At 38.8% G+C, this 57,671-nt stretch carries 43 protein-coding genes (2 of these 43 cut by a window edge); 12 read left to right on the top strand and 31 right to left on the bottom strand.

Going from position 1 to position 57,671, the window contains the following annotated elements; genetic code table 11:
- The 13 genes from fucP to AC1DDK_RS06225 form a co-directional block, all read right to left on the bottom strand.
- Positions 1-1,205: the 5' portion of an L-fucose:H+ symporter permease gene (fucP, locus tag AC1DDK_RS06285; RefSeq protein ID WP_288879203.1), read on the bottom strand. It extends 28 nt beyond the left edge of the window; 1,205 of the gene's 1,233 nt are visible here — the first part of the coding sequence; the start codon lies at positions 1,203-1,205; the stop codon falls past the left edge of the window.
- On the bottom strand, positions 1,192-1,389 hold the full coding sequence (locus tag AC1DDK_RS06280) for a hypothetical protein (RefSeq protein ID WP_172660158.1): 198 nt from the start codon (positions 1,387-1,389) through the stop codon (positions 1,192-1,194). The genes fucP and AC1DDK_RS06280 overlap by 14 nt, the downstream gene beginning before the upstream one ends.
- 120 nt (positions 1,390-1,509) lie before the next feature.
- Positions 1,510-2,508 (bottom strand): beta-propeller domain-containing protein, encoded by a 999-nt coding sequence (locus tag AC1DDK_RS06275; RefSeq protein WP_337716822.1) that lies wholly within the window; start codon positions 2,506-2,508, stop codon positions 1,510-1,512.
- Positions 2,505-3,527, bottom strand: a complete 1,023-nt coding sequence (locus AC1DDK_RS06270) for a LacI family DNA-binding transcriptional regulator (protein ID WP_288879201.1) — start codon at positions 3,525-3,527, stop codon at positions 2,505-2,507. Before AC1DDK_RS06270 ends, AC1DDK_RS06275 begins: the two co-directional genes overlap by 4 nt.
- Before the next feature lie 61 nt (positions 3,528-3,588).
- Positions 3,589-6,348 carry a glycoside hydrolase family 2 protein gene (locus AC1DDK_RS06265; protein ID WP_337716820.1) on the bottom strand — a complete coding sequence of 920 codons (2,760 nt, stop codon included), beginning with the start codon at positions 6,346-6,348 and terminating at the stop codon, positions 3,589-3,591.
- A 19-nt stretch (positions 6,349-6,367) separates the two neighbouring features.
- Positions 6,368-7,561, bottom strand: a complete 1,194-nt coding sequence (locus tag AC1DDK_RS06260) for a PQQ-dependent sugar dehydrogenase (RefSeq protein ID WP_337716818.1) — start codon at positions 7,559-7,561, stop codon at positions 6,368-6,370.
- A 115-nt stretch (positions 7,562-7,676) separates the two neighbouring features.
- Complete coding sequence (locus tag AC1DDK_RS06255; RefSeq protein ID WP_288879198.1) at positions 7,677-9,974, bottom strand: GH92 family glycosyl hydrolase; 2,298 nt, start codon at positions 9,972-9,974, stop codon at positions 7,677-7,679.
- A 54-nt stretch (positions 9,975-10,028) separates the two neighbouring features.
- On the bottom strand, positions 10,029-11,507 hold the full coding sequence (locus AC1DDK_RS06250; RefSeq protein WP_288879197.1) for a glycoside hydrolase family 28 protein: 1,479 nt from the start codon (positions 11,505-11,507) through the stop codon (positions 10,029-10,031).
- 163 nt (positions 11,508-11,670) lie between these two features.
- On the bottom strand, positions 11,671-13,269 hold the full coding sequence (locus tag AC1DDK_RS06245) for a RagB/SusD family nutrient uptake outer membrane protein (protein ID WP_288879196.1): 1,599 nt from the start codon (positions 13,267-13,269) through the stop codon (positions 11,671-11,673).
- Positions 13,270-13,281: 12 nt separating this feature from the next.
- A complete protein-coding gene (locus AC1DDK_RS06240; protein WP_288879195.1) occupies positions 13,282-16,587 on the bottom strand; it encodes a SusC/RagA family TonB-linked outer membrane protein in 3,306 nt (1,101 codons plus the stop codon).
- Between the two features lie 245 nt (positions 16,588-16,832).
- The gene (locus AC1DDK_RS06235; protein WP_288879194.1) at positions 16,833-17,840 is read right to left on the bottom strand and encodes a FecR family protein; all 1,008 of its coding nucleotides are present in this window, start codon (positions 17,838-17,840) and stop codon (positions 16,833-16,835) included.
- Positions 17,841-17,916: 76 nt separating this feature from the next.
- Positions 17,917-18,492, bottom strand: coding sequence for an RNA polymerase sigma-70 factor (locus tag AC1DDK_RS06230; protein WP_172660148.1), 576 nt, complete (start codon positions 18,490-18,492; stop codon positions 17,917-17,919).
- Positions 18,493-18,597: 105 nt separating this feature from the next.
- The gene (locus tag AC1DDK_RS06225) at positions 18,598-20,391 is read right to left on the bottom strand and encodes a helix-turn-helix transcriptional regulator (RefSeq protein WP_288879193.1); all 1,794 of its coding nucleotides are present in this window, start codon (positions 20,389-20,391) and stop codon (positions 18,598-18,600) included.
- Positions 20,392-20,555: 164 nt separating this feature from the next.
- Here AC1DDK_RS06225 and AC1DDK_RS06220 point away from each other — a divergent pair, with 164 nt between their 5' ends.
- The 5 genes from AC1DDK_RS06220 to AC1DDK_RS06200 all read left to right on the top strand — a co-directional run bounded on the left by AC1DDK_RS06220 (position 20,556) and on the right by AC1DDK_RS06200 (position 23,738).
- Complete coding sequence (locus AC1DDK_RS06220; protein ID WP_172660146.1) at positions 20,556-20,879, top strand: magnetosome magnetite crystal formation protein family; 324 nt, start codon at positions 20,556-20,558, stop codon at positions 20,877-20,879.
- An 11-nt stretch (positions 20,880-20,890) separates the two neighbouring features.
- Positions 20,891-21,355, top strand: a complete 465-nt coding sequence (locus AC1DDK_RS06215) for a hypothetical protein (RefSeq protein ID WP_337716817.1) — start codon at positions 20,891-20,893, stop codon at positions 21,353-21,355.
- Positions 21,356-21,434: 79 nt separating this feature from the next.
- The gene (locus AC1DDK_RS06210; RefSeq protein ID WP_337716815.1) at positions 21,435-22,370 is read left to right on the top strand and encodes a hypothetical protein; all 936 of its coding nucleotides are present in this window, start codon (positions 21,435-21,437) and stop codon (positions 22,368-22,370) included.
- A complete protein-coding gene (locus tag AC1DDK_RS06205; protein WP_337716813.1) occupies positions 22,367-23,227 on the top strand; it encodes a hypothetical protein in 861 nt (286 codons plus the stop codon). Before AC1DDK_RS06210 ends, AC1DDK_RS06205 begins: the two co-directional genes overlap by 4 nt.
- 4 nt (positions 23,228-23,231) lie before the next feature.
- On the top strand, positions 23,232-23,738 hold the full coding sequence (locus AC1DDK_RS06200) for a hypothetical protein (protein WP_337716811.1): 507 nt from the start codon (positions 23,232-23,234) through the stop codon (positions 23,736-23,738).
- Here AC1DDK_RS06200 and AC1DDK_RS06195 read toward each other — a convergent pair.
- Together AC1DDK_RS06195 and AC1DDK_RS06190 are read right to left on the bottom strand one after the other, a co-directional pair.
- Positions 23,716-24,627: a bestrophin family protein gene (locus AC1DDK_RS06195; RefSeq protein ID WP_172660141.1), complete on the bottom strand. Its 912-nt coding sequence runs from the start codon at positions 24,625-24,627 to the stop codon at positions 23,716-23,718. The genes AC1DDK_RS06200 and AC1DDK_RS06195 overlap by 23 nt on opposite strands.
- 53 nt (positions 24,628-24,680) lie before the next feature.
- Complete coding sequence (locus AC1DDK_RS06190; RefSeq protein ID WP_337716809.1) at positions 24,681-26,447, bottom strand: ABC transporter ATP-binding protein; 1,767 nt, start codon at positions 26,445-26,447, stop codon at positions 24,681-24,683.
- A 128-nt stretch (positions 26,448-26,575) separates the two neighbouring features.
- Here AC1DDK_RS06190 and AC1DDK_RS06185 point away from each other — a divergent pair, with 128 nt between their 5' ends.
- Positions 26,576-27,064 (top strand): DinB family protein, encoded by a 489-nt coding sequence (locus tag AC1DDK_RS06185; protein ID WP_337716807.1) that lies wholly within the window; start codon positions 26,576-26,578, stop codon positions 27,062-27,064.
- Between the two features lie 64 nt (positions 27,065-27,128).
- Here the strand turns inward: AC1DDK_RS06185 and AC1DDK_RS06180 are convergent, their stop codons facing one another.
- Positions 27,129-27,740, bottom strand: a complete 612-nt coding sequence (locus AC1DDK_RS06180; RefSeq protein ID WP_172660138.1) for a YdeI/OmpD-associated family protein — start codon at positions 27,738-27,740, stop codon at positions 27,129-27,131.
- 460 nt (positions 27,741-28,200) lie between these two features.
- Here AC1DDK_RS06180 and AC1DDK_RS06175 point away from each other — a divergent pair, with 460 nt between their 5' ends.
- Positions 28,201-29,298, top strand: a complete 1,098-nt coding sequence (locus AC1DDK_RS06175; RefSeq protein ID WP_172660137.1) for a PAS domain-containing sensor histidine kinase — start codon at positions 28,201-28,203, stop codon at positions 29,296-29,298.
- A gap of 5 nt (positions 29,299-29,303) precedes the next feature.
- Here the strand turns inward: AC1DDK_RS06175 and AC1DDK_RS06170 are convergent, their stop codons facing one another.
- The 3 genes from AC1DDK_RS06170 to AC1DDK_RS06160 form a co-directional block, all read right to left on the bottom strand.
- A complete protein-coding gene (locus AC1DDK_RS06170; protein WP_172660136.1) occupies positions 29,304-30,116 on the bottom strand; it encodes an AraC family transcriptional regulator in 813 nt (270 codons plus the stop codon).
- 42 nt (positions 30,117-30,158) lie between these two features.
- Positions 30,159-31,187 (bottom strand): SDR family NAD(P)-dependent oxidoreductase, encoded by a 1,029-nt coding sequence (locus AC1DDK_RS06165; protein ID WP_337716805.1) that lies wholly within the window; start codon positions 31,185-31,187, stop codon positions 30,159-30,161.
- A gap of 166 nt (positions 31,188-31,353) precedes the next feature.
- Positions 31,354-31,533: a histone H1 gene (locus tag AC1DDK_RS06160; RefSeq protein WP_068893411.1), complete on the bottom strand. Its 180-nt coding sequence runs from the start codon at positions 31,531-31,533 to the stop codon at positions 31,354-31,356.
- A 421-nt stretch (positions 31,534-31,954) separates the two neighbouring features.
- Between AC1DDK_RS06160 and AC1DDK_RS06155 the strand changes: the two genes are divergently transcribed.
- Complete coding sequence (locus tag AC1DDK_RS06155) at positions 31,955-32,545, top strand: DUF4142 domain-containing protein (RefSeq protein ID WP_288879187.1); 591 nt, start codon at positions 31,955-31,957, stop codon at positions 32,543-32,545.
- Between the two features lie 71 nt (positions 32,546-32,616).
- On the opposite strand, the gene AC1DDK_RS06150 is transcribed toward AC1DDK_RS06155, so the two are convergent.
- From AC1DDK_RS06150 to AC1DDK_RS06125, 6 genes are all read right to left on the bottom strand, one after another.
- Entirely contained in the window at positions 32,617-32,991 is a 375-nt protein-coding gene (locus tag AC1DDK_RS06150; RefSeq protein ID WP_172660133.1) for a hypothetical protein, read from the bottom strand.
- A gap of 188 nt (positions 32,992-33,179) precedes the next feature.
- Positions 33,180-35,759: a TonB-dependent receptor gene (locus AC1DDK_RS06145; protein ID WP_172660132.1), complete on the bottom strand. Its 2,580-nt coding sequence runs from the start codon at positions 35,757-35,759 to the stop codon at positions 33,180-33,182.
- A 364-nt stretch (positions 35,760-36,123) separates the two neighbouring features.
- Complete coding sequence (locus AC1DDK_RS06140; RefSeq protein WP_288879186.1) at positions 36,124-38,304, bottom strand: TonB-dependent receptor; 2,181 nt, start codon at positions 38,302-38,304, stop codon at positions 36,124-36,126.
- 59 nt (positions 38,305-38,363) lie between these two features.
- The gene (locus AC1DDK_RS06135) at positions 38,364-38,654 is read right to left on the bottom strand and encodes a hypothetical protein (protein WP_288879185.1); all 291 of its coding nucleotides are present in this window, start codon (positions 38,652-38,654) and stop codon (positions 38,364-38,366) included.
- A 142-nt stretch (positions 38,655-38,796) separates the two neighbouring features.
- Positions 38,797-40,323, bottom strand: coding sequence for a RagB/SusD family nutrient uptake outer membrane protein (locus tag AC1DDK_RS06130; RefSeq protein ID WP_288879184.1), 1,527 nt, complete (start codon positions 40,321-40,323; stop codon positions 38,797-38,799).
- A gap of 11 nt (positions 40,324-40,334) precedes the next feature.
- The gene (locus AC1DDK_RS06125; RefSeq protein WP_337716803.1) at positions 40,335-43,604 is read right to left on the bottom strand and encodes a SusC/RagA family TonB-linked outer membrane protein; all 3,270 of its coding nucleotides are present in this window, start codon (positions 43,602-43,604) and stop codon (positions 40,335-40,337) included.
- Positions 43,605-43,911: 307 nt separating this feature from the next.
- On the opposite strand from AC1DDK_RS06125, the gene AC1DDK_RS06120 reads away from it, so the two are divergent.
- The 4 genes from AC1DDK_RS06120 to AC1DDK_RS06105 all read left to right on the top strand — a co-directional run bounded on the left by AC1DDK_RS06120 (position 43,912) and on the right by AC1DDK_RS06105 (position 51,042).
- Complete coding sequence (locus tag AC1DDK_RS06120) at positions 43,912-45,177, top strand: YdcF family protein (RefSeq protein ID WP_337716801.1); 1,266 nt, start codon at positions 43,912-43,914, stop codon at positions 45,175-45,177.
- Between the two features lie 3 nt (positions 45,178-45,180).
- Complete coding sequence (locus tag AC1DDK_RS06115; protein ID WP_288879181.1) at positions 45,181-46,059, top strand: hypothetical protein; 879 nt, start codon at positions 45,181-45,183, stop codon at positions 46,057-46,059.
- Positions 46,060-46,423: 364 nt separating this feature from the next.
- Complete coding sequence (locus tag AC1DDK_RS06110) at positions 46,424-49,516, top strand: SusC/RagA family TonB-linked outer membrane protein (protein WP_288879180.1); 3,093 nt, start codon at positions 46,424-46,426, stop codon at positions 49,514-49,516.
- Positions 49,517-49,539: 23 nt separating this feature from the next.
- On the top strand, positions 49,540-51,042 hold the full coding sequence (locus AC1DDK_RS06105; protein WP_288879179.1) for a RagB/SusD family nutrient uptake outer membrane protein: 1,503 nt from the start codon (positions 49,540-49,542) through the stop codon (positions 51,040-51,042).
- An 83-nt stretch (positions 51,043-51,125) separates the two neighbouring features.
- Here the strand turns inward: AC1DDK_RS06105 and AC1DDK_RS06100 are convergent, their stop codons facing one another.
- From AC1DDK_RS06100 to AC1DDK_RS06075, 6 genes are all read right to left on the bottom strand, one after another.
- A complete protein-coding gene (locus AC1DDK_RS06100) occupies positions 51,126-51,878 on the bottom strand; it encodes an SDR family oxidoreductase (RefSeq protein WP_172660123.1) in 753 nt (250 codons plus the stop codon).
- 29 nt (positions 51,879-51,907) lie between these two features.
- The gene (locus AC1DDK_RS06095) at positions 51,908-52,648 is read right to left on the bottom strand and encodes an SDR family oxidoreductase (RefSeq protein ID WP_337716799.1); all 741 of its coding nucleotides are present in this window, start codon (positions 52,646-52,648) and stop codon (positions 51,908-51,910) included.
- Positions 52,649-52,741: 93 nt separating this feature from the next.
- Positions 52,742-53,662, bottom strand: a complete 921-nt coding sequence (locus AC1DDK_RS06090) for a helix-turn-helix domain-containing protein (protein WP_288879177.1) — start codon at positions 53,660-53,662, stop codon at positions 52,742-52,744.
- Between the two features lie 13 nt (positions 53,663-53,675).
- Entirely contained in the window at positions 53,676-54,056 is a 381-nt protein-coding gene (locus AC1DDK_RS06085; protein WP_288879176.1) for a hypothetical protein, read from the bottom strand.
- Positions 54,057-54,131: 75 nt separating this feature from the next.
- Positions 54,132-55,964 (bottom strand): glycoside hydrolase family 35 protein, encoded by a 1,833-nt coding sequence (locus tag AC1DDK_RS06080; protein ID WP_288879175.1) that lies wholly within the window; start codon positions 55,962-55,964, stop codon positions 54,132-54,134.
- Positions 55,965-56,040: 76 nt separating this feature from the next.
- A protein-coding gene (locus tag AC1DDK_RS06075; protein ID WP_288879174.1) for a RagB/SusD family nutrient uptake outer membrane protein crosses the window boundary here: on the bottom strand, positions 56,041-57,671 show its 3' portion. The gene runs 73 nt beyond the window's last position; the window shows 1,631 of its 1,704 coding nt (coding positions 74-1,704); its start codon lies off the right edge, out of view — the gene reads right to left on this strand; its stop codon occupies positions 56,041-56,043.

Below are 57,671 nucleotides of genomic sequence, written 5' to 3'. Positions count from 1 at the left end.
CCGAAAAAGAAAATCACCAGGTAACAGGCAATGGGTGCATAATACGCATGAGCCACTCCAAAATGGTCTGCCATTCTTCCCATAATGAATGGAAAAAAGGCCCCTCCCACAACTCCCATAGAAATGAATGAGGAAGCCTGCTGGGTGTGGGCACCTAGATTCTTGATTCCAAGACTGAAAATAGTAGGAAACATGATGCTAAAAAAGAAATTGATCATCAGCAAGGCTACATAAGAAGGCCAGCCCAATCCTTGTGCTACGATAATACACATTAACACATTCCACAGGGCAAAAGCCGCCAACAGCTTATTTGGTGCAATTACCCGCATTAAAAAGGTACCTGTGAAGCGACCTAGAAGCATTAACCCCATAAACAAGACCATATAATTTCCGGCTTTTTCATCGCTGAATCCCATTTTTTCATGTCCGTAGTTGATAAAAAATGCCCAAGTTCCAGCCTGCGCCGCCACATTGAAAAATTGTGCAATCACCGCCCATACAAAATGCTTGTGTTCAAAAAGTTTTTTATCAGGTGCAACATCAACATTCACAGCTGCTTCATCTGCCAGCACGGCATGTGGATCAGTGGTATCTTTTACCTTAACCATTGCAAAAGAAATGGCAATCAATACAATCACTCCCCCTATTACCAGATATAAAATCCTTACTGAAGTTAGGTCTGTGCTTCCCGGCGTGTTGTTTCTTAGTAAAAAATAAGAGCCGATCAATGGTCCCAGCATTGCGCCCACTGCATTAAAAGATTGGGCAAAATTAATCCTTTGATCACTTGTGCGCTGGTCTCCTAGTGCAGCTACAAAAGGGTGTGCTACAGTTTCGAGCGTTGATAAGCCACAACCCAGGATAAACAAGGCAAGACCAAAAAAAGCAAATGAGGAGGTATAAGCAGCAGGAACAAAAAGAAAGGCACCTGCTGCAAAAAGTGATAAACCAAGTAATACTCCGTTTTTATAACCATATCGTTTCATAAACAAGCCGGCAGGAATTCCCATCACCGCATAGGCGCCAAACACGGCAAATTGTACAAAGGCCGATTGCGATCTGCTCAAGCTCAGTACATGCTGAAAATGTTTATTTAAAACATCGGCCATGGTAATGGCGATGCCCCATAACATAAAAAGAGAGGTGACAAAAAAAAGGGTAACCAGATATTTCTTATCCGTAAAGGAAGCTTTAGTAGGTATCATTTTTATTGGGATTATCTTTGTTATTTGGAATACCAGCATCGGGAGCCGTCTTGGGTATTCCATTAATTCTATTCGCTATTTTTTGCCAGTGTTCCTTTATTTTTTGTGGAGAAACTTTTTCAACTCTAAAGGATAAAGGCCCCTCTTCCTCACAATCATCTTTTTTTGGTTTCTTTTCCTCCATACAATTAAGACACAAAGAATCCAATCCTATACTCTTAGAATTGCAATTAAATTCAATGAAAATAATTTTATACGAAAAAAAAAAGCCCCCGGTCGAATGGGGGCTTTTTTTAAAACATCTTTATCTTATTTCACCAAAATGAAACTTTTCTAGTGAACCGATATCCTTAAGTAACTGGATGGTAGTTGATGGCCCCAAATTTACCGGTGCTGCCCATGAGCGGAGTGCCCACACAATTTTTTTAGCTGGTGTAACTTCGATAGCCTGTACCGGTGCATTTTCAGGGTCTAGTTTACTATCCCATTGGTTAAACCAGTTATTTATAAGTGTATTGCCATTAGGTAAACGTGTTGCAAGTTGTGGTGATGAAACCTTATAATCGCGTATTTCATCTAAAATGTACTCCCAAACGATCGTGCCGCTGCGTGTGATTTCCCGAACAAATCGATTATTACTGGTGACCAATATATTGCCGTTTTTTAATTGTACGGCCGACCAAACACTGGGAACATTAAGTGATAAAAGTTCCTTGCCATTGATGTTATACTCGCAAACCTTGCCCAAGTCCATATGAGCAACTAGTATAGTTCCTTCTTTTGTTAATCTGGCATGTCTGATTTGACCGTGAGTACCACTTTTAAAAGGTAACTTAAATTCTTTTTCAATCTTATTACTGTTGATATTCATGACTAAAACTTTGGCCGGATTACCATTTTGAACAAATACAACATGTGTTTTGCCAATGAGCTGAGCTGTATGCGTTTCGAACCCTTCTGGTGTATTATACTTCCAAAGCACTTTTTTATTGGAATTAATTAAAGTAATGCCATATTGGTGGGCAAACAATACATTTCCATTTTTCATTAATATTGCATCACTAATTTCCCCTCTTCCCAGTGTATCTATATAAGACCATGTTATTTTACCACCACGCACAATATACATATTGCGGGATTTGGCTTCACCGGCATAAAAAAAATCGAATTGCTTAAGTCCTTTTCCTGGTAAAACTTTTGGCGCTAAAATATGACTGATGCCGGTTTGAGCCATCGTCTGTTTACCAATGCCAATCATCAATGCCAATATCAGCATGAACTTTAACTGAAGTTTGTTTTTCATACGCTTAGATGTTCCATCCAAAATATATCAGCATCAATTACTTTGGTTTCAAAGTCAGTAATTGGATATTTAGTCTCAATTATTTTTAAAAGCATGGTCATAGATATTTGCCCCATTTCAAAAGCTCGTTGTCTGATATGAGAAATTGGGGTTTGAAGCAAATCAATAATATCTACATTCGAAAAACCTATGATTGACAGTTCATCGCTTTTAATACCTAAATTTTTTACAGCTCTCAGGCAAGCCATGCTCAGCCTGTCTCCCGCCACAAATATTGCATCGGGGCTCTCGTCTAATGCCATCAATTGTTTTATTGCCAGTTCAACTTCTTCATAATCGCTGCCTCCTGAAGGACAGAACTTGATCAGTTCATCACGCGATGAAATTAGCTGATCAGTCATTGCTGTTTTATATCCGCCTATCCGCTCTTTAGATATTGACAATTGTGGTGCATTAGCTAGAAAAGCGATATTTCTTTTACCATTTTCTATTAATTGCGTAGTGGCCTTATAACAGCTTTCAAAATTATTGCAAACTACTTTATAGGTATTTATTTCATCTACAATCCTGTCGAAGAAGACAATGGGCAAACCGCTTTTATGCATTTGCTGTAGATGTGTATATTCAGTTGTTTCGGAAGACATGGTAATGATCAGACCATCAACATAGCGGTTAGCCATATGGTTAATCACTTCGATTTCCTTGTGATATGAATCTTTTGTTTGCGAGATTATGGTATGATAACCCTCTTTTTCAGCTATTGACTCAATTCCTGATATGGCTTGTGAAAAGAAACTATTTGCTAAATCAGGGACAACTATGCCAATAGATTTACTTTTTTTACTCCTCAGTCCGGCCGCCATTGGGTTGGATTGATAATTTACAAGAGTGGCATAGTCATTTACCAGTTTTTTTGTCTTTTCACTAATGTCGTAAGTATCCCTTAACGCCCGGGAAACCGTTGAAGGTGAAAGGTCCAGTGCTATTGCGATATCTTTTAAAGTTATAGGTTTATACATAAAGCACGTAAGCTAAAACATGATGAATGTACTAAAAAACTCCTATACTTACCTAAACGACCTAATTGAAGTCGAACCAAAGCTTTCCTGATACCTTTGAACCCACCGCAATGTTTTTTTGACTTTGTGGTCCCATTGAATCTGCCTGCTTAAATTTATTCCCAATAGGTGCTATTGCATTTAAAAATCCAAGGTTTCCTTCTGGAAAAGGAGGGTTTACATGAGGGATGAACGATGTACGTTGCTTATCCGGTTTCAGCATCTGCAGAAACAAGTCTGATTTATCAGTATATACCTTAAATGAAGAACTCCCCGCTTGTATTTCTGCCCAATACAGATTAGCATGATAGCCCTTAAATTCCGGGTAAATAAAAGTTTCGCCAGTTATGGTATTATTGTAACTCTTTTCCCAAACGCTTGTACTCACTCCTTTTAATCTGTTTTTCCAGGTTCTGTAAGGTCCATCGCCCAACCATCGCATTCCTTTTATTTTAGATTCGTCGATGTTAAAAGTGATCCCATAAAAATTTGCGGTTCCTGTTTGTGTATAATCGTACTCCAGAGTTACAGGTTTTCCTGCAGCAAATAACCATTTGGCATGCAGCGTTGATTCACCTGAGTAAGAACTTTCTACTATGATTCCCCCATTTGCTGTTTTAGTATGTTTAAAGCTCTGAAGTGTCTGATCTACACCTGCAAGGATAGGACCATTACCAAGGGAAACTGCCCCTTTACTATTTTCAACAGTTTTTAAATAACCCGTCTGCGTATCAAAAGTATATGTTACACCATTCTGTACCACAACATATTCATTCTCTTTTTCTGATTCTGTAATTTTACTTTTTTGTTTGACTATAGAAATCAAATTCTTCTGTGCAATTTGAGCGGTGGTTTTAATAGGCCAAATCCAGGTATAAATTTCTCGACCTTGACTGTTTGTAGCGGTAAACCGCAATGCATCTGCATCCTTCCAGTTAGAAGAAAGGTTTAGTTTGAAATTATCTGTTTTACCCGGTGCCAATGCAACTGATAATTTGCCCGAAGAAATTTGGGTAAATCCACTTTTTTTATCTGTTGCCAAAGGATATTTAACCAGTTGCCAGCTAAACTTACAATCAGAAAGATTGGTGTACAAGTAGTTATTTTCTAGCTCAATAGTTATGTTTTGTGAAGTAAAATCCGGTTTTTTGGGCTGTACCGGGCTCCAAACCTCTTTGATGGTATAGAAACTTCCTTCTTTTTCGCGGTGAGGACCAACAATACCATCCGCCCCATGATTTCCATCGGTATCCAGACTGTCTTTTTTATCTTTTCTAACCACTCCTTCGTCGGTTAATGCCCACAGAAAGCCTCCTGCATGCCTCGGATTTTGACGAATGAGCTTCCAGTTATCATCAAGACTTGCTCCATGTCCTCCGTCGTAAAGACCATGGATCATTTCAGTATGAAGCAGTATATCTTGTTTTTTAGCGGCATTTTCGATGTAACTGTATTCAGGATAGTGTTTAGTGTCTATGTTGTTAAAATTACTCCAGGGATGAATCACTACCCGTTTTTGCGGATCATAAAATGCATAGTCGTTATCCAAATCGAAATTAAACCCTCCTTCATTTCCATTTGCCCAAAACACAACACTTGGATGGTTCACGTCGCGAACTATCAATTCTTTAACCAGCTTTCGCCCAACGGGAGTACCATAATGTTGTTGCCAACCGGTTAGTTCATCAATTACAAATAACCCTATAGAATCGCAAAGGTCTAAGAATTCGGCATCAGGCGGATAATGGGACATACGAACACCGTTCATGTTCATATCTTTCATGAGCATAATATCCTGAAGATGAATCTTTCTACCTAGTGTTCTGCCGCTTTCCGGCCAGAAACTGTGACGATCTACCCCTTTTATTAAAATCTTAGTGTCGTTTACATAAATACCGTCCGACTTTCTTACCTCTACTGTTCTGAATCCAAAGCGTTGATTTAGTAGATGAACAACGGCCCCATTTCTTACTATGCTCACATCAGCAGTATAAAGATTTGGGAATTCAGGGTTCCAGAGGCTAGGATTAGTAAACTTACCGGCAAGCCTTATAGAATCTGCAGGATTAGATACACTGTAAGTTAACGGAGTTCCGAATGAAGCTCCTTTTAATGTTTTCAATTGCACGGATATTTTATCTCCAGACTTTATATTGCCAGTAAATACATCTATTCCGAAATTCCCATCGGCCTTTGCATCAATTGCAACACGGTTAATAAACGACTTAGGCATTACCTTAAGGTAAACAGGGCGAAAAATACCTCCAAACACCCAGAAATCGCCTTCTCTTTCAGCATCATTTACTGTAGGATCAGCACTTTGTTTACTTACGGTTACTTCCAACACATTATCGGCATCAAATTTTAACAGATTATTTACATGGTAATTAAAACGATAAAAACTACCCTGGTGTACCGCTCCAGCCAGTTGACCGTTAATTTTGACTTCAGCATCAGTCATCACCCCTTCAAAAACAAGTTGAATCTCTTTATCAGCCCAGGATTTGTCTGCTTTAAAATGATAGCGGTACAGCCCCTGCTCATCCGATTTTTTCTTGTCATGACCATAATTGTAACCACCAAATCCCTGTAGTTCCCATTGAGAGGGAACTGGTATCTCAGTCCATTTACCGCTATTCATTCCCTTGGTACAAAAGAATTCCCACTTAACAGTATTGTCCTTATCAGTTCCTGATAAATAAACAACCTTGGTTTGCTGCGCAAAAACTCCAACAGAGATTAAGCCAACAAGGCACAAGACACAGAAAATTATTCGTTTCATGATTGTCAAAATTGAAAGATTATGGAACCATTTTATACAACACACCCTTTTGGCTTTCCAGCAAAACGGTAAGCATATATATATCACCTTTAAGATCCTCTCCAAAACTGTAGATATGCCAGTATCCCGGATCTCTGGAAATTGACATTTTTGTTCTTACCCATTTGTTGTTTGAACCTTTGGAAAGGTTCCAGACCGGCCCCATAAAATCGCCAAAAACATACTTACCACTTAAGGATGGAATTACCTTACCACGGTAAACATATCCACCTGTAATGCTTATGCCTTCGGTATGAGGATATTCGGCAATTGGCAAAATATGTTCTTTAGGTTGTGGATCTGCTGGCCTGTAGGAATGAACACCTTCAAATGCACGCCAACCGTAGTTGCCCCCTTTTGTAACCAGATCTATTTCCTCGTATTTATCCTGACCTACCTCACCAGCAAAAAGCTCATTGGTTTTACGATCAAAGCTGAAACGCCATGGGTTTCTAAATCCATAAGCATAGATTTCAGGGCGTACATTAGCAGTATTTACAAATGGATTATCGGCAGGAATCCCGTATGGGATCTTATTTACATCAATCCTGCTAATTTTTCCAAGCAGATTGGTTAAATTCTGTGCATTCCCATATTCACCATGCATGTCGTTCTGGCCACCGCCATCGCCAAGAGAGATATAAAGAAATCCATCTGCTCCAAACTGCAAACACCCACCATTATGATTGGATTCTGGCTGATCAACAACCAGTACCTTACGCATTTTCGTCTTATCGGCAATCTTGTTATTATTTTTAGATACCGTGTATTCTCTTACCTCTGATTGGTGGTCTGTTCCTTTGCCTTTTTGCGAAGGAGCACTGCAGTATATATAGAATTTACCATTAGTGGCATAGTTAGGATGAAATGCCAGGCCAAGTAATCCACGTTCATCGTAGCCTTCATTTTTTATCACTTCCTTTGAGATGTCAAGAAAAGGGGTTTGGATTAACTTTCCATTCTCTATAATACGTATACGCCCCTCCTGTTCACAAACAAAAAGCAAATTCGGTTCTTTTTTAGTAACAGCCATTGCTGTAGGATGTGAAAGTCCGTCTGTAATTAGTTTTAATTTGACATTGTCAGTTTTAACTGCTTTCTGCCCAAATGAGGCTACAGCGGTTACTAAAACAAAAAGAATTGGCAAAAGGATCTTATTTAATGTTATTTTCATTGAGTGTACTTGGTTAAAAGGGCGTATTTCAATACGATATTAAGAAGTTTAATGCCCTTTTGCCTAATGTAAGCAATAAAAATTTATGCAATCGTTGCCGAAATCATGCAATTATTTATTTCTTTACCAAGGGTTGATCAGTTAAACCTGTAGCCCACCTTTTATTCGGTTTATCTGTTAAAGTAACTTCAATAAGGCCCCCATCTTTCAATCTATCATGACTGAGGTAACTCTTGGTATAAGCTTTCTTATCCCACTTAACCGCTGAAATATGGCCTGAGTTTTTAGATTGTTTGTGTGTTACAATAGTTAGTTTTTTTGCATTAGGAAGACTTATCGTAATGCGGTCAAATAAAGGAGTGGTAAGCAAATAATTATTGGAAACCGGATCTACAGGGTAAAATCCCAGAGAAGCAAACACATACCAGGCAGACATTTGCCCGGCATCATCATTGCCACTCAAACCTCCAGGTCCGTCACTATATTCATTGGCCAGAATCTCTTTTACCCTAAGCTGTGTTTTCCATGGGGAACCGGTGTAATTATATAAAAAAGGTATCTGGTGCCCTGGTTCATTTCCATGCCAATACTCGCCGCCATTAAAAAGCGTATCTAATGATTGTTCCAGCTTGCTTCTGCCTCCCATCAATTCGGCCAGTCCCTGTACATCATGTGGTACGTAAAAGGTATACTGTTGCGGTGTACCCTCTGTAATATAAGGCTCTTTGGCATTTCCTTTAAAAGGCTCATACCAGCTTTTATTGATATACCTGCCCCGCATCATGTTCACCTTTGCATCAAAAACATTGCGATAATTTTTACTCCTGCTCATCAATGTGGTATAATCAGCAGTTTTGTTCAATCCCTTTGCTACCATGGCCAAAGCATAATCGTCATAGGCATATTCCAAAGTTCTGCTGACCTGTTCTTTTTTATGAAAAGCCTCGGGTACACTGTCTTCCATTGGAATGTAGCCATATTTCAAATAAGTATCCAATGCACGTCTTCCTTGCCCGTTTACATAGTCTGGTTTTGATGGACTATCAAACGCATTTTGCCGCATCAATCGATAAGCCTCATTCACATCGTAATTACGGATTCCCTTTGTATAAGCAGAGGCAATAAAAGCTGTTCCATGATCGCCAATCATTGCTGCAGTATAACTGTTCCAGCATGGAAAAATAGGCAACCAGCCTCCCTGGCTCCCTTTCAGGATCATAGATTGAACCGCATCATTGATCAATTCAGGTTTCAGCAACTCAAATAAGGGTAATTGAGCCCGGTAAATGTCCCACATGGAAAAATCGTCATAATAATTGCCTTTTGATAAATTTTCTAACTGATAGCTACCTGAAAACCTTGGATAGGTGCCATCCACATCATTAAATAAGCGTGGGTGCTGCATGCTGTGATAAAATGCTGTATAGAATATACGCTTGTCTTTAACAACTGATGTCTCAACTTTGACCTGACTCAGGGCTTGTTGCCAAACTTGCTTGTTTTGTGCGGTTAGCGCTGGAAAGTCCCAATTAGTGATCTCCTGTTCCAGGTTTTTCCTTGCTCCTTCCAGACTACTGAAAGAAGTACCTACCTGCACCCTTAGTACCTCTCCTTTATTTACTTTAAATCCCAGATAGGCACCAATATCTTTTTGTTTACCAATAGAATCTGTAGCAAGGACACCTTTGGAACTGAATGTTCCCTGACTGGCAATTGCCTTTTCAACTTTCAGATAAAAGAAGCCGTTAAACCCCGCAGGTTCACCCCAGCCCTGATAAATGCGGTGAACAGGATTATAACCCCACACCACTCCATTTTCTTTATCGATCTTCACAAATCCTTTTCCCTGATCGCTGTTAGGCATAATCAGCAAGTATAAGCTATCTGCACGATGTGCTGTAAACTGCATCATCGACGAACGAAGTGTTGCAGTAAGTTCTACATCCAATTGATACTTAGGTAAGCTGACCTTATAGTAATTTGGACTGGTGATTTCCTGCTCATGAGAAAATACTGCGCCATATTCTTCTGGTTTGGTCTTTAAACTCCCCATCATCGGCATAATAGTAAAGCTGCCGTAATCCTGTGTACAGGAACCGCTAAGCCAATGTGTAGCCCTAATACCGGTGAGCACACTGTCTTTATAAAGATATGGGGGAAGACATTTGGTTTCTGATTTACGTGTTTCGGGACTGAACTGAGTCATCCCAAAAGGGAGGCCTACGGCTGGGATAGTATTGGCATTTAATTCGGTTCCGCTACCGTGCTTTAAGGCTGCACTGGTTGTGCTGGCGGCTGTACCGGCAAGAGGCTGCACATACTGTACTACATCTTGCGCTTTTAAGGATAAACCAAGGCTAAACAGCAACAAACTGCCCAAACCACAACGAAAAATAAAGGAGACACTTCTCATAATTAAACTACGTATTGTTTTTAAAGCTAATAAAAAACGATCTGATTATGTTTTTCATTGTTTCTTGATTGCCTCAAATTTAGCAGGGAAAGCAGATTCCCCTTCCAGGTTAATCGTTTTTAAATCTCTAACGCCATTACTCTCCAATACATGTGCAAAATAGTCGGGCCTGTTTTTACCCCAGGTTACCGCGCAATTTCTTAAGGTAATCTGACTTGCCTTATCAAGGTAAAAAGCGGATGTTCTGGCTTTCAAAAGCCCCTCAACATTGCTCGGCCGACGATCGTAAACTCCCCCTGGTAGTGTCGTCGTTTTATTGATGAATACATCAACCCCATCAAAAACAACTCCCGACACTTTATCTGGCGATTCTGCACCTACATAAATACCATTCTCGCTAACACATTTAACATTGTTGAAATAGATGCCCGTTACTGCTCCCACTTTTCCTTCAGTCTGCCCCTTAGGGAAACGCCAGCCTGCATCTTTATTATTGCCTTTTGCCCGCGGATAGGCAGTTACATAGATTGGCTCGGCCTTGCCCCACCAAACATCAGAAAACAAATGAGCGTCAATAATTATATTTGAAAATATCACGTTGGAAACTGTCCCTTCATCCCGGTTTTGAATACCAATACCTCTATTGCTTTTGCTGATAATACAATTATTAATTAACACGTTATTGATGCTATCCATGTTTTCTGACCCTATTTTAATAGCACACGAACGAGAGCTCATGGTACAATTGCTAACAGTGATATTTTCGCAAGCACCAAATTCTTCATACTCCCTTCTGTTTTTTAAACAGATACAATCATCACCAGATTCTATGTAACAATTACTGATCCTTACATTTTTACTGTGATCAAGATCTATCCCATCACTATTCCTTACTTTTAAACTGTTCAAAAGGGTGATATTATCTATGACCACATCATCGCAGCCAATTAAATGGACTGTCCAATAGGCTGAGTTTTGAATGGTAAGGTCACTTATTCTGATGTTCCTGCCTCCAATAATGGTAAGAATATGGGGTCTGGGATCAACAACATTAAAAGGTTTTAACACATAAGAATCTTCCAATTCAGCACCCATAAAAGAGATACCATTGCCATCAATAGTTCCAGCTCCATGAATGGTAACATTAACTAACTTCTCACCACCAATCCATATGGTTCCTTCGCCTTTATTTTCACGAAATGCACTTTCTGTATATACTTTCTCATCGGGATTTGCCAATACTTTAGCATTGGTTTCAATATAAAAATCTACAAAAGACTTAAGCTTGAAAGGTCCGGCCAGATAGGTTTTTCCTGAGGGTACAACTACCCTACCACCGCCCGCATCAGAACAGGCATCAATGGCCTTTTGAATGGCCAGAGCATCATCAGTTCGGCCATCTCCTTTTGCCCCGTAGGTAACAATATTATATTCTTTAACATTATCTTTTGAGCTTATGGCCTTAGAAATTAAGGGTAAGAAACTGATTAAAAAAATGTTTAAGACAAGTGTATATTTTCTTAGTTCATTCATGGTTTGTTGTCATCTTTAAAACTGTCGTCATCTCGACGATAGGAGAGATCTCTTGACCATTAAGTAGCTGGGAAGCAAATTGGTATAAACAAGAGATCTCTCCTATCGTCGAGATGACGAAGTGGCGATAGCATAACGAAGTGGTTATACCATAAAAATCGCTCTAATTATATCCCGGATTTTGTTCAAGTTTGGGATTGAGTACCCTGGCACTAGCGGGTATAGGCATCAAACGTCTTCGCACATCATTGTTTGTTTTAAAACCCCATGTCCCTTCATACTTTCCAAAACGGATCATATCATTACGGTGCCAGCACTCCCAGGCAAATTCCCTGCAACGCTCTTTATAGAGGTCTTCAAGAGTAACGGAGCCCCAAGCTGCCGAGGTAGTACGTACTGCACGCAACTGATTCACCAGTGATAAAGCCGTTTGGCCCTGCGTAGGGGTTGCTCCACGCAATATCGCCTCTGCTTTCATCAATAAAATATCGGAATACCTGAACATTGGAAAATCATTATTTTGATTCCTGTTGGACGAAGTACTGTCGCAATAGAATTTATTGTTGCGATAGCCCATGTTCCATGCGATTTCATCATTACCTGCGTCGAAAGGTCTGGAGGCATCACGTAAAGTAACGTTTGGCGTAATGTCTACCTGATAATTGATCGGAGTAGCGCCATCAGATCCCGCATAGAATTGATCGTATCCTTTCTTTGTTGTCGATACATTAACAGGCGCTCCCGAGAACAAGTATTGCAAACCTTTTATCCATTGCATATTTCGCTTGTCATTAGGATCATCGAAATTCGCATAGTATTCAGGTAGCGTACTCATAGGTGCACTTGGTGTATGTTTCAAGCTAAACTTTGTTTGTAACGAGCGAGGCAAGGAATACCTTGCGAAGAAGAGATAACCATTTGAGAACCCTGGATCAAAGGGTAAAGCGAAAATAAACTCTTTAATTTGAGGTCCATTATCTATAAAAAACATCTTTTTATAGTCTGATTCTAAAGCGAATGGACTTCCTGTTGCGGTAATAATGGCATCACACTGTGCTACGGCATCGTTATAGCGTTGTGTTCCGGTATATACCTCTGCATTCAAATACATCTTAGCCAATATTGCATTTGCTGTGTATTTGGTAGGACGGCCATAAGTAGCGGCTCCCACAACTGAACTCAGGTTTGGTAAAACTTCTTTGAGCTCGGCCTCGATGAAATTAAAAACCGCTGTTCTGGATTTTGTCTCAGGAGATGTAGTTTCACCAAAAGTTGTAACAATAGGGATGTTGCCCCATAGATCCATCATCATGAAAAAGGCCAATGCACGTGTGGCTCTAACTTCAGCTAAAGCTGTGGTTTTAGCGGGAGATTCCGGTGCATCCTTAAGTAAGAACAGGCTTTGGTTGGCCTTGCTGATTACACTTGACAGCCATCCCCAGCCACTGCTAACATGCCCATTGTCAGGATCCCAGGTATGTTTATGGTGTTGTTCATACCTACCACCATCATACCAGTTACCTCCTCTTGCAGGCATGATGGATTCATCAGTACTTAGCGATTGCATGAAAAAATAATCGGTGGTGATGCCCTGACGCAACTGGACGTACACCTGTCCGGTCAATTGTATAAAATGTTGATCTGTTTGGGGAAAGGTTTCAGGAGTTAACTGGGTTTTCACCTCCAGGTCCAGTTTATGGCAGGACGTAAGTATTGTTAGTGATAAAATTACTCCGGTTGCTATGTTTATAAGATTTTTCATCTTCTTAAGATTTTAATTAAATGATACATTTAGACCAAAAAGAAAGGTTCTGGTTTTTGGATAAAAGTTATTGGTATCTACACCTGGTGCCAAACCACCCTGATTGATCTCTGGATCAATACCTTTATATCCGGTAATCACGAATAGATTGTTGGCAGTAGTGTAGAGACGCAACGAACCAACCCCAGGAATAATGTTTTTCTTAAAGGTGTAGCCCAAAGTTGCATTGTCCAATCTCAGATAGCTGCCATTCTCAAGAAAGCGCGAAGAATACCTGTAAGAGTTAAAATCTGCTGTAGATTCATTCTCTACTTCAACAGGTATGTTGGTAAATTGAGCAGTGTTAGGACGGAAGAGGTCAGCTCTGGTTACATTCATGATCTTATTGCCCAATACTGCCCTTACGAAAACACTCAGATCAAAGTTCTTATAGTTTACCGAGTTGGTCCAACCAATCAAAGCCTTAGGTTGTGCATTACCAATTACGTAATAATCAGTTTTATTCAGTAATCCCTGTGTTTTGATATTTCCTGCCGCATCGTAATATTGAGAAACTCCATTGGCATCTTTACCAGCATATTTGAAGGTAAAGAACGTTCCTATTGGCTGTCCGGGTGATAGAATCTGTAATGTTGCCCCACTTTGTCCCCCACCGTCAGGCTGGAAGATGAGCCTATCATCGATTTTAAACTGGCTATCAGAAAGTGTGAGTACTTTGTTGACGTTGTGGGCAAGGTTGATTCCTGTAGTCCAACTGAAATTGTCATTACTTACCGGTGTACCATTCAGAACAATCTCCACCCCTTTATTGCTTAATTTACCTACGTTGGCTGTTAACTGACCTGATGGGTAGAGGTTCTGATCGACGTCGAAGCCGATGATCAGGTCTGTAGTCCTTTTATCATAAAAATCTACTGAACCACCTAATCTTCCTTTAAAGATGCTGAAGTCCATACCGATATTTGCAGTAGCTGTTTTTTCCCAACGCAGATCCGGGTTCTCATTTTGAATAGCACCATAGGCCCCTTCTCTAGGAGATCCGTTGTAATAAAACTGCCCCACCGCTCCATAGATCAATTTTGTAGTCAGTGGAGCAAAGCCTAGCGAATTACCAGCAATACCGTAACTTCCACGTAGTTTCAATGTGCTGATCAGACTTTGATTTTTTAAGAAATTTTCCTGGTCGATGTTCCAACCGGCGCCTACAGAAGGGAAGTAACCCCATTTTTCGTTTTTGCCGAATACGTTCGATCCATCTCTCCGGATAGATCCTTGCAGTAAATACTTATTTTTGTAATTGTAATTTACTCTTGCAAAGTCAGAAATTAACAGAATTTCCTGATAAAGGTATTCTGGGCCATAGTTAACACGGAAATCTGTGATTGCATAAGGGTTACCTAAGCTCAGGTTGTAATAGCTAACCTGATTAATCGGAAAATTTGTTGAGGAAGTCTGTAAACCATCGTTGTTCAGTGATTGCTGATAAGAATAACCGACTACCGCGTTGATATCATGATCACCAAACTTTTTGTTCCAGGTCAGGTAAGTTTCCACGATCTTATTGGTATTCTGATAAGCGTTTCTCAAGGCTAAACCATCTTTACCAACCAGTGAAACAAAGGAAGGATTTGCCGGAGGGTCGGGTGTGTTCCTTACGTTGTTGTATCTAGAGGTATAAATGCTGTTGTAAAAAGCCCCATATACGGTTTGGGTATTCTGATAAGAAGCCGCAACATCATAAGTGAAACCAAAAGGCAATTTAAGATTTGCAGTAAAGGTCCCCAATATATTTTTAGTTTTCAGGTTCTCAGTTGCATTCTCCAGCATGGAAACCGGATTATAATAACTGGTCTGAATCAGGTTGTCAAAGTATGTTCCATCAGGATTTTTAACTGGCGAAGTAGGCAAATAAGTAAGCATCTGAGAAAGAACTGTATTACGATAAGGCACCAGATCGGCATCGCTAATTGAATTACTCAGATTTAGCCCGATCTTTAATTTATCATTCAGGGCTTTTTGTTCAAGACCTATGCGGCCAATAAAACGACCCAGATCACTTGTTCTTACAATACCTTGTTGTTTGAAATAGTTCAAGCTGGCATTATACGTAGTTTTATCTGTACCACCACTAAGCGAAAGGTTGTGGTTTTGCGATATGGCATCCTTACGTTGTACTTCATTTTGCCAGTTGGTATTTGCACCCTGATCATTGGCTGGTGTTAACGCAGAATTATTTCTAGCCAGGAAAGCTTTCAACTGCTCAGCATTCATCATCTCGTACTGGTTGGATACATTCTCAACACCAAAATAAGCGCTGTAAGCCAATTGAGCTTGTCCTGCGGTACCCCGTTTTGTAGTTACCATGATCACTCCGTTTGCAGCTCTGTTGCCGTAAATGGCAGCAGCAGCAGCATCTTTCAAAACGTCGATCGAGGCTATGTCATCTGGTGCAAGCAATGAAATATCAGCACCTGGTACACCGTCGATAACGAATAAAGGTGATTGTGCACCCTCCCGTAACGTAGAAGCCCCACGCATAACAATAGCTGCATTGCGGTTCGGATCACCACTTCGGCTGATGTTTAGTCCAGGTACCTTACCTTGCAGCATCTGTCCGACGTCGCTTATGGCGCCTTTATTCAGTTCATCACCTTTAACGGAAGATATTGAGCTGATCAGGGCCTTTCTGGAACTCTTACCATATCCCACTACAACAACTTCACTTAATGATTTATCTTCTGGTTTTAGCTGAATAGTTAAAGGCTGAGTGCCATTGACAGGCGCTTCAAAGGTTACATATCCGATGTATTTAAAAACTAAAATATCATTTGCACTTTCAGCAGAAATCTTAAACTTTCCTTCTATATCTGTAATGGTTCCAATTTTTGTTCCTTTTACAGTAACACTAACACCAATCAAAGGCATATTGATCTCGTCAACCACCTTACCGGTAACCGTAATGGCTTTTGAGCTGCCTTGAAGTTTTGTTTCGAGTCGCTCACCATCAATCAGAATGATTTTGTTTTTATACACCTGATAGTGAATTGAATATTTGCTCAACAGATTATCAAGCACTGTTTTGAGTTCAACGTCGTCGAACTGAAGAGACATCTTATTGTTAGAGTGAATAACATCCTGGTTATAAATAAACTGAACTTTATTAGCCACAGCCAGTGTTTTCAAAACTTCAGGCAGCGTTTTATTCACTATGGTTAAACTTATTTTTTTATTCAAAGCCTCCTGGGCCAAAGTGGGCTTGGAATAGGTGATGCTGGTAAATAGTATCAATACCAATATTTGACTTAGTGTAATTCTCATGATTTTGCACCAGAAAAGCTTATGATGTAAATAAAATTTCATAATTTTAGTAAGTTGTATTTGAAAAAATATAATTAATTGAGGTCCCCTCACCAATTTAATTGATGTCACAAAGGGGGCTTTTAAAAGCCTAGTACAGGAGTGTTCGAGCACTCTTGTACTTACTTAAGAAGCTTATTGGATCATGTTTGTAGAGTCTTTTTCATACTGGTTCGTTTGAAGGTTTACTTATTGGTTAATTTTGGTTAATTCTTTTTGGTCACTACGATAATATCATTGTCAATATGGTATTCCAGATTTAGCGAAGCCTTAAGCACTTCTAACACATCAGGGAGATTTAAGTCAGTTAAATCGGCATTCATCACTACTTTATTGAGCTCTTCATCCTGAACTTTTATAACAGTATTAAATTCCGAGCTCAGAACCTTCACTATTTCTGAAAGGTTTTTATCACTAAAAGACAAATCAACATGGTTCCAGATCGCAACAGAAGACATATCTGCGTGCTTTTCTTTATAAAGCAGATTTTTATTTCCTTTAAAAACGATGCTTTCCTTCGGCAGTAAAAACACCTCATCATCTGATTTACGGTTGGCGCCCTTTTTACTTACAGATACCTTACCGGTTACAACAATTACATTGGCAGAGCTTCCATCTTTAGAATCAGAAATCCTAAAGCTGGTACCCCATACCTTGGTAATGATATGATTACTATTGATTATAAAAGGTTGATTTGGATTTTTAGTGATCTCAAAGAAACATTCTCCTTCCATAATCACCTCTCTGGATGCCTTTTTAAATTCAACAGGATAAGTAAGACTTGCCTGAGGATTTAAATAAACAACACTTTGATCTGGCAGTATTTTTTTAATGATAAAACCAGTTTTATTTACCAGGTGAATTTGCTGACTGGACAATTGTTCTTTTTTGTTCCACAGCAGCGATTTATTCCAAAAAAAGAAAGTAACAGAAACTATCAGCAGTATTGCTGCTGCATATTTAAGCCACCATATGCCAATTTTAGGCGTTGGTATTTCTGGTAAATCAGGATTATCTGTTTGATCTGTAGATGCAACGATGCTTAAAAAAATCTTGTTCTTTAAAAGTTTCTGATTTTCTTCTGATAAATCCTGAACAAAATTAGGACTATCCTGATATTGATCATACCAATGATTTAACATTGAAACCTCTTCAGGCGTACAATTGCCATTGATATAATTTTCCAATAATTTGGAAAGCTGTAAATTGTTCATACTACGTTAAACTCTATGTGGTTACTTATTTAACATGTCGTTTAACAACTGCAGAACCCTTGCTGTAAATCTAAATTTATTTTATAAAAAATAGTAAGATGGGCATAAGTTCAGTTATTGTTACCCGTAAGCTTTGCAACGCTTTTGTAAGGTGGCCTTCTACCGTTTTTTCCGAAATGTTAAGTTCCGATGCGATCTCTTTATTTGTTTTAAACTCAATTCTACTTAACTGATAAACAGAACGACATTTGACCGGCAACTTAGCGATCATCATATCAATGTGTTTTTTCAAATCGTTAAGAAAAATGTACTCTTCGGTAGAGTTGTCGAGTTTTAGCTGAACCTGTTCTGAAGTAATAAAATTTTCCCTTATAGCGTGTTTTCTGTAATGGTCTATTACATTATACCTAACTGCCGTATACAGGTAGTTACCAAGGCCTGTTGTAAATAGGAGTGAGGTTCTATTTGTCCAAAGTTTTGTAAAAACATCCTGTACAATTTCTTCGCAGGTTTCGGTGTTCTTAACCCTTTTATAAGCTGCGTTAAGTAACCTATCCCAATACCGATCATAAATCTCCTTAAAAACATCCGGGCCAGCATGTTTCAACAACAAAGCTAGTTCTTCATCAGTATGTTTTGAATAATTACCCATTGTTAAAATCAGTTCCCAGCCATTAGATACCTGGCACAGCCGCTAAAAGTAACTAAAAAAATACAATTAATTAAGGGGGAAAAATGTGAATTTAAATTACAAGGATTACCCTAGTTTCTGTAAAAAAATATTCAAATCATCTTCCTTACCCAATCCCAGTTTTTGCTTGATCCGGTAACGACTCATGCGTACGCTTTTGGGCTCTATATGAAGGATGCTGGCTATTTTCTTTGTGTCCATTTGCAAATGCAGGTAAGCACAAAGCTTTAGATCAAGCGGAGTGAGTTTTTGCTGCGCTTTTTCATTCAGAAGGCCGAAGAAGTCGGGGTGTACTTGTTGAATATGCATCTTTGCATCATTAAAATCATTGTCCAGCAATAACTCTTCATTCCATATTCTATTGATATTCAACTCCTGGCTATCATTTAACTTTTCTTTGATCTGTGAAAACACTTGTTTCTTGTGTTCCAGTTGCAACACATTAGCCATCATTTCTTTTTGCAATTGTTGCTGTTGGGTTTCCAGCAGTTGTTGCTCTGCCCGTAGCCGCAGCTGTTCTTCTTTATCTAATTTTGTTTGCAATTCGGCCTCTTGTTTTTCTAAATGCAATTGCTTTTCACGTTGCAAAGAGTAACGCAGGCGGAAATGATAAGCCCGGAACATAAAAATAAGGCCCAATAAAGAAATAATCGAAATACCTATATATAGATACCGTTGTACCTGATTATACTTTTCCTTTTGCCGCAACAGGATCACTTCATTGTTTTTTTTTTCGGCTTCGTATTGAATTTCCAGCTTTTGCGCGTTTAATGCCTGTTTTTGATCAAAAAGTTTACCGTTGTATTCTGTTACTTTCTTCTGGAATTTTAATGCCATGGAGTCGTTTCCAGTTTGCTCATACAATCTGGAAAGCGAGCTCACCACATTGACCAGGGTATAATAATAGGGAATTTCCTGCGCCTGCATCATGCTATAAGCCTGCATCAAATAACTTTCAGCCATTGGAAAGTTTTTTTCACGCATGGCATACTCACTTAGAATACCCAAACCGCTGGCTATAATTTCTTCGCCATTCGGCGCATCTTTCATCACTTCCTGAGCTTTATTAGCATATTGAATAGCACTTGCTTTCGCATCTTTATCTGTTTCTGCAAAATTTTTCAAGTAATAATCTGCAATATTAATGCAGGCAATACCATAAGTCTTTGCTGCTATTTCTTTCGGATGCTGCTCGTATATCTCCTCTACCTTCTTTAAGAAAAAGAGGATGCTATCTCGCTGGCCGATACTTTTGGAAGCATTATAATTATAATCCGCTGATATGGATAAAGCGGTATAGCAATTACCAAGTAAATTGTAATCTTGAGTGAGCAAGGCATTTTCTGTGGCTAAGCGAGCGTACCGATTTATATTGGGCACATTATTCCAGCGGGTATTTAAAGCGTATAACAAGTAATATATTTTAGCCAGAATGTAATGATCCGGAGTTTTTGCTAGTTCCTTAAGTGCCATCTGGCCATATTTCATGGAAAGTTCGGCATTATCGATACTCTTGTATAAAAAAGCCTGGGCATAATAACCATAGGCAATAGCTGAAGAACCATGCGCCTGCTTTGCGGTAACCATGGCAGAATCGCTCATTTTTTTTAACAATGGAAATTCCTGCATATTGGCGTAAATATTGGCAAGAACAACATAGCCCCTGGTTGCGGTAGTAAAATCTTTCAGTTTTAAGGCAGTATTAACAGCAAGCCTCCCCTGAACAAGCCCTGCTTTATAATTTTCATTGATACGAAGTGATTCAGCCGAATGAATAAGCTGAGCAGGTGTTTGTGCTATTGCAGTATAAGATGACAAACCCGCAGCTACAAAAAACAATAGGTGCCTTAAATAATTCATAAAGTAAAATTAATATAAATCAACTATCTATTTTTTCATGTAGACATATTGTAGACGCTTGTGCAACTTGAATGTAGGCGTTTTGTAGTAAGCCTGAATTTGGTAAAACTTTGAGTAAGAGTGCAACTTTACATCAAATAATTTTACAACAAAATACTATCAAAATGAATAACAAAACACTATCTATCGTATCCTACATCACCATTATTGGTTGGCTTGTGGCCTATTTAAAGGGAAAAGACAATGCAGATTCAATGCTTAAATATCATTTACGACAAGCATTAGGTCTGGCACTTGTGAACATTATTTTTAGCCTTGCTTTAAATATAGTAGCTATGGTTATACCTGCCTTATCTTTTATAGGTGTATTTGGCTTTGTTTTTTTGATATTATGGATTATTGGAATTATCAATGCGGCTAATGGTGCTCAAAAGCCTTTGCCGATAATTGGTAAAATGTTTGAAAACAAATTTGCTTTCGTTGGTTAATTGGAATAATTATGCAAACATTTAAATATTTCGAAAAAGAAGGCAGCACTTATCATCTAAAAGTGCAAAAAGGCTTTTTTTATACCATGGCTGCAATAATTTTTGCCATAATGGTACTTAACCTCATATATGCGAGTACGAAAGGTGCTGCAGTATTCGCTGTGTTTCTGGCTGTAATTGGGATATTGAGCATATTGCGAAGTACTACAGAAATAAGCTTTGATATGGTAGACCGTAAGATTCACTATAAAGCATTCTTCTTTAGTGCACCCATCACCTACAGTTTCGATGATTTTGATCATTTTCTAGTCTCCAAGCTTAAAAGTCTTTTTATCACACTAGGCGTATCGGGTATTTTGGTAATGCAAAAAAACAGGAAAACAAAAAACATTTTTCTACGCCAATGTTTTTTTTCGGCAAAGCCATTACAAAAATTAAATGATGAACTGTATATCATAATGGGTTTACCTGATTAACAAAACTGAAAGTATTATGGGTAAAGGCTTCTTTATATTTTGGAAACTGTTCGCATTATTTTATGCGATACCTTTTCCCATGATCTTATACTATAGTATTAAGAGTGATAGTTATCCGCCAGAATTAGCAACAAGAAATCCCTGGCTTGCTCTGGGCCTTGTAGTCTTATCTATCATTATTTGGATTATTCTTTTGACAGGCTACTACAACAAATGGATACTTCGGACTCTTTCTATAAAAAGAAAAATAGAGCACCTTAAAAATACCGGCATAAAGCGGGAGGCCAGGATTCTTACTAGTATTGACAAATCAAACCCAAAGGTCAACTACAGTACTTATGAGCTTAATTTATCATTTAAAAACCTTGTAGGTACCCAAATTGAAGAAAAGATAACTGTAAATGACAAAACCCCTTATGAACGCAGGTTTGAGGCGGGAAAGAATGTAGAATTGGTTCTCGATCAAAATCCAAACGATTATCCTTATATGGTTCTGTCCAGCTTCCAGGTAAGTGTTAAAGGGAATGTATTTCTCTTGCTTCATATTACCCTGCTTGTTATTGCAGCTCTGATAGCCGGTTATTATTGCTTTGCTTATCAAACAGAAAGTGAAGGCATGGGATGGCGCTTTATGGTTTTTTATCATCCGCTCCTGGTTTGTGCCTTAATACTTAACCTGGGTAATATTAATCTTCTTGGAAGATTGATGTCAAAATTTGCCAATCAAAATCCTAAAAATGATTTTGTAATAAAGTACAAAGGATTGCCGGCAACAGCCAGATTACTCAAGGCCAGTCAAACTGGAACATACATAAACGAGCAACCCGTGGTTGAGTTTGTGCTTGAATTTACAGACCATCAAAATCAACGTCATGGTGTTAGTATAAAAAAAATAGTAGACCTGTTAGATCTGGATAGCACACGTCAAAAAGAAGTGGATATTTTTTACCTCGAGGAAGATCCCAAACGGGTAGCCTTTGCCAGCGATTTAAAAGAGTTAAGCATAATAATATGAAGACCTTAAACATCATAGCTAGCTCATTGATCATTGGCTGTTTACTACTAACAGGCTGTAAGCAGATCAACAAAAGTGTGAACGAAACTTTTAAGCCCAGTGATGCTGCCTTGAAGCGCCAGGCGCAGAAACAGTCGACAACAGGTTTCACTACAACCACAACGCAGCAAATACAAAAATCTGAAATGATTATAAACGGCGATACCCTTAAAGCTAATGGTATGCAAGAAAAAGCCGCAGTACTTTTTAAGGATTTGGAAACATTGCAAAAAAACAAAACAGGTAACAACAGTAAAGAGATACAGGAAAAAGTAAATGAGTTTTTGAAAAGCATTAACATGTCACAAAAGGTCAATACTATACCTACACCCCAACCCAAAACAAAACGCGAAAAAGCTTTTTTTACTAAAGCAGAATTGGAAAGAGCAGAAAGGGAGCTTATACAATTGCCTCAGTATGCCGGCAAAGAAATACAGATATATCAGTCTGTTCACTTTAATGGCGATGGACGAATCAGGTTAATGTTGCAACATCCCGAAAATCCAAAATATGTAGATGCTTATGAATACGAAAATGGCAAATGGTCCGCCCCAAAGCCTATACAAACAACTTCCGGCAATATAGAACGTCGGTTGGTCCCATTAAACCAAATCAACTTTTCCTCTGCCCTAACAGTATTGCAAGCGTATAATCAAAAGGTATTACAGGTAGAAGGTGCAAAACCAACAACACATGTATACCTGTCTTTCTGGGATGGCCGCATACGCTGGTTTCCCGGAACAATAAATGGAACCCGGGAACGCTATTCGATTGATTTCGAACCTAACGGAACATTAAAAAACTTTAAACAAGATTAAACATATGGCAAATTATAACCTAAAAATAAAAGGTGATCGATTAAGTTTTCAACCCAAACGAGATTATAAATGGAAAGTTATCCTTTTTACCGTTGTTGCTTTGATAACATTTATTATGATACCCACACTTAATTTGAATTATGAAACCAAATGGGGGATATTTGCTATAGGCTTGTTATGTGGATTTACTGCATTGTACGATTTTCTGTTTCACTTTAACGTGACCTACATATTTGATCAGACTACCAGAAACATCTACTGCAAAATCCCTGGCTTGTATACGCGCCAGATCATAACTTTTGATGAGGCTTTCATACTACGTATAGAAGAAGATTGCTTATTGCATTATGCGCTATCAAAAAAACAGAATAAATATGGCAACAGCTACGCCATAAGCCAATCATTTGGCAGTAACAAGAAAAGCAGAAGAAGACAAGAAACATTTGAAACAGAAGTTCTGTCGGCTATAGAAAGTTTTATTCACCATCTTAAAGTACATACTCATTATTAATCGGCTTTACAGGTTCAGGTATATTTGTTTCACCCAGCATTTCCAGTAGATTGATCTCTATAGTACGCGTAATTTGATTTAATGGAACAGCTGCAGAATTATTATCGAAAGGATTCATCAAGCTCATCCCATTGATCTGAGTAGACACATAAACAAAGCCTACTAACCACCCTAAAAATATAGACCACACCCCGGCAAAAGGGCTGATGACCAGGGTAAGCGACACCACAAAAAGCCATATAAATGCTTTGGTAAAATAAATATAAGCGGTTGGGTATATGGTATTTTTAATGCGTTCACTCATACCCATCTCGTCAGAAAATTTTACAAGCAACTGATTCATTTCAATAAAACGGAAACCATCAATCATTCCTCCTTTTTCGAGAAGCTGCAGGGCTCTGGATTGCTGCATCAAAATTGCATTAGCAACATTACTATGTAACTTTACTTCCTCCATATCATGCGGTTCAAGATACTGGCTATAGGTTTCATCAACGGCATCTCTAAGTTTTGCTTTGAGTGCATATAAAAACGCTATTTGCTTATATACCATTCGTTTCTTTAGCGCAGCATATTGTTGATCATCAGTTTCATTTTGGGAAATATAGCTAATGATACTTCTTGCCCATGATCTGGAATCATTCACCAGAGAACCCCATATTTTCCGGGCCTCCCACCAGCGGTCATATGCCTGATTGTTGTTAAAACCTACAAAAAAAGCAATGGCTGTACCTAAAACAGCAGGGATAATGGAAGGAATTTCAAAATGATGCCTGATTAAAACTGTCCTCACGAGATAGGCTGCTGTGCAGGATATAATCATAATGATATCTACCTGCCATGTATTTCTAAGAATACGGCTTAACCGTATGTTTGGTTCAATTAGCATTTTTATCTTCTTTTAATTTTCTGTGATATTTTTAACTATTATACGTCTAATTACTACACATCTATTGAGCTGCGAATTTCTCTTCTTTCTCCTACTTGCTGACGCCACATGGAATAATAAAGTCCTCTTTGCTCCAATAGTTCATCGTGAGTACCGGCTTCCGAAATAATCCCTTTTTCAAGAACGTAAATAACATCTGCGTGCATGATGGTAGAAAGACGATGAGCAATTAATATGGTCATTTGTTGTCTGCTATCCGATATCTCCCTTATGGTTGTGGTAATTTCTTCTTCAGTTAGCGAATCTAATGCAGAAGTAGCTTCATCAAAAATCAGTAATTGAGGCTGACGTAATAATGCCCTGGCAATAGACAATCTTTGCTTTTCTCCGCCAGACAACTTCATACCACTTTCTCCAAGGATGGTATTTAACCCATGAGATGCTCTGGCAACCAATCCAGAAGCTGAAGCTTTTTCCAGCGCATCATTAATATCTGCATCCGTAGCCGTTGGATTCACAAAGAGCAGGTTATCTTTAATAGAACCAGCATACATCTGTGTATCTTGTGTTACAAAGCCTATTTGCCGCCTAAGCGGATTATATTGTACCTGGGTTGAAGGTACATCGTTAAAAAAGATCCGTCCATCAACAGGAACGTACAATCCAACCAGCAACTTAACCAGCGTCGACTTACCTGATCCAGACGGGCCCACAAAGGCTATTGTCTCCCCTCTTTTAATCTTAAATGAAATGCCGTCGATGGCATTATAGCCTGCCGTTCTATGACGGAATACGACATTATCAAACTGCAGGTTTTCGAGTTTGCCAATCTCAATTGAATTTTCAGGACGTTGCTCTACGGGTTTATTCATCAGCCTGTCGAAACTCTTTAAAGATGCATCTGCCTCTCTATAAAGCACAATCATATTACCAAGGTCTTGTAAAGGAGTGAATATAGCCGTAGAAATAAATTGCATAGCAATAAGCTCCCCGGTACTAAGTACTTTCCTGAAAATAAGCCACAAGAGAATGAAAAGGATAGATTGCTTTAGCAAGTTTAGCATATTCCCTTGCAAAAAAGACAAGAAACTTACCTTGCCGGCCTTTTGCATTTCCAACTCAAATATTTTCAATGTTTGTTCATTCAGTCGCCTGATTTCAGGAAACGTTAACCCAAGGCTTTTAACCAACTCAATATTTCGCAAGCTTTCGGTAATAACCCCAGCCTGGCTATCTGTTTGCCTGTTTATTGATCGTTGAATCCCTTTTATCCTTTTAGAGACTAAGCCCGTAAGCGACCCAAGAAGCACAATTCCTACAAAGAAAACGGGAACCAAAAGCCAATTCTTGTTTATGCTATACCATATTAAAAAGCCAACTCCTACAAGCGAAGAAAACAAAACATTGATAAAGGAATTAATAAAACGCTCTGCATCAGTTTTCACTTTTTGCAGAACAGAAAGCGTAGTTCCGCTTCTGCTCTCTTCAAATTCCTGAAATGAGAGGCGTAAGGTTTGCTTTAGGCCATCATTGAATATATTCATGCCAAAGCGTGCAACAGCTTTGCGGGTTATATAATCCTGAGCAGCTTTACATAGTTTAGCCACCACAGCAATGCCAAGTGCTATTAGTAACCAATATAAAATCCCATTTATCAGTTCAGTTTCAGACAAGTGGTTCTTATTTGTGGCATATTCATCAATGATCTTTCCAAATATTACAGGATCAACCAGGCTGAGTAATTGAGCTACAGCAGCTAGTATTAAAGATAAAAAAACAAGCGTGCGATGCGGCTTAAGGTATTTCCAAAGTATCCTCATAATAATCGATTAATGTTACACTTTAAACCCCCAACATCTGCTGCCATGAATGTTGGCTATTGCATTTTAGAAATAAGGACCAATGCCAGAAAGTATCTAAATTACTAAAAAATCGTAATTTTATTTCCATGACATCAATATTGGCTAAAGAATTACTAAGACAACAATATGTCCTGGTAAAAAGTTCCAGGACTGTTGTGCTCGATTTTTTAGAGACACAATTAAAAGAGGAAGTATTCAGCCCATTGGACCAATTTAATGGCTTCTCTCCAGGCAAAATGTTATTGCATATTGCAGGAGTATATTGCCATTGGATCGGCAATTTCTCTCTAAAACTTAACATTGATACTTATCAGGATTACAACGTTTCTTCATTTAGGGTGCTTAGAACCTTATTTGAAGAAGCCGACAGCCTCATTTTAACTTATATTGATGAATTTGGTAATAACCCAAACCAAGTGATCAGCGGAATAATTTCGGGCAAAAAGATGGAGGCTACTACCCTGGAGGTCTTTACCCATGTCTTAACACATGAATTTCATCATAAAGGGCAAATTATGATTATGTGCCGCTTACTTGGGCATACTCCTCCGGATACAGATATTATCAGATTTTAGTTTAATTTACATATTATGGATCAGGATAAAAAAAGGCAGAACCAGACAATACATGGGGTTTGGATTATTTATTATATTTCCAAAACCTGCCTTTGCCTTCGGCTATCCATTCTAAGGCTTGTTCTATTCTGGTTTGACGAGTGGCGTCTGTTTTTGCATCGATTATCCAAACTAAATAGTCTTTCCGAAATGAAGGTGATTTGCTTTCAAAAATCTCTTTAATCGGTGGATTTGCTTCCAGTATTTCACTAAAATAATCTGGTACTTGAATAACTTTGGGCTTCTCAGCTTTCGGTTTTACTATTTTTATTCCATTTTCATTTAAAGCCATCGCCTCTTTTACATACGCGATCAATGTTTCTTTGTCCGGCAAATCTGACAGGGATTTGATTTTATCCATATTTCCCATTGTTTGCTCAGGTTTAATGTTCTCTTTCAGTTTTGGATTAGTTATTAATGCTGCTTTCCAAATGCTGAATGAGCAGTGATTTTTGTAGGCAGCAAAGATGCACATCATATCGCCATGGTAATCGAAATGTGGAATACCCCATTTAATTACTTCCTCAACATCCGGACATGTTTCATGGATTATTTGGCGTAAATATTCCATAATAGGCTTTGCAAAATCTGCTGATTTTGCATAATACTCATCGAATTTTGGATTGAATTGTGGCATTTTTAAAGTAAGGTGTAAGTAGTTTGCTAAATAAAGATGATGAAATTACCCCTAAAGTCAAATTTTATATACTTCTAAATTATAATCTAACTTTTGTTTCAATCAGACTAAGCAAGGGGTAACTTCGTTCATAGATTGATAAGACCAACGTTAACACTGGTTCGAGACTGCTTCGGAAAAAGGTACCTATTTTCCGAAGAAAACCCGAATTGAACTTGATTCTGTCTTAATTCTGCCCAGCAGGAGGTTTCAGTGAGCAGATATTTAAACCCAAATAAATTATTTTTCGTCACCCCTCTTTAGCAGAATCTAATGATTATCAGATAAATAAGCATATCCCCCTCTATGCGGAGCAGAAAATAGAAAATTTATTACTGAATAAAATGAACAAACAGCTAAACTTTAGTAGATTTAGTATAACTAACAGCTATTAACTTCAGAAAAAGCGATCCTTGGCCGTATGATACCTAAAGCAAATAACCAGCATCGAGTTTCTGTAGAGAGTTTTGATAGCGAACCTTTTTTTGAAGTTTCTCAGGATTTAATGTGTATCGCCGGATTTGATGGATACTTTAAAAGAATCAATCCTGCGGTTTCTAAACTGTTAGGATATAGTGATGAAGAGTTATTTTCAAGACCTATTAATGATTTTGTTTGTGAAGAAGACCAGAACATTACAGAAGAACTTAGGAACAACCTCAGGAAAAATATTCCACTCTTAAATTTCGAAAACCGCTACCTCACTAAAAAAGGCGAAATTGTGTGGCTGTCATGGACTTCAATTCCTGTTCCTGAATCCAAACTGGTTTACGCGGTTGCCAAAAATGTAACACACAAAAAGAAACTTGAAGAAGAACGGAATAAACTTTTGATCAGCCTATCAAAGATTAATGAAGAGCTGCAGCATTTAACTCATATGGCCTCGCATGATCTGAGGGCACCTGTAAATAACTTACTTGCAATATTTAGTCTTTTGGATACTTCTACAATTCAGGATAAAGAAACTGAAAATCTGATCAATATATTACAATCAACAACAGAGGAATTGAAGGTTACCTTAAATTATTACCTGGATGCGGCCAGTCAGAAAAAAAGCGTTCATGTGCCCACAGAAAACCTGAATCTTCATCATTCTCTGAACGGGGTGTTTCATTCTATAAATTCATTGATACTAGGCTCCAGAGCTATTATTAGAATTGATTTTTCTGAATTTGATACGATCAATTTCAACAAAGTTTATATGGACAGCATATTTCTAAACCTGATCACTAATTCCATTAAGTACGCAAAACCAGATTCACACCCTGATATTTATATTGCCACCAGAAAAACAAATGGTGCCCGACAATTGATTTTTTCAGACAAAGGCCTGGGGTTTGATATGGAAAAATGTAAAAACAAGATATTTGGGCTACATCAAACATTCCACAATCATACAGATAGCAAAGGTATTGGCCTTTATTTGGTATATAACCACATTAATAGTTTAGGAGGCCATATTGATGTAGAAAGCAAGGTAAACGAGGGAGTTAGATTTGTGCTCACTTTTAAGGATTAGCCCTATTACCTAAATCCCTCTGTGGGTGCGTAGCCAAAAAATTTCTTAAATGCGTAACCAAAATGGGAGAGATTTTCAAATCCTGTTTCCAGATAGACTTCTGAGGGTTTCCGTTTTTTTTCTCTGATTTGATAATGGGCCAGTTTCAGTCTTTTTTGAGTAAGCCATTTCTGTGGTGTGGTTTGAAAAGTTTTTTTGAAATCGCGCTTAAACGTTGTCAGGCTACGTCCAGTCAGGTAACCGAATTTTTCCATCGGCATATTGAACATATAATTTTTTTCCATGAAATTAGCGATATCAATCTTTCCGGGCTCTGCAAAGTTGGCCAGCATATGGTCAATACTGGGTTCGATAGTTCTCAGGATATGGATAGCCTCTTCTATTTTGAGTGAAGCGATGGCGCCAGGTAGTTTTTCTTTGAGCTCAAAATACGGGATTAGTGAAGAGAGACAGCTTTTTAATAATGGATGTTGTTCAAAGGTTCGAAAGCTAGGAGGTGGAATCGGTTCTCCCTGGGACTGGGGCTCATTTTTATTATAGTAGTCTTTTAGCCGCTCCAGCTTAAGGTGCATGGCTACCGATTTATGAGACAAGCCATGTTTAGGATAATTGAGAACCGTAGCCAGCAAGTAACGCGGAAACAGCAGGGTATCTCCTGCTCCAAACACATAGGTCTGATCGGCTTGCACGATCCTGGTTTCTCCCGAGATGATCCATACCAGCAAATGGTCTTCAAACAGCACATCGGCTTTGAAGAACTGGTCTTCAAAGCACGATCTCTTAATATCATCGTGTATGTATTCTATCTGATGTGCCATGGTTTACCATCTAAAATTAGGGAATTAATTGCATAGCAATGTTCAATCTGCTGTAAATATCACTTTAGTCATTTCTTCACTTAATTGCCAAAGCCGTTTTGCATTTTCTGGATCTATTGAGTAGGGTGTCACGCCACGAAGTGTTAAAGGGTTATCGTACTGATGATCGATGTTTCCCAAGTCAAGCTCTGCAATGTCTCCATTTTCACAATAAACGCCGCCTTTACCCTCAAGCTTTTGACTGGTTGCACACCACAATGTAGTTGCGGCACCCTGCGGTATTGTTTTGAGCTTTTTAGCTACCTCTGGATAGATTTCGCCATTCTCGTCATGGGTTCCCATCTGCTGAAACAAAGCCATTGGGGCTACCCTTCCGAGATCTGTACCGTTTACAGAGCCAGGATGCAATGAGAAGGCACGTACGCCAAAGTATCTACCCCTATGATCCAGCTCTACAGTAAACAGGTTATTTGCCGTTTTAGATTGACCATACCCCTGCAAAGTTTCGTATTGACGATGTTCAAAGTTGGGGTCTTCAAAATCAAATGGTGCCATTTGATGTCCGAATGAAGACACATTGACCACTCTGGCGCCATTTGCCTGTTTTAATGCCGGCCAAAGTTTAGCGGTAAGCTGAAAATGTCCTAAATGGTTGGTGGCAAGCTGCGACTCATAACCGCGTAAATCGCGCTGAAGCGGCACCCACATAATGCCTGCATTGTTAATTAAAAGATGCAGCGGGCTATTGGTTTCGAGAAAATTCCTGGCAAAGGCATCAATGGATTCGGGATTCATCAGATCCAGATGTTCAACGGCAATGTTTTTTACTCCATCAAGATTTTTTTTGGCTTTAGCTACATCGCGGGCGGGGACGATTACTTTGGCCCCTGCTCTACTTAATAACTTAACTGTTTCTAAACCAATACCAGCATAGCCACCTGTTACAATAGCGATTTTTCCAGTGAGGTCGACTCCTTTAATTACATCATTGCTTGTTGATGTGGCATTAAACCCTGAACCAATGGGTTGTTGTAAAGAACGATTGTACTTGTTTGTTTCTTTTTGTTCCATCTTATTTGTTATTTATAACAACAAAATTAGATGGATATTGGCCGGTGTGTTTTGTTTAAAAGACCTAAATCTTTTGTTTTAAAGACCAATTGATCAGGAAAGTGTTTTCCACTATCCTGATCAATTGGATTGGGATGTAAATTGTATAATTTAAGATTGCAACAATCTATTTCCCTTGATTTTTCTTTTCAGTAATCTCTGTTCTGATCTCCTGGGCAAGCCCTTTAATCTCTTGTAAAGCTTTACGCACTCTGGTGCCGGCAGCACTGTTTCCAGCGTTATAAAATTTTTCTACGTCTGTCTCTACCGAGGCTACAACCTCTTTTAATTTTGCGAACTTGCTCATAATGTTTTTAAGTTAATTATTAATATTTATTAGTTTTCTGGCGTTGAATAGCTACTATTACCTATCCAACAATGTAAACATAGAAGAATAAAAATAAAGTCGCAAATAAATACTACTAAATTAGTATACTTTTTTTTATATTTGTTTATCAACAGCATTAATCGTTAAGATTATTCATGTTTTTACTTAAGGTTGAACCGTATGCTCAGTACGGTAAAAAGCGGGTTGTTTACTCATTGCAACCTGCTTTTTAAAGTTCCATGCTGCGAAGCACGAACAATACTCGTTTAATTTATATTTGGTTTTTAAAGGCTATCTGAAGAGATAGCCTTTACTTTAATCAACTAGTAAACAGACACTTTCCTAAACTTTTCAGAAAATGGGTTGTTGTTAAATATACATCTACATTTATCCAACAGCTATGAAGAATCCGATTAAACTAGCAATATTAATAACTACATGTTATGCAATTTTTATTGCGCCCAGTTCTGCGTCAGCTCAGCAAAACGATTCCATTACCGCCGATCAATTCTTACAACAAGCATCCATCAGTGGTATTAATGAAGTTTCTATGGGAAATCTGGGATTAAAAAGAGCACAAGACTCGAAAATTAAAGATTATGCTCAAGTCATTTTGAACGACCACATGGTTATTAATGCCGAGATAAAGGCTCTGGCAAAAAGAAAAAATATAAAACTACCAGATTCGATGAGCATCCCAATTAACAGCATGCAAACCAGGGTAGATACTGCCCTGAGTAGTCCATCTGTAAAACAAGCGGATACGTCTAAAAACAAAACTATAGTTGCAGATTCTGTTGAAGCGAATTTTGATTCTGGCTATATGCAAATGATGATCAAAGATCATCAGAAAGCCATTGATTTGTTTACGCAAGGAAGCCAAAACAAGGATCCCGATATACAAACATTCTGCTTAAAATATCTACCTGTTTTGAAAAGGCATTTAGATGATGCAGCGAGTATTTCTAAGGAAATGCCGCTTAAGAAATAGTAGAGATCGGCATATAAAAAAGGCCCGCCACTATAGCGAGCCTTATGATAAGCTTAATTTATTTGCGTTTATTACCTGGTGCAATCAGCTGTCCAGGTAGCTCCATTATTAGAAACTAACACTTTTAAGGTACTGGCATTAATTGAAATACCAGTTACTCCACTTCCAACACTGACATAGTTGTTATCGCCAGATTTTTCAAACTTCACTCCCTTTATATCAGGAATATTATTGCCAAAGAAAAAATTGTAAGTATCTCCGACTTTACTCACTGTAACCTTTCCTTCTGAACTGGTTATTGTGTTGTCATCTTTTTGGTAAGAGATAGATCCTCTATAGGTTCCAACAAAGAAGTCTTTGTCTGCCGGATCTGTGTCTTTCTTACAGGCGATCATAACCGTCGTAGCGATTAAAAGTAAACTGAGAATTCTCATTGTCTTTTTCATAATATGATATTTTGATGTAACAGTCCTATTACAAAGGCCATGCCAACAGTGGCATTACAGCCTTGGCAAATGGCGCGGAACGATCAAAAAATACCAAAAATTCAAATGGACAAAAAGTACTTTACGCAAAGAAAAAAGGGCTATTCAATATGGACTGCCCTTTTTTCTTTGCGTATTAAATAACAATCTTAGAACGCGTAGCGCACTGTAGCTCCATAAGTTCTAGGGTCACCAAGTACACCTGCATATAGGCCAGAGTTGCCAGCTGCAGCCTGTAACTGTTCGAAGTAATTGGTATTTCCAATATTTCTAACCCAGCCAAAAATGGAGATTTTATCTGATTTGAATCCAAGTCTTCCGTTCACTAATGTATAACCATCAACATTTAAGACTTTTGAAGGTGTTGGATTCGAAGAATATTCCGAACGATAACTAAGATCACCAGCGATAAAGAACCTACCATCTCTGGTGCCTACTTTACCAGGAGCGCTAAATTCAGCACCACCAGAAGCATTCCACTTAGATATACCTGGCAATCTTCCACCTGAAGCATCTTTAAAGGCTACTTGAGTTGCAGTACCATTAACAAGTTCTGTATGTCCTGTTTCTTCTAAAGGAAGTGGTGCATTGGTGAATTTTTTATATTTACCATCAAGGTAAGCAACAGCAGCATTTATAGACAAGAACCTTTCTAACTGATAACTTCCATCAACTTCCAAACCTTTTACATTCACTTTTTCTGCGTTTGCAAGATAACCTCTGTTTACACCTAGTTGTGGAGATTGGACGTTAGTTTGGTAATCTTTAATATCTGTATTAAAAGCTGTTACATTTACAATAGCACCTTTAAGAGGTTTTGTTTTTAAACCGAATTCATAATGCTGAACATATTCCGGTTTTACAACAGCAAGAGACAAGTCTGCTTCACCAGTACTGGTAGTTGGTAAACCTCCTACGTTCACACCAACTGGTTTATAAGCGGTAGAATAAGTTCCATAAACGTTCAACTTAGTTGTAGGGCGGTATGACAAGGTGATGTTACCAGACAAGTTATTGTTATCTGTGTTGATATTGAATTTTTGATTGGCATAAACAGCAGCTTTAAGCGCAAGCAAAGCAGGATCGGTAGTTTGAAGACCTCCATAAGTTGTTCTGTCGTAATCAACATCTTTCTTGTCGTAAGTAAACCTTAAACCAGGTAAAACGTGCAAGTGTTCTACAAACTCCCAATCGGCCTGCGCAAAAATAGCAGCACTTAAAGATTTGATAGTTGAATTGGTTTTGATACCGAAGCCATCTAACAGACCAGGTGTTGTATATCCTGCCTGAGCACCAGTTGCAGATGTTTGTACAAATCTCCATTGATCTTTACCCACCTCTTCAGTCTGCGATAAACCTTTCAAATTCTGAGCAAGTGCAAATACACCTATCACACCACTTACTTTCTCTGTGATATTTCCAGCATATCTAACCTCTTGCGAGTATTGATCATGGCGAGAGTTTCCTTGCGATTTAGTCAATGCCGACAATTCAGAGAAATCTCTGTCGTTTGTAGGATCCCAGTTCCAGAATCTCCAGGCAGTAGTAGATGTAAGTGTTCCATTTCCTATTTTATAATCCACGTTTAAAGAGATACCGCCAATTGACTGATCCTGTTTCCATGGTGTATTGGTATTGATCTTTCTTGAAAAAGGATCTATTTTAGGTTGCTCATATCCTAAATCAGAAACAATTTTGGCATACTGACGGTAAGCACTTCTTTCTGTAGCAGTTACACCAGCAATGACCAATGGGTAACCTGCCGGATGCTGAATGCTTACATCACTGCTTAACAAAATTTGTAATTTATCTGACGGGGTATAGTATAACTGGCCTTTAAACCCAAGGTTATTTTGACCACTGTATCTGCGTTCTTCGCTGGTATTAAAAATTGTACCATCTCTTTGCGTGCCTGAAATGGCCAACTTTGCGGCCAGATTTTTTGCTACTGCTCCAGAAACCGATGTTTTAGCTTGTATAAAGTTGTAATTTCCAACATTCAATTCAACTTTTGCAGTTGGAACCAGTGTTGGTTTTGTAGTGGTGATGTTGAAGGCACCTGCGGTTGTATTTTTACCAAACAAGGTACCTTGAGGGCCACGAAGGATTTCTATCTGCTCAATATCAAGAAAATCTGTAGATGTAGCAGCGGGACGTGCCTGATAAACTCCGTCTACGTAAAAACCTACCCCAGGATCAATACCGTCGTTGGTTAAACCAAATGTTGACCCTAATCCTCTGATATTAAGTGTAGTGTTTCTTGCATTTGAGGCGTATAGCTGTACAGAAGGCACCAGCTCTTTTAAACGGTTAACGTTAAAAGCTCCTGCGTTTTCGGCAGCCTGACCACCAATAACAGTAATTGCGATAGGCACATCTTGTAAAACTTCCGAACGTCTTCTTGAAGTCACAACGATTTCGTCAAGCTGTGCATTTTCAACCAGGGTTAACTCTAAAGGAGTATCCTGAAATTTCAGGATTTGAAAATCCTGGGCTTTGTAGCCTACTGAACTAATTTGAAGATAGAATGGAGGCTCTTGCTTTGTACTGATGCTGAATTCTCCTTTATCATTAGCAGATGTAGTTATTTTTGTACCTCTGATGAGCACAGTTGCATTTGGTACCGGAACGCCATTGGCACCCTTAATAACACCCGTTATTGTGCTTTGGGCAAAAGTAACGCTTGCCGTGAGTATAAGTGAAAAGAGAATAAGTAAACTTTTTTTCATGATTTTAAGATTGATTGTTTGGTTATACGCTTTGATTTTGTTTTGTTTAAAATGGTATTACTCAGGATAAAATTGCAAAGCAATGCCCTGCGGATGTTTTTTGACATCCCTTATTATTATATTAATGGAATTTGTGGGTGTTAGTTTACGCTGAGATTACAGCGCGCTGAATCAACAACAACAACATTCTAAAAGGAAATGCATTCCTTTTTTAGATGTTTTTCTTTTCATTTTTATAAAATGTAAATCTGTTTTCATTTGATTACAGCTTGTAAACAGTTATTTAATTATGCAAATATAATACTTTTTTTAAAACAAACAATAAAATCTATAGAAATAGTAGTTTATTACTTAGACACTCCCATTAAAGCCTTAGCTTGATCCCTCCATTAATTACAAAACCGTCAACAGGAGCGTAAATATCCCTGAATACAGGATCCGTAATTGTACCAGTATAAATGGTATCAAACTTGGTTTGTCGGGTATTAGTGAAATTTTCAAAATTCACAAAAATGGAAAAGCGTTCCCATAATTTTTCAGCCATCAATCCTGCTGTCCAGTAGCTTTTACCTGTTGCACCGTCATTTAATCTTTGTTTACTGAAATAATAAGCCTCGGCACCAATTTTCCATTCATCCTCTACTTCGTACATGAGCACATTGTTGAGTCTATGTTTTGAAACCAGTGGATAAGCTGTACTGGTACTGCCAGTATGCTGATTTACATCGGCATAGGTATAGCCAATAAATAATTTGAAATCACTATAGGTGATCTTGGCATTGGTCTCCATCCCTTTAGTATCCAGATTTCCCTTTGGCTGCACATATTCCAAATTGCTCCCTGTAACTGCAGTAAGCAAAATCGGATTGTTGATTCGGGTATAAAAGAACATTTGGTTAATACTGAAGCCTACCTTATCTTCAAATAATGTAGTTCTATAATTGATGTCATAATTGGCACCATAAGAACGCTCTGCCTTGGTGGTGGTCACGTCAATTGGCAATACATTACGGAACTGGATTCTTTCTGCATCTTCTGTAAACACCGTTGGCGCTTTATAACCTAGTCCCCCACCTAAACGGGTCGAGAAATGTTCATTGATCTTCCATAGTCCAGAAATTCTGGGTAAAAAGAAAAATCCATATTCGTTATGGTAATCGCCCCTGACACCCGATTCAATACTAAAGCATTCTGACAAGTTCCAGGTATTTTGCACAAATGCACCAATGGTGTTGTAGTTGTAACTCCTTAGTGCAGCATTGCTGTTCTGGTCTTCTTTGAAGTGATCAGTCAGGAAGTTTACACCCGCTACCCAGTCTACTTTTTCTCCGTTGCGATTATAATTGGCTTCACTGTAAGTAGATACTTGTATGCCCGAAAACAGGTAGTTCGGCAGGCCAATGCTCCGGTCGTAATAACTCACGGAATTACGGACAACGAGTTTTTCCTGATTATTAAGTTTATGATCCAGTTCAAGCTGGGAACTGTAACGTCCGGTTTTATTCTCTTCAAAATAAGAATGGGCTACACTACCATTTCCTTTTACATATTCCAGGTCACCTCCTATCCTTTTTTCAGTCGTGGCATTGATTCCAGCCGAAAGTGTAGTTGCATCATTAAAATAAAAGAACAGTTTCGGATTTAAAGTAAAGCGGTCGAACTTAGGAATAGCGGTTAAACCAATATCCGAAGGATCATAAGCTGTTCCTTTGTTATAGGCTGCATAAACGGTAACACCGATTTTTTCGAACTTTTGGGCATAAAAGCCACTAGCATCTAATCCCAATGCAGATGTTCCATTCAACAGGAAGCTCAACTGGCGTTCTTCGGTTGGCTTTTTCGACACTAAATTAACCAATCCGGCTATCGCTCCACCGCCGTATAACGTTGATGATGAGCCTTTAATTACCTCCACCTGCTGTAGATCAAGCGGTGCGATTTGCAACAAGCCTAATCCACCCGAAAAACCTGAATATAAGGGAAAGCCATCCCTGATGATCTGGGTATATTTTCCATCCAATCCTTGTATACGGATGCTGGAATTACCGCTGGTAGCAGAGGTCTGCTGAGTTTGGATCCCTGTACTTTCAGCGAGCATCATTCGAATGTCTCCAGGTTTCATATTTCCTTTCTCATCAAGTTCTTCACCAGCAATTACCTCAACCCGTGTTGGGATGTTGTCAATTGTACGGCTGCTCCTGGTAGCGGAAACCACTACTTCGTCAAGTTCCTCCTCTTCCGCTGCCGCTTCAAGTAAAACCACTATGTCGGCAGTCTGATCAATCGGAAAAGTAAGGGTATCTGTCTTTGTTTTAAAACCTATGTAACTGAACTGGATGACCTGCGGGCCTACGGGAACATTGCTTAAAGCTACATGCCCATCAAATCCGGATACCGAACTAATAGCAGATCCAAGCAATTTCACACTTGCCCCAGCTAGTGGTTTATTTGTTTTCGCGTCTTTAACAAGCGCTTTATATGTATTTTGAGCATAGGCTGAAACTGTAAACAGCAACACAGCCAAAAGCACAATCAATTTTTTCATGATAAATTTGTAAATAAGATAATTCAATAATACTGGTCGGAAAGACCTCGGACAAGAAACTAGCTTAATTTAGGTGGTTGCCAGATTGGAGTAGATATAAGCGGAAGTTCAACCGGAAGATAAAACATATTGTGCTGCACTGCTTTAAATGGTACCGCGAAAGTAAAGGCAGAAAAACCAGTAAACGTAAAACCGATACAGGTGCCACAAACATAAAACGGCGAACAGTCCTTGCAGCAACTGTCTTCATTTTCCGCACAATGATGATCAACCTCTTTTTGAATGGTTTGATGGATATGGGCCTCATCTTCCGCCAATGCGCAACACGGCACCAATGTTAGTGTTAGCACAATGATCGATAAAAATAAGGCAATTAGCTTCACAGGGTAAAAGTAGAAAATTTCGGATGATATTAATCGTTGGGGTTACAAAAAATGGCGACTGAAATTCAGCCGCCATAATAATAAAACAGAAATAAAAAGATTCTAAATATTAATAGCCCGGGTTTTGGTACATCTTAACCGGATCTAATTTTACTTCATCAAAAGGAATTGGATAGTAACGATCTTTTGTGGTTACATTAGCTAGTTTTGCAATTCCATAAGAAGCCTGAGGTTTGGCTTTTAAATAAGTTACCAACTCAGCAGCAGTGAAATTTCTGATTAAATCAAACCATCTTTGATGCTCAAAAGCAAGTTCAACACGTCTTTCGTGTAAGATAGCCAACTTCATTGTCGGGAATTTTGCAGCATAAACAGGATCTGTTTTAGCAACAGCATAAAGCGGCCTGCCGGCTCTCGCTCTTACCATATCTAAATATTGTGTGGCCAAAGCATCATTTCCCTGAAGGTTAGCCACTTCCGCCAGCATTAAAATCACATCAGCATAACGCATCATTATCCAATCATTACCACCGTAACCATTAACAGATGCTGCAGCACTTGCATCACGAAATTTAGTGATAAACCAATCTTTCACGTTTGCATCGTTAGCATACTTTACCGAAAAATCCTTACGCAAATCTCCGGCTTCGTATTCATCAATCAAATCGAGCTTAACGTTACCACCAATACCTGTAGAAACTTTTAAAGAGTTAATCGTTTCTCCCCTTGCCTGATTGTTTGCCGCGATACTTGAACTGTAATTAAGATCACCTTGTTTATATGAAATCTGGAAGATTAATTCTTTACAAGTTGTTTTTTTAGTTACGTCGAAAACATCAGCATAAGGAATTTCAGATAAATTTCCGAAACCACGCATGTTGAATGCAGCTAACAAGTAAGTATTTGCACTGGCTAAATTTTCTGTTCTATTTGCAGGAAGTGTTGCTGCCATAGTTAAATAAACCTTACCTAAATATGCATTTATAGCTGCTTTTGAAGTTCGGCCAATACCAGCAACAGGTTGAAAGTTTGGCAAGTCGCTATTTAAAGCATCTTTTAAATCGGAAACGATTTGCGCATAAACATCGGCTTCAGGAACACGAAACGTGCTTGCTGCGATTTCATCAGTAGTTAAAAGGTGCTTGGTTACCAAAGGAACCGGCCCCCATTTTCTAACCAACTCAAAATACATAATTGCTCTGATGAATTTAGCTTCGGCACTGTAAATATTTTTGTTTGCGGCAGTAGTGAATGTAACCTTATCAAGGTTAGACAGAATAACGTTACTTCTGGTTATTGATTGATAAAGTGCCAGCCAATGTGCCTTTAAATATGAATTACTTGGCAACAAAGAGAAATCGTTAAACTGGAATGGTTCACCTGCATTACTCTGGTTATCGTTACGACCTGCATCATCAGAACGTTCATCAGTAAATAATCCGCTGTTTTCTCCCATGGTATTACTGCTTCTTAAAGATTGATATGCACCATTAACAGCAAGCAATACATCATTCTCTGTTTTAAAATAATTCTCAACCGTTATTGCGTTCGGATTAGTTTGTTGCAAAAATTCTTTTTTACATGAGCTTAAAGCGATAACGATGCCTAAAGCCGGAATTAAAATATGTTTTTTCATTTTCGTAAATTCTAGAAGGTAAGTTTAACACCAAGATTATATGCTCTTGCCAAAGGATAGTTTCCGTAATCAACACCTGGTGTTAAATTAGATCCTCCGCTGTAATCCACCTCAGGATTATAACCCTTATAGTCTGTAACGGTAAAGGCATTATCCACACTCGCATAAACACGAACATTATTTACCTTAAGCGTATTGGCTAAAGATTTAGGAAAGGTATAACCTAAGGTTATGTTGGTACATCTGAAATAAGAGCCATCTTGAATATAGAATGATGATAAGCGCGTACTATTACTTTGTGTACCTGCACGAGATGCACGATAGTTTAAGCCACTTCCCGGATTAGCTTCATTTCTGTAGCGATTTGCAACTTCTGCATATTGGTTACCTGAACCTTCGAAGTTATACAGGTAATAATCCTGACCATCTAAAACCTGATTACCATATGAACCGTTGAATGAAGCCCTTAAATCAATTGTTTTATAAGAGGTATTTAAAGCAAAACCGTAAGTGAATTTAGGATATGGCGTACCAATAACCGTTTTATCGGCATCGTTAACAATCCCGTTCCCATCAGTATCCTGAAAATACAAATCGCCGATTTTTGCAGGATTGGTCGCAGATGCAGAAGGTGCAACCTTACCAACATTATCTGCAGTTAAACGACCTAAGACCTTGAATCCGTAGAACATACCAACTGGTTGTCCTTGTTGTGTTATGTGTGTTAAATATGAACGTTCTGCACCGTTTGTTAAAATGGTACTTGCACCCCCCATATTTAAAACTTTATTACGATTTACGGCGATATTACCACTTAAACCAAATGTAAAGTCTTCTTTCTGAATAATCCTTCCATCAACCTGCACATCAAAACCTTTATTGCGGATTTTACTGTCGGCAAGGTTCGTTAAGATTGATGAAGTACCCGAAATTGCAGAAATCGATTGGTTAAACAATAAGTTATATGAGTAACTCAAATAATAGTTTGCGATAACAGATACACGATTTCTGAATAAACTGATATCAGTGCCAAAGTTATATTGAGAGGTGGATTCCCAACCTAGGTGACCATCTTGAATAGAACTAGGCCAGATTGCTGTTGAAATTGTATTTCCGAAAACTACACCACCTGGTGAATTCATTTCCTGTTGTGTTCTGTAGTTAGGAATGTTATTGTTGCCACTTAAACCCCAGCTCGCTCTGATCTTAACAATTGATTGCTCACCAAGAAAGTTATTGTAAAAATCTTCTTCTGACAAGCTCCATCCTGCTGCAACAGAAGGGAAATTACCATATTTATTTAAAGGGCCGAATCTTGAAGAACCATCGCGACGGAATGAACCTGTCAGAAAATATTTTCCTGCATAATTATAGTTGAAACGACCAAAATAGGAAAGTAAGGTATTGGTAGATTTGGCTGCATTATCTAAGGCAAAGAAACTTGCATCAGCGCCTTTATCTGTAATCTCGCCAATGTTATCATTTTGGAATCCCTTTGCTGAAACGCGGATCAGATCGCTGGTTGTTTTTTGAGCCGAGTAGCCTGCTAAAACATCAATTTTATGTTTACCAAAAGTTTTGTTGTAGTTTAAAGTAAACTCAGCCAGCTGGTCTATTTGTTTTAAGTTTTGTGCAATTGCTGTTGCTGCCGCCAAGGATGCTGTAGAATAAGGTGGGTTATTTCCATTGCTTAAACTTGTAGGCAAATAAAAATCATATTTCTCACTATAAGTCTGCATGCCCAAATTGGCTTTAAAGCTTAGGCCCTCAATTATTTTATAGGAAGCATTTGCATTGTAAGTGCTTCTATCACCATTTCTTGCCACTTTAACTTGGTTAACAGTTGCTAAAGGGTTTTCGGGATTTTGGATACCATAAACGGATGCTAATGAAGCCATACCAAACTGTATAGGGTTACCGTTGTCGTCTTTTGCCGGAAGGAAAGGCAAATATAATAAAGCCGACATCATTGGGCTTAAATCATAGCGACCTTCGCGAACTTCACGATTTTTGTTTTGGGTGTAAGACATATTTGCACCAACATGCAAACGTTCACTTACGTTCCCATCTATATTTGCCCTGAAATTGATTACCTTCTGGTTGGTGTTGGTTACAATACCATCATTGTCCTGATAACCACCACTCAGGAAATATTTGATGTCTTTATTCCCCCCTGAAAAAGAAAGATTATGACGTTGAAAAGCCGCATTTCTGTATAGTTCATCCTGCCAATCAGTATTGTATTTTGCAGGAATTGGCTGCTGGGTTGAGAAATTATATAAATCGGTAGGAATACTAACACTACTTCCATTACCTACATTGGCAATACGGGTTGCATTGTTATCACCAAACATGGAATCGTTCCAGGTTTTACCTGCATTTACCCATAGATCTTTGTAAGCATTATTTCTACCATCAATAAGGAGTTGAATAAATTGATTGGCATCTAATAAATCAATCTTTTTTGCCAGTTGGGAAACGCCTCCCTGAACATCATATTCAAAACGTCCTTTTCCATCCTGCCCCCTTTTGGTTGTTATTAAAACGACACCACCCGATGCTCTGGAACCATAAATAGCAGCTGAGGCCGCATCCTTCAAGATATCTATACTTTCGATATCCTCAGGATTTATGGAAACGTTATTCCCGGCAGGATACCCATCGATTACATATAAAGGATCTGAACTTGCATTGATTGAACCAATACCTCTTACTCTTATTTTTGTACCTGAATAAGGTGCACCACTTGTTTGAGATACCTGTACACCGGCAACTTTACCTACAAGGGCCTGCCCAACGGTTGCTGAAGTTAAGTTAAGCTCACTAGCTTTAACACTGCTAATAGCCCCTGTTACATCAGACTTTCTGATCTTTTGGTAACCAATCGCTACTACCTCATCCAGTATGTTAGTGCTTTCCTTTAATGAAATATTTAAGGTTCTTGCCCCATTTACCTGCACTTCCTGTGATTCGTAACCGATGAATGAAAAAACTAAAGTTGATCCTTCCTCAAGCGAAATCGAATATTTACCATTAACATCTGTAGAAGTAGATTTTTTGGTCTTTTTATCATAAACGCCTACACCTGGAAGTGGCAGTTGGTTATTATCGGTTACAATACCGCTTATGGTGAAAGTTGCTTTATTTTTGAGAACAGATGTATGAATACTATATCTGTTCGAAGCCATTATTGGCGAATTGAAAATTGCGAGTATTCCTACCGGAAAAAGCAATTTTCTACAAGTGTTTTTAATACCTGCATTGAAAAAAAATGATGTCATCTTTAGTTTTAGTAATAATTTTGAATAATTCCTGGTTTGAATGTTTAAAGAGCATGTAGAATCAGATTCACATAGGCAAATAACTTTAGTTTAAATAACAAGTTTATTTGAGTGCTTTAATTCAGTCAAAAGTATGTGTGTATTTTTAACACTATGTATCCCCAGTATTAAGTCTATGAGAAGGTTTTTAGGTAAAAACCTAAAAAATTATCATTAGAATCAGATTCCATTAAAATCAGCCCAACAGAATTAATACAGCCATAATGTTATATTAATGGCACTTATTTAGCTTGCGGAAATTTATTTCATGAGAATACTCGTTACCACTTTGCTATTTTGGTTATTTATATTTCAGACAAAAGCACAGCAAAATTCTGCAGATCAATCTTATCAGCTGATTATCGGAAAAAGTCAGTTATATAATCCTTATATTCAGTACAAAAGTTATTATTTGCTTACACTCATACAGGAGCTTCCTGATTTGAGAAAAGCAATAGCCGAAGATCAGGTGTTTCAGAAGCTGTTAAAGGACAAAAGCAATAATGCAGCTACTGCATTAAAAACCTGCGCACAAAATATTAGCTGTTATGCTGATGCAATGAAGTTTAGCGAGGCAGAAATTTTATTGGTTAACGAAAGACTTAGTACTTTATATAAAGAGGAAAATGTATTTGGTGAGGTTGCTAAAAACCATCTGTTACCATCAGGCTGCTACGGCTTGTTTCAGGATTTACCTGGCCAACAATTACTTATAAAAGCATGGGAACAGGACGCTAAAGCTCTTAATTATGCTATTGAGGTATATATTGAAGGTAAAAAACCTAATTATCCCAAAATAGATTCTATTGCTTTCAGCTCAAAGGATAAGGAATTTCCTACGTTCATTTCTTCAAATGTATCGCTCAATACAGGGCCTGATAAAAAGCTCTTTTTTGAGCCTTCAATGAATTTCGCATTAGGTGCACTTAAATTGAACAACCGTTTAGAAGCAGCGGATTATGAACCCATGAACACTGGTGTTAACCAATCTGCAATCGCAAAAATCAAAAAAACGAATTTCAAAAATTACAAATACAGCGTAATCTTAGTTCCAGGAGCCGGACCAGAAGATAGAGATACTGAGTTAAGTGCGGGTGGTATGATACGTTGTAGAATTGCAGCAATTCAGTATCATAAAGGCGTGGCGCCGTTTATAGTGGTATCAGGCGGAAGGGTTCATCCTTATAAAACCAAATATAGTGAGGCTTATGAGATGAAGAAATTCTTGGTAAGTACTTTACATATTCCTGAGAATTCAATTATTATGGAACCTCATGCCCGACATACCACAACCAATCTTCGTAATTGTATTCGTTTGATGTTTCGTTATGGGATGCCGATGGAAAAATTGGGATTGATTAGCACAATCAAATCAACTATTCCTTACATCTCGGGAATACTTTCTGACCGCTGTAAAAAAGAATTGGGTTATTATCCATATAAAATAGGACAAACGCTGAGCGATACGGAAGTTGAATTTTATCCGAACAGCATGTCTTTACAGATTGATTTTGACGAACCCTTAGATCCTTAGCTAATGAAACTTCTTAGTGCGACATTGATTACTGGATTGGTTATCTCTGTATTTAGTTATAAACCACTTTCGGGCACCATTACAAAATCTTTTACACTAGATTCCCTAGGAGCCTGTCAGGGAATATCCAATCAGGACGGAAAGTATTTTCTATACGGCGATCGCGAGATTGGCGTAATGCGGCAATATCATTTAAAAAATGATTCATTGATATACCGGCCTGAGGAGTATCATTTTACCATTAAAGGCGAAAATATAATTAAACATCCTACAGGTATTGCCTTTAGAAAAGGTATGCCAACTTTTATCGGAAACTCTGTACGTCAAAATGCTGAGGGAACTCTATGGAAAGCAATGATATATTCAATTGATTGGTCAAGGTTTCTAAAAAGCAAAACCTTAGACGGTAATTTATTGAAAACAATAGAGGATGATGCCTGTATACAAGGAACCAGACCAGAATACGTAGAGCATAAAGGAAAATGGTTTATGGCTACAGCTGATTACGGAAATAAGGCAAACGAAGTGCGCCTTTATGATGCTATTAAGCTTTCCAAAGCTGACAAAACAAGTGAAAAAGGATTATTGTATCATAAATTCACATGCTCTCCCTGGGTACAAAATCTTCATTTTATAGAAAGTAAAGGCATGCTGGTTCTTATTCAAAATCAAATTGAAGGTCGCAAATGGAGGTTAACTTTTGTAGACTTAAACAAATCGATCGTGAGCGGTCATGAAGAAGTTATTAAAGTTATCGATACAGATAAAACTGATGAACTTGAAGGATTCACTTTAACCGACGATCAGAACAAAGGAATTGCAGTTAGCTCTTCCAGGAAAAATAACATCAGCTTAATGGATATTAATTGGAGCAAAAGTTAAAGACACACAACTATTTAAGAGTTTAACACCCGATTTCTCAAGTCATTAGAAGGCAGCTCAAAAAGCGAAAAAGTGCCCTCACTTCTCTGATTTTACATTTTTCTGACCAATAAACAAAAAGACTACCAAATTAGTCGTATTTTTATTTATCTTTGCAGCCAATTAATTTATTATTCAACCCAATTGATGAAAGACATGCAAATATTTGTACGCTACCTACATTCTATTCCTATTTAACTTGTTAAGCTGATCCTGTTAATACAGTTTGGCTGACACATCTAATTCAATTTAAATTTTAACCATTCATAAGATATGCCATAAATGGCTATGGAATTCTTATGTCCAAAAACTCCCATTTATTCAAATGAAAACAAAATTAACTATTCTATGTTTTTTGTTCTTCTTTCAATTCGTAAACGCGCAGCAGGACTATAAAGTGACCGGCCGTGTTGTTGAAAAAGGAACCAACCTTCCCCTACCCGGAGTAAATGTACTCATCAAAGGCTCTAAGGCAGGAACAAGTACCGATCAGTCAGGAAATTTCAGCATTACGCTAAACAAAGAACAGGAAGTACTCAGCTTCTCCTTTCTGGGTTTTACCAGTCAGGAAGTTGTTGCAAAGGCCGGAAGCACCGTTAACATCATTTTAGGTGATGTAACCAATAGCCTCGATGAGGTAGTTGTAGTGGCCTATGGTACTTCTAAAAAAAGAGATATCACCGGAGCTGTTTCACAGATCAATGCCGATCAGCTCCAAAACAGACAGGTATCTAACATCACCAAAGCACTTCAGGGTCTTGCTCCCGGAATACAGGCGGTATCCTCGAGCGGACAGCCCGGTACGTCTGCAACCTTGCGTATCCGTGGTGTTGGATCGATCAATGCATCTGCTGCTCCATTATATGTGGTAGATGGCAATCCGTTTTCGGGTGATCTCAGCTCAATCAATTCCAGCGATATTGAATCTGTAAGTATCCTTAAAGATGCTGCTTCAAGTGCATTGTATGGTTCAAGAGGTGCAAACGGAGTGATCATTATTACCACTAAAGCAGGAAAACGCAACGACCAGACAGAGATCACAGCTAATTTTAGTCAGGGTGTTTCAAAGCGGGCCGTAAAGGATTATGAACAGGTAACAACTGATGAATATTTCCAAAACTACTGGCTTGCTGTTAAAAACAAACAAAAAGCCTCTAACCCAACTTATACGGATTTGCAGGCTGGTCAGGCTGCAAGCGAGCAGATCATTACCGATCTGGGTATCAACCCTTATGGCTCAAAATACCCACTTCCTGTAGGACCAGATGGGAAGCTTGTTGCAGGAGCAACACCATTATGGGATGATAATTGGGGTGATGCAATGGAACAAACCGCAATACGTACCCAAGCCGATCTTAGCTTTAGTGGTGGTAACGAAAAAAGCCAATACTTTATTTCTGGCGGATACCTTAATGATAAGGGTATTGCATTGGGTTCCGGGTACAAAAGATATAGCGCAAGGGTTAATTTAACTACCAAAGCAAAAAAATGGTTAACTGCCGGACTGAACATTTCAGCAGCAAATACCCTTCAGGATTATCCTATTTCTGAAGATAGTAATACAGGAAACGTAGTAAACTATTCGCGTTTGGTGCCAAGCTTCTATCCTGTTTATGAACGAAATCCTGATGGCTCTTACAAAACTGATGCAAATGGCAACAGAGTTTATGATTTTGGCGCTTATCGCCCAAGTTCAGCCATTCCAAGAAGCAACCTCGCGGCAACTGTTGACCTGGATAAATCTGAAATCTTAAAAGACAATGTTTCGGCACGTACCTTCCTTGAAGCTACCATAATCCCCGAATTAAAATTCAAAACTACTTACAGCGCTGATTTTGCAAACATTAACAATCATAATTATACGAATCCGGTACTTGGCGATGGAGCTGAAACCAAAGGTTCGGTAAGTAAAAGCAACAGCAGAACTTATTCATGGACATGGAACAACATCTTAACTTACGAAAAGACCTTTAACGAAGACCATCATTTAAATTTACTTGCAGGTCAGGAGATTTACAAATACAATTACAGGATCATTTCTGGTAGCAGGGAACGCTTTGTACTCCCTGGCTTATATGAACCAGACGCTGCTTCACAATTAAACGATTTTGGCGGGTCGGCATTGGACTATACCTTACTAAGTTTTCTTGGACGCGCAGAGTATGATTATAAAAAGAAATACCTGCTTTCTGCATCACTAAGAACAGACGGATCTTCAAGATTTGCTCCGGCAACACGCTGGGGAACATTCTGGTCGCTAGGTGCTTCATGGAAACTATCTGAAGAAGACTTCCTAAAAGACAATTCCTGGTTAAGTACACTAACGCTTAGAACCAGTTATGGTGCTCAGGGAAATGATAATATTGGTACTTATTATGCTTACGAAGGCTTGTACACCATCCAAAATAACCTTGGTGAAAATGGTTTGGTAACTTCAAGACTTCCAACACCAGATCTTAAATGGGAAACCAACTTAAACTTTAATCTGGGTCTTGATTTCGGAATTCTGAACGACAGAATCAGCGGTACCGTGGAGTATTTCGATAGAAGATCGAGAGATTTGCTGTTTAGCAGACCAAAGGCTCCGTCGACCGGTTTTGGTTCAATTGACGCCAACATCGGTGCTTTAAAAAACACCGGTATAGAGGTTCAGATCAATGCAACCCCTATTCGTACTGCAGATTTTAGATGGAACATTAGCCTGAACGCTACACATTACAAAAACGAAATTACTGCTTTGCCTCAGGAAGATATCAAAACTACTACAAAGATCATGCGTAAAGGTGGTTCTGTGTACGATTTTTTCCTGAAAGAATGGGCCGGAGTGGATCCGGAAACCGGAAATCCATTATGGTATAAACAAGATGCTAATGGGAACAAAGTAACCACTAATATCTATGCTGATGCGATACAATATGTTCAGGACAGTGCGCTTCCAGATCTTACTGGCGGTATAAGCAATACATTCAGTTACAAGGAGTTTGAATTATCGGCATTGTTTGCCTACAGCATCGGTGGTAAAATTTTAGACAATGATTATTTATCATTAATGCACAATGGCAGCAGCACCGGGCGTACCTGGTCTAAAGAAATATTAAACCATTGGACCCCGGCAAACAAATATACGAATGTACCAAGATTAACAACCGATAACCTTGGATGGACTCAGGCTTCTACCCGTTTTCTTTACAGTGCAACTTATGCTCGTTTAAAGAACTTAACTCTAGGGTACAGTTTGCCTAAAACTCTGGCCAGTAAATGGGGCTTAAACAACCTTAAACTAACCTTAACCGGCGAAAACCTATTTACTTTTTACGGACATGATGGTATGGATCCGGAACAAACTGTTGATGGTACTACTTATTACCGTTATCCGGCTATGCGTACTTTTTCTGCCGGACTTAGCCTTACTTTCTAATGCATCTATTAAAAATTACAAAAATGAAAATTAAACAGATCACCTATATAATTGGGATATCCGCTTTGCCCTTTCTTGGATGCAAAAAGGAGCTTACCACTACACCGACTACCTCCGTTCCCGAATCATTGATCTATGGGACAGCAGATAACATTGAAACCGTGCTGAATGGAACCTGGTCGTACATGAACGACACCTATTTTACTTATGCAAATCCTGGTTACTCTTCTATCTTAAGAACCAGTGATGTAATGGGAGACGATATTGCCATCATTACCAACAAATACGGATATCGCGATGCATATGAATATACATTGGCTAATAATCAAACCAGACTGGGTGCTTTCTGGACCATTCTTTATCGTGTGATAAATAACACCAATAATATCATCAGTAAAATTGACGCCTCAACCGGAACGGCAGAGAAAAAAGCGCAGATTAAAGGTCAGGCTTATGCATTAAGAGCCAATAGTTATTTGAATCTGGTTACGTACTACCAGTTCAATTACCAGGTAAATCCCCAAGCCAAAGCGGTTCCTGTTTATACGGAACCTACCGGTCCGACAACTGAAGGTAAATCAAAATCGACTGTTGAGCAGGTTTATCAGCTGATCATCTCAGACCTTACTGAGGCAGAAAAACTACTTCCAGCTTATCAGCGTCCGAGCACTACCAAGTACAAGATCAACATTGATGTAGTAAATGGCTTGCTGGCAAGAACTTACCTGAACATGGGTAAATGGGACTTAGCTGCACAACATGCACTTGAAGCAAAAAAGAACTATCCATACATGTCTGAAGCCGATTACAGCAATGGGTTTAACGACCTTAAGAACAGCGAATGGATTTGGGGACATGGTCAGCAACCGGATCAAAGTACAGCTAGTTATAGCTTCCATTTTCTGGACACCAGCAGTCCTTCGGCCTATTATTATAGCTTTATGGCCGATCCTAACTTTCAAAAGTTATTTGATAGTCATGACATCAGAACAAAACTATTCTTATGGGACGGTCTGCCAAGTAGAGAAGGTTATTTACGCTACCAGAAGTTTAAGTTCAGGGCTGATCAGACAGGCGATATCGTATTCATGCGTGCATCAGAAATGACTTTGATTGCTGCAGAGGGCTATGCTAGAAATTCAGACTTACCAAAAGCAGTTGAGCAGCTGAACTCGCTTCGTGCCGCCAGAAAAGCAGATCCGTTTACACTTGGATCGCAAACCAAGGATCAGGTAATTGCTGAGATTCTTATAGAAAGAAGAAAAGAATTATGGGGTGAAGGGTTTGCACTGTCTGATATTTTAAGAACTCAGACTGCTGTAGTGAGGAATCCAGCGCTTGGTACAGATGGTAAGCCACTTCAAGTTACTGTGATTACTCCTGATGGAAGTAGCAAGGTTGTTTCTGCAAAGCAGCATACAACTTTAAAATTCCCTGATGGTTCGGCCTTTAAACCCAACAGCAGTTACTACCTGTTCTCTGTACCGCAAACTGAATTGAACAACAACCCGAATATCAACAAATAATGGTATTTGACTAATAAACTTAACGGCGCTATATATAAAACCGGGTCTGAAAATGACCCGGTTTTATATTTTAAATGATTTCACTAGTTGGTAGCCCCGCCATTTACCAACAAATGCTGGCCATTAACAAATGACGAAAGGTCACTGGCAAAGAATTCAGCTGCATTGGCAACGTCTTCTACCTCTGCAAGTCTACCCATCGGACAGCTGTCCAGCAACTGTTTCCTTAATTCAGGATAGCTATCTGGCTCGGCAAAAATACCCGAATGATCTACTGCGAATGGAATGATGGTATTTACAGTTACTCCTCTATGGCCAATCTCTTTAGATAAAACATCAATCATATACCTTGGTGTAGTTTTACTCCCACCATACACAGCCATGCCCTGAACCGGAAAGGCTGTAGTACTGGAAGCAATGTAAATGATACGCCCTTTGTCTTCTACGTTTCTTGCAGCCTGTTGCATTGTAAAATATGCTCCTTTAGTGTTGATGGCAAATAACCTGTCAAACTGTTCCTCTGTAAAATCTACAACAGGTGTTTCTACCAGTTCGATTCCGGCATTGGCTACTACGATATCGATTTTCCCAAATTCTTTTTTTGCAGTTTCAAACAGACGTTCCAGATCAGCCACTTTGCTTACGTCTGCCTGTACCGCAATTACCCTTACCCCCATTGCCTTGATATTACTTAGCACTTCATCAGCTGATGCTTTATCTCTTGAATAATTGATCACCACGTCTGCGCCTAAGGCAGCGTAACGTTCGGCAATAGCTTTACCTAAACCTCTTGCTGATCCTGTGATTAATGCCACTTTATTTTTTAAACTGTTCATGATATTTTGATTAAATAATACTGATTGGATTAAGCCATGCCGCCGTTAACGCCAATATTCTGTGCAGTAATCCATTTTGCCTCATCCCCCGCAAGGAATGTCACCACCTGTGCAATATCCTCAGGCTCACCAATTCGGTTAAAAGCAGAAAGAGATGCCAGGCGGTCTATAACTTCCTGAGGTTTACCTTTAGTAAATAATTCAGTATTGGTTGGTCCCGGCGAAATTGAGTTTACATTGATACCTCTGCCACCAACCTCTTTAGAAAATACACGGGTTAATTGTTCTACGGCTGCTTTTGTAGCCACATAAGTACTATAAGTAGGCAACATGATACGGTTCACAGAAGTTGAAAAATTAATGATGCTTCCGTTGTCCGATAATCGGGTAGCTGCTTCACGCATCGTATTAAAAGTTCCCTTAACGTTAATATCAAATTGAAGTGCAAAATCTTCGTCAGTAGTATCTTTAAGTAATTTATTGATCATGATACCTGCGTTATTCACCAAAACATCAATCCGGCCATAATGATCAATTGCGGTGTCAAACATAGCTTTAACAGCAGCGGCATTACTTACGTCTGCCTGAATGGCAATGGCATCACCACCTTGTTGTATAATGTCGTTTACGGTTTGTTCTGCCGCAGCTCTACCACCTGCATAGTTTACAATTACTTTTGCACCTGCTGATGCTAATTTATGAGCGATACTTGCGCCTATGCCTCTTGAGGCACCTGTAATCAGAATTACTTTTTCTTTTAGAGTTTTCATGTTTTCTTTATCTTATTTTGATAACTCAAAGGTCAGATAAAGAACAACTGCAAAAAGGACGGATATTAAAGGATTAAGTATAAAAATCTAAGATTAGCTTTGCAGCTTTCTGTAAGCTATCGGAGTAAGCTCTGTATACTTCTTAAAGTAATTACTAAAATGGGTAGCCTCTGAAAACCCAAGTGTAAAAGAAATTTCTTTGATGGAAGCTTCTGAGTTATGCAATAGCGACTTTGCCTTTGCAACTGTTTTTTCAGCAATCCACGTGCTAACAGGTTTACCTGTTTTTGTTTTGATTACGCTACTTAGGTAATTCGGATGTAAATGCTGCAAATCTGCGTAGTCCTGAACCCGTAATAAAATATTTTCCTGACCAAAAACGATAGCCCGATAGTGATCTTCAAGGTTCTTTTTAAATACTTTAACAATGAAGGAACTCCTATTCCCCTCATATATAGGATTATAATTTTGCCAGAAGTATTCTTTTATTTTTAATAGCAGAACCACAAACAAGCTTCCAATAATTCTATTCTTATAGATAGAATTGCCTAAATGCTCTTTATGGATCTGGTGATAGAGCTTTTCTATTTCATCAAACTGTTCAGGTGGCATCAACCTTGGCTGAACTGTTTCTGTAAGCAAAAAAGAAAAGTCCTGATAAACATCCTGATGAACATGTTCTTGCAGATAAGATTCATTAAATGTGATCAGATAGGCCTCTGTAATTTCAGACCATTCAAAGCTTCTGTAATTTCCCGGATTAGTGAAATAGATTGTACCGGGGGTAATATCAAATGTCATCTCATCTATGATATACTTTCCGTATGCATTTTTAACGAAAACAAAGCTGAAATAATCTGGTCGGTAAGCAATCGATTTAAAAGGAAGATTCTTAAATGTTTCTCTTAAGGAATGTACAGTAAACCCCGACTCGGCACTTACCAAGTCTACAGGCAAGCCCATCATCTCGTACAGATCAGCCAGGTTTTTCGATACTGATTCCTTCGGGTTCATGAGAAGTCGTTTTTTAATGTTTTTTATACTTATCAATATCCTGTTTAGTTGCAGGATAGATTTCCGCTACCTCACTTCTATTGTCCTGGAATACTTTCACTTTTACAGGAACATCAGATTTATTAGCCTGGCGGATCATCTTCAGTTTTTGTTCACTCCCCTTAAGTCCAAGGTCAATAATAAAAAAACTGGCATAAGGATAAAGAGCCAGTTTTGCTGTATCATTTTTGATCTCCCTGATTTCTGGAAAAACAGTTCCAAGTTCGCTCGTTGGAGCATCTTTGACCTTTTTGTTTTGATCTGGATTATTCTGTTTCCTACAAGCAGCTGGAATAAGCATTATTGCAATGCTAAAAGAATAAATAATGGAGGAGGTTTTGAAGATTGAAAGCATATAATCAATTAATGGTCAACCAAATTTAGCTATTCTATCGTTCAATAGAATAGTTAAATTTGATTTAATTGATTATTACCTGGTATTAATCTGATCCAAAATTGGTTTATTAAGACTGGTAAGAAACTGCTGATCGGTCTTAAGCAAATCAAGTACAACCACCTGGTTTTTACCTTTTTTCAGCCATTCAGCAGGCAGGTAAATTGTTTGCTGAGGGCCAATACTCCAGTACTTTCCAAGATTATGACCGTTTACCCAAATCACGCCTTTACCCCATTTCCGCATATCCAGATAGGCATCCTGTAAGTTTTTCAGTTCAAATTCTGCATACTTTAACATTGGAGCATCCCGATTAACTGCATTGCTAACCTCTTTTTTAAGTGGCTGTTTATCAAAAGGCAATGAAAACATATCCCATGATTCCAAGACCGAACCAGCTAAGGTGACTTTGCCGGTAATCCCTTTTTTATTTTGAAGTAAAAATGGCCCGAAATTAATCCTTCCCATATTTTCTACTAATATATCAAGAGTGACCTTACCCGATGGTAAATCTATCATGAGACTATCCTGATTCAGTCTCCTGTCCAAAATACCCTGTCGTTTACCGTTAACATAGACCAGACCGAAATCCTTCAATCCATCAATTTTTAGCATACCCTGCTTTCCTCCATTGATAGTTGTGCGATAAAGTACATATCCATAGGCCTGGTTCAGGTCTTCGAAAGTCAGTGGCTGAATGCTTTGCTTTGATTTTCCAAGATACTCGTAAATACTAACTTCGGATGAAAAGGGAATAGCATCAAGAGCTGCTGCTGGCTTTGGGGCAGGAACAGCAGGCAACTTGGCACCAGGAGGCAAATGCTTTTCAATAACCGCCCTGAATTTCATAAACTTTTCAGTTGCGTTACCTGCTTCGTCAAGTGGTGCGTCGTAATCATAACTGCTGATCTGAGGTTCGTAGGGTATAGTATCACGGTAATTAGCTCCGTTCATGAAAGCGCGGGTACTACCGCCGTGGAACATATACATATTGATGGAAATGCCAGCTGCAAGTACGGAATCGAGCTTTCCTGTATATTGTTCAGCCGGAACTTTATGATGCGGTGTACCCCACCAATCAAACCATGCCGGATACCATTCGGCTATAAAGAAGGGGCCTTTGCCACCATTTAATTCGCGGATTTCCTTTTTCACGATTTCCGGATTGTCTTGCCCATTAATTGCAGGAAGTGTTCCGGGCAGGAATCCTTTTTTGATGTCTTTTTGAGGATCACATGTATATAGTAATCCATCGAACCCCGCATCAATAAACATCTCACGGTTAATACGCAAGTATTCCTTATCAGATCCATAAGAACCATATTCATTTTCAATCTGCACCATAAGCACATTACCTCCATGGTTGACCTGCAAGGGAGCAAGTTGTTTACCCACTTCGTGAATGTATTTGCGGTATTCTTCAAGGTATTGTTTTTCCCGGCTTCTTACTTTCAGACCTTGTTCATTTTGAAGCCAGTACGGATAACCTCCAAATTCCCATTCGGCACAGACATAAGGACTAGGCCGCAATATTACCCATAGCCCTTCTTGTTGTGCTATCTTTACAAATTCAGCAATATCATTGTTGCCAGAGAAATCAAACACATCTTTTTCAGGCTCATGTGCGTTCCAGAACACATAGGTTCCAATAGTATTGAGTCCCATGGCTTTTGCCATTTTCAGCCGGTCTCTCCATGCTTCTCTGGGTACGCGTGGATAATGTATTTCACCGGATACAACCTGAAAAGGTTTTCCGTCGAGCAGAAAGTCATTATCCCCAAGTTCAAAAGTATGTGCTACATTATTTTTACTGCAACTGCATAATAGTAGCAATACTGCCGACAAGTAAATTAAATTGAATATTTTCATTTAGGATGTTTTATAAATTGGAAAATTTACAAAATGCCGGAAAAACGTTTTGTTTCCCGGCATTCTATAAATTCTGCTAGTAGTTCGGATTTTGCTGTAATTGGTTCCCTGAGGCAAGAATTTCAGTCCTTGGAATTGGTAACCAATAATGTTTGGTCTCGAACTTACGCCCATCAAGTGCTATCTTGGAAGTAAAAGTAAAAGTTCCATCATTATTTTTGGTGATGACCACACCTCTTGAAGGAAGATTTTCCGTTACATCTGCTATTTTCCATCTTCTAACATCATAGAAACGATGCTCTTCAAACGCAAGCTCTATCTGACGTTCGTGTCTGATAGCAGTACGCATATCAGTCTGTGCCATTCCAGCAGCCAGATCCGGCATATTTACACTAGCCCTTGACCTGATCATATTGATGGCCTGACGGGCTGAGAAGCTTGATCCGGCTGGTACAACATCGGGGCCATAGGCTTCATTTGCTGCTTCTGCAAAATTGAGCAAAACTTCAGCATACCTGATATAAATCCAGGGCTGGAAGCCAGCATTACCCCATGGATTCTGCAAAGGATAGGCATCGTTCATGAATTTTTTAAGATAATAACCGGTTTTTGTAGTATTCCAGTTGTCATTTCCATCTCTGCTATCTTTTCCGCCTGGTATAAACGTTTCTATATTACGCTCGCGATAAGCTGCACCATTATACAAAATGGTTGCTTTAAAACGCGGATCACGATTTTCATAAGGTTTAGCTGGATTATACAGAGGGTTACTGGTATTTGCCGGAAGGCCGTTGGTTAGATCATAAACGTCTACCAGGTTTTGCGTAGGGGTATTTCCGGCCCAACCGCCATAGCCATTTGGTCCGTTAGCGATTTCCAGGTGAGTGTGATTGGCATTCTTGGTATACACACGTTCAAATATGGCTTCATTACTTTCGTTAATCAGGAACATATTACCATAGCCTCCCTGATAGATTCCATATTTGTTTAGGCCAATTACCTGCTGTGCTGCATTTACCGCAGCTTGCCAGGTACCCGCTGCTTCATATAAAGGACTGGCAGCATACAGCAATAATCTGGATTTTAGTGCCAATGCAGCACCTTTGGTAGCCCTGCCCAATAACCATGAATTATCATTATTCAACGGCAATTTAGCCGCAGCGTCATCAAGCTGTGCTGCTACATAATCAATACCCTCTTTAATAGTTGAACGTTTGAATAGCGCAGGATCCTGAAGGTTATCTGTTAAGCCAAGCACCTGATCTCCCATAAGCACTACCTTTCCGTAGTTACGGATCAGATCCTGATAACGGAATGCCCTGATGAACTTTAACTCACCTTCGAGTCTTGTTTTACGCGCGGCACTCATTTGTATGGTAGTTAAAACCTTGAGGGCATAATTGCACTCGCGAATGCCGCGGTAGCTTCTGCCCCATAATACGCCAAGTGCTCCCAGGTTTTCCGGGGCTAACTGCCCTCTTTGTACCAACCAGGTATTGTCATCATTATTATAAATGGACTCATCAGTCAATGAACTCCACATGCTATATTCGAACCCACGTCCAAATCCTGGATTGGTTCCATCTGCTTCTTTATCTTGCAGCCTTGTTCCAATGTAACTATTGGTTACAAAAGCCTCAAACACGGCGGTATCTGTTTCCAACGTATTCGTTGGGATCCGGTCTGTTGCAGTAACATCCAGAAAAT

Source organism: Pedobacter sp. 05T44, from assembly GCF_056395985.1.
The sequence above is the reverse complement of the archived record's forward strand: the minus strand, read 5'-3'. Positions and strand labels throughout refer to the sequence as shown.

Coding starts and splice junctions, on each gene's coding strand:
- AC1DDK_RS06120 (WP_337716801.1), top strand. CDS start 43,912: ATGAGAATACTCGTTACCACTTTGCTATTTTGGTTATTTATATTTCAG.
- AC1DDK_RS06270 (WP_288879201.1), bottom strand. CDS start 3,527: ATGTATAAACCTATAACTTTAAAAGATATCGCAATAGCACTGGACCTT.
- AC1DDK_RS06195 (WP_172660141.1), bottom strand. CDS start 24,627: ATGCTAATTGAACCAAACATACGGTTAAGCCGTATTCTTAGAAATACA.
- AC1DDK_RS06150 (WP_172660133.1), bottom strand. CDS start 32,991: ATGAAAAAGACAATGAGAATTCTCAGTTTACTTTTAATCGCTACGACG.
- AC1DDK_RS06185 (WP_337716807.1), top strand. CDS start 26,576: ATGACATCAATATTGGCTAAAGAATTACTAAGACAACAATATGTCCTG.
- AC1DDK_RS06175 (WP_172660137.1), top strand. CDS start 28,201: ATGATACCTAAAGCAAATAACCAGCATCGAGTTTCTGTAGAGAGTTTT.
- AC1DDK_RS06230 (WP_172660148.1), bottom strand. CDS start 18,492: ATGGGTAATTATTCAAAACATACTGATGAAGAACTAGCTTTGTTGTTG.
- AC1DDK_RS06210 (WP_337716815.1), top strand. CDS start 21,435: ATGATCTTATACTATAGTATTAAGAGTGATAGTTATCCGCCAGAATTA.
- AC1DDK_RS06130 (WP_288879184.1), bottom strand. CDS start 40,323: ATGAAAAAACATATTTTAATTCCGGCTTTAGGCATCGTTATCGCTTTA.
- AC1DDK_RS06225 (WP_288879193.1), bottom strand. CDS start 20,391: ATGAATTATTTAAGGCACCTATTGTTTTTTGTAGCTGCGGGTTTGTCA.
- AC1DDK_RS06115 (WP_288879181.1), top strand. CDS start 45,181: ATGAAACTTCTTAGTGCGACATTGATTACTGGATTGGTTATCTCTGTA.
- AC1DDK_RS06110 (WP_288879180.1), top strand. CDS start 46,424: ATGAAAACAAAATTAACTATTCTATGTTTTTTGTTCTTCTTTCAATTC.
- AC1DDK_RS06190 (WP_337716809.1), bottom strand. CDS start 26,447: ATGAGGATACTTTGGAAATACCTTAAGCCGCATCGCACGCTTGTTTTT.
- AC1DDK_RS06250 (WP_288879197.1), bottom strand. CDS start 11,507: ATGAATGAACTAAGAAAATATACACTTGTCTTAAACATTTTTTTAATC.
- AC1DDK_RS06125 (WP_337716803.1), bottom strand. CDS start 43,604: ATGACATCATTTTTTTTCAATGCAGGTATTAAAAACACTTGTAGAAAA.
- AC1DDK_RS06255 (WP_288879198.1), bottom strand. CDS start 9,974: ATGAGAAGTGTCTCCTTTATTTTTCGTTGTGGTTTGGGCAGTTTGTTG.
- AC1DDK_RS06275 (WP_337716822.1), bottom strand. CDS start 2,508: ATGAAAAACAAACTTCAGTTAAAGTTCATGCTGATATTGGCATTGATG.
- AC1DDK_RS06165 (WP_337716805.1), bottom strand. CDS start 31,187: ATGGAACAAAAAGAAACAAACAAGTACAATCGTTCTTTACAACAACCC.
- AC1DDK_RS06215 (WP_337716817.1), top strand. CDS start 20,891: ATGCAAACATTTAAATATTTCGAAAAAGAAGGCAGCACTTATCATCTA.
- AC1DDK_RS06245 (WP_288879196.1), bottom strand. CDS start 13,269: ATGAAAAATCTTATAAACATAGCAACCGGAGTAATTTTATCACTAACA.
- AC1DDK_RS06155 (WP_288879187.1), top strand. CDS start 31,955: ATGAAGAATCCGATTAAACTAGCAATATTAATAACTACATGTTATGCA.
- AC1DDK_RS06170 (WP_172660136.1), bottom strand. CDS start 30,116: ATGGCACATCAGATAGAATACATACACGATGATATTAAGAGATCGTGC.
- AC1DDK_RS06080 (WP_288879175.1), bottom strand. CDS start 55,964: ATGAAAATATTCAATTTAATTTACTTGTCGGCAGTATTGCTACTATTA.
- AC1DDK_RS06180 (WP_172660138.1), bottom strand. CDS start 27,740: ATGCCACAATTCAATCCAAAATTCGATGAGTATTATGCAAAATCAGCA.
- AC1DDK_RS06265 (WP_337716820.1), bottom strand. CDS start 6,348: ATGAAACGAATAATTTTCTGTGTCTTGTGCCTTGTTGGCTTAATCTCT.
- AC1DDK_RS06105 (WP_288879179.1), top strand. CDS start 49,540: ATGAAAATTAAACAGATCACCTATATAATTGGGATATCCGCTTTGCCC.
- AC1DDK_RS06240 (WP_288879195.1), bottom strand. CDS start 16,587: ATGAGAATTACACTAAGTCAAATATTGGTATTGATACTATTTACCAGC.
- AC1DDK_RS06280 (WP_172660158.1), bottom strand. CDS start 1,389: ATGGAGGAAAAGAAACCAAAAAAAGATGATTGTGAGGAAGAGGGGCCT.
- AC1DDK_RS06140 (WP_288879186.1), bottom strand. CDS start 38,304: ATGAAAAAATTGATTGTGCTTTTGGCTGTGTTGCTGTTTACAGTTTCA.
- AC1DDK_RS06160 (WP_068893411.1), bottom strand. CDS start 31,533: ATGAGCAAGTTCGCAAAATTAAAAGAGGTTGTAGCCTCGGTAGAGACA.
- AC1DDK_RS06220 (WP_172660146.1), top strand. CDS start 20,556: ATGAATAACAAAACACTATCTATCGTATCCTACATCACCATTATTGGT.
- AC1DDK_RS06085 (WP_288879176.1), bottom strand. CDS start 54,056: ATGCTTTCAATCTTCAAAACCTCCTCCATTATTTATTCTTTTAGCATT.
- AC1DDK_RS06100 (WP_172660123.1), bottom strand. CDS start 51,878: ATGAACAGTTTAAAAAATAAAGTGGCATTAATCACAGGATCAGCAAGA.
- AC1DDK_RS06145 (WP_172660132.1), bottom strand. CDS start 35,759: ATGAAAAAAAGTTTACTTATTCTCTTTTCACTTATACTCACGGCAAGC.
- AC1DDK_RS06200 (WP_337716811.1), top strand. CDS start 23,232: ATGGCAAATTATAACCTAAAAATAAAAGGTGATCGATTAAGTTTTCAA.
- AC1DDK_RS06205 (WP_337716813.1), top strand. CDS start 22,367: ATGAAGACCTTAAACATCATAGCTAGCTCATTGATCATTGGCTGTTTA.
- AC1DDK_RS06090 (WP_288879177.1), bottom strand. CDS start 53,662: ATGAACCCGAAGGAATCAGTATCGAAAAACCTGGCTGATCTGTACGAG.
- AC1DDK_RS06260 (WP_337716818.1), bottom strand. CDS start 7,561: ATGAAAATAACATTAAATAAGATCCTTTTGCCAATTCTTTTTGTTTTA.
- AC1DDK_RS06095 (WP_337716799.1), bottom strand. CDS start 52,648: ATGAAAACTCTAAAAGAAAAAGTAATTCTGATTACAGGTGCCTCAAGA.
- AC1DDK_RS06235 (WP_288879194.1), bottom strand. CDS start 17,840: ATGAACAATTTACAGCTTTCCAAATTATTGGAAAATTATATCAATGGC.